We start from the raw sequence: 56,881 nt of genomic DNA, 5'->3' as shown, positions 1-56,881 counted from the left end.
GCTCACTGTACGGGCTGGGATCCAAGGAGTATTGCAGCAACTTCATGTGGAACTTGGACAAAGTGTCTCTCTTGGCACTCAATTGGTGTTAGTTGGCAGCACCACTGATTTATATGCGCAATTGCAGATCCCACAAGCCTATGCCCAGCAAATAAAGCTGGCTCAACATGTGAGCATCAATACCCGTAACGACTTAATTGAAGGCCAAGTGTCGCGCATTAATCCAATGGTACAAAATGGCAATATTGAAGTTGAGGTGACACTGCCTAAAAGTCTGCCCGCGAGTGCTCGTCCCGAACTAAATATTGAGGGGAAAGTCTCTATCGACAAATTGAGTTCCGCACTGTTCATCGACAAACCCGTCGGTGCAAAACCTTATAGTGAAGCAACCTTATATCTTGTTGATAAAGAAAAACAACAAGCCCGTGCAATTCAAGTACACTATGGCGCAGAAACGTCACAGCACATTCAGCTGCTCAGTGGCGCTTCGACAAATCAGCAGTTTATTTTGTCGGATATGGCATCTTATGCCGACACACCCGTAGTGACTTTGAGCAGATAACAAACCAAAGGAAGAACAATGAATAATAAACACGTTATTGAACTTAAAAACATCACTAAAAAGTTTGTCCTCGGCGGAATGGAAACACTGGCACTGCGTGGCGTAAACCTCAATGTGACTCAGGGCGAATATCTGTCAATTTCAGGCCCATCGGGCTGCGGCAAATCAACACTTCTAAATATTCTTGGTTTATTAGATAGCCCAAGCACCGGCACCTACACAATTGCGGGTAACGATGTCAGTAACCTTAACGTCAACCAAAGAGCCACACTAAGAAACAAACATATCGGTTTTGTGTTTCAGTCATTTAATCTCATTGATGAATTGAACGTCTTTGACAATATCGCCTTACCTATCAAATACAGTAGCACCGTACTTTCAAATACTGCGTTAAAAGAACGGGTAATGACTTGCTTGGAGTTAGTACAAATGACCCATAGAGCAGATCATAAGCCCAATCAACTATCAGGCGGACAGCAGCAACGTATCGCCATCGCCCGTGCGCTCGCCAATCAGCCAGATATTCTGCTTATTGACGAACCTACAGGAAACTTAGACTCAAAAAATGGCGATGCCGTAATGAAAATGCTGAGCGACCTAAACGCCCAAGGCACAACCATGTGTATGGTTACCCACGACCCTAGGTATGCAGACATGGCAAAACGTAAACTGTTCTTGTTAGATGGGGTGATGGTGGATGAAATGAATTTGGAGATGGTGGGATGATAAAAGAGGAATGTAAGCTCGCACTGTCAAACCTTAGGAAGCTTCCGGGATTTAGTCTTACTGTACTTGTCACCCTAGCATTAACCTTAGCAGCGCTAACGGTGGTGATTAATATCAACCATAGATTGATCACGCAACCGCTTCCCTACCCTGATGCAGACAAGCTGTGGGTGACCGATCAAAGCGAAACCATTAATGGAGAAACCCAATATGGATTCCAACTGCTCTCCACCCAGTTTCAGCTATATCAAGATAAGCAATTTATCGACAAAATGACGATGATGCATTTCGTATCATCTCGTTTTATGGACATTAAGGATATGCCCACGGTAGACATTATTCGAGTGACTCCCGAATTCTTTGAGTTGCTGGGCACGCCACTGCATCTTGGTCGCGCGCTAAAGCAAGACGAAGGCGTCAGCGACGAACAAAAAGTTTTAGTCCTGAGTTACCAATCTTGGATAACGCACTTTGATGCCGATCCAGATATCGTTGGTAGCTACACGTCCATAGATCGTGAACGCTATCAAATTATCGGAGTAACGGGAGAAGCGTTTGAAGTGCCTGAGATCTTTGGTGGCTTTCCCGTTAGCGGCTTTAGTAGCTTTCCGGAGCCTGTCACTACCACCTCGCACTGGAATAACATCAGTAGCCAGTTTAACGGTATCGCTCGACTGAGAGCGGGTGTAAACATAGAGCAAATGAATCATGCGCTGGGCGAACAGATTAACACGCTTTACCAATCCCGTGAAAACGTAGCGCCTAACACACGAATTGGCGCTCAGTTTACACCACTGCGCGACAAAATCGTTGCACGAAGTGATGAGCTCGCCATTACCTTATTGTTCTCAGCAGCGGTTTTGGTGCTCATTGCGCTGACCAATGTGGTTAATTTATTTCTCTCAAGGGCTGCGCAAAAACAGCGCACCATGGCAATTCAAGCGGCACTGGGGGCAAAGCCTACTCACATTTTTGTCAGTATGTTTTGCGAAAGCGTCCTGCTAGTGGGCTCAGCGACTATACTCGGGTTATTGCTTGCCGAGTGGTTGAATGTTTGGTTAGCAAACGACTTGAGCTATTTATTTAGTCGCATGCAGAGCTTAACTCTGGACTGGCCAACCATAGTGGTTGCTTGTGCACTGAGTCTGATAATGGCGTTACTCATCGCCTGGTTTACCAGTAGACAAATAAACTATCATGCCCTGACAGATGCGCTACACAGCAGCGGTAAAGGCACTGGCGCGCAAATTTCCAAACGTACTCGTCAAGTGTTGGTGGCATTACAAGTGTGCTTTGCCAGTATTTTACTCTTTCTAGCGGCCAACAAATTAGTTCCCGCATACGCGCAAATGACCCATCCCACAGGATTTGATACTGAGCATTTGTACTATGTCCGTATCGATGGCAGTGCCACAGAAATCGATAACTTTGAGCTTGGCAAACAAATCAAGCAGCTTTTAGCCAATCAAGCGAGCATCGCATCGGTATCGGCAAGTTATACTTCGCCTTTGCAAATGGGATGGCAAAATTATTTGTATGACCAAAATATTGCGCTGATCGGTATCGTCAGCTTGTCCTTTTACGACGAAGACGGTTTCACTGCGCTTTCACTGCCACTTGAGCAAGGAAGTCGGTTTACACCGATCATGGCATCAGGCTCAGACAACAATGAAATAATTCTCTCAGCCTCACTCGCTAAGCGTTTGTACAAAGGTGAAAACCCTATCGGTCAAACCCTCTATGCTGACAGAGAGGCGCCAAGAAAAGTGGTTGGGGTTGTGAGTGATATTTACGTGCCTACGGGCAACCGAGGCTATACCTTAGAGCGCTATTACTTGCCTGTCACAGAAGGCAGCACATCCTTTATTATCAAAGGGAGTGCAGAGCTGTCAAAAGTCCAATTAACTCATGCTCTCAAGGCCATTCATCCGAGTTTAAACTTTGCCTTTTTTGAGCCTGTAGATGACATGCTAACCCAGAGGTTAAGACAAACTTGGCTGCAAGCAATGTTGACTGTCGCCCTATTAGCCCTTACCTTAAGCCTAGCTGGCGCTGGGATCTACGGCGTGCTCAACTACAGTGTACAAATGCGTCGCTATGAGCTTGGCATTCACTTGTCGTTGGGCGCACATACACACAAACTGATAGCACAAGTGCTCAAGCAGAGTCTAACACCGGTAATGATTGGCCTTGGAGTGAGTGCATTAACCGTTGCAATCGGATATGGGATACTGACAAAGATAAGCACAACTGCTATTTCCGTGAGCTGGTTCGCTGTTATCGTGACAATCCCTATCATGCTGCTGATTGCGCTCATCGCAAGCTATTTACCTGTGCAAAGGGTGATAAGCCAAGATCCCATTAAAGCACTAAGAAACGAATAAGTTAATAATTACAACAGGAATGAGTAGGCAAAGCGTGGCGTGTAAACTCCCTTTGCCTACAACACACTATGCAAGGTTCAATTTTAATCGTTGATGACAAGGCCGATATCCGCCTTAGCTTACAGTTTTTGCTAAAAAACCACGGTTTTACCATTTTCCAAAGTAGTAGTCTCGATTGTGCCGCTAAGCAGCTCAATGCGCACGACATTGATATTGTACTGCTAGACATGAACTATGAATTCGATACAACATCCGGCGATGAAGGTCTCGCTTTTTTGAGTCAGTATGCAAGCCAAAGTAGCACAACCTTTATTGCGATGACTGCTTGGTCTAGCGTCGAACTCGCCGTCGAAGCCATGCAGCGCGGCGCCAAAGACTTTTTTGCCAAGCCTTGGGACAACCACGCTGTAGTAATGATGGTGAAAAAGCATTTAGGGCTAAAGCAAATCGCTGCAAAACAACAACCTGCTTCCCCCCAACAAACCACAGCTAAAATAGCGCCAAATGCAGAACCAGCTGATGCATTACTCTGGTTAAGCCCTACGATGCAAGCGCTAAAAAGCCAACTTGATCGCATTGCCAAAACCAAAGCGAATATATTGCTTAGAGGAGAAAATGGTACGGGAAAATCACAAATTGCCAGCTACATCCACCAGCAAAGTAACATCACAGGCAACTTTGTGAGCACCAATATGGCGGCCATTCCAGAGTCACTGTTTGAAAGTGAAATGTTTGGCCATGTGAAAGGTGCGTTTACTGACGCTAAACAGGATAGACAAGGTCGTTTCTCAATGGCTGAGCAAGGGACTTTGTTTTTGGATGAGGTTGGCACACTCACAGAGCCTCAACAAGCGAAGCTACTACGAGTATTAGAAACAGGGGAATATGAAGCTGTTGGCTCAAGCAAAACACAGCATGCAAGCTGTAGAATTATTAGCGCAACTAATGCAGATTTAGAGGCGCAACAACAAGCAAGTCAATTTCGTAGTGACCTGTATTTCAGACTAAATACAATGGAGTTTGAGATCCCACCACTGCGCTTGCGTCGTACAGAGATAATTCCGCTGGCCGACTTTTTTATTCAAAAGCACGCAACGACCTATGAATTAGACGTAAAACCCTTGTCTCATGCAGCACAAACAAGACTACAAAATTACGCATTCCCGGGTAATATCCGTGAACTTAGTCATATGATGGAACGTGCGATTTTGCTGTGTGATGGCACTGAAATTGAAGAAAGCGCGCTTTCTTTAAAATCGGTGGCAACCACAGAGCAGAGTGAGCCCGAAATGATGACGCTAGATCAAGCCGAGCAAAAGTTGATTAAAATGGCGCTGTGCCAATGCCATGATAATGTGGAAGATGCTGCTGTTTTACTTGGGATCAGTAAAAGTGCGCTATATCGTCGCCTTGATAAGTTCGATATTAAAACGCGATGAGCTTGCCTATGAAAAAGCCTAACTTTGAACAGACTATCGAGATTTTTTGCCTGGTTATTTGGTTGCTGTTCACCGTGCTCAGCGCTTTTTTTATGGTCATCCTTGAGGTCTCAACACTCAGTGTTATCACCTACTTTATCCTTATCCTTTGTCCGCTCGCATTGCTGTTGTATCATTTTAAACAGCACCTGATACAACCTTTTTATCACCTCTCAACCACCATAGAGGCGATCAAAAACGAAGAGTATGGGCAGCGCTTTTACACCTCTGACAGCTCAGGCATTCTTCACAGTTTGCAGCAAGAAACACAGCAATTATGTCAGCAGCTGCAATCATTCAAATCAGAGCGAGACCACCAGGCCATATTACTATTTAGACTCATTGAACAACTGCCCAGCCCCATCGCAATTTTCGATAACGATACTGCACTGGTGCATGCCAATGAAGCCTTCTCAAATTGGATTGGCAAACCATGGCAAAGCCTACGTTTATTAAAAGCGCATAAGTTCAGCCTTGAGTATCATAGTGGCCATTGGCACTTTAACCACCCTACTCTCGGTGATGAGTGGCAGCTTCGCTATAGCGAGCTTACCATTGCAAGCATGCAGGCGCACTTAGTGATCCTGACCGATGTGCAAGCGGTTGTCAGTCAAGCTCAGCGCGACGCTTGGCAAAAAATGATCAGAGTGCTCAGCCACGAGATTCATAATTCTCTCTCGCCGATTAAGTCACTTGCTCAAACCTTGATAGAAATTCCCACCACGCAAGAAAATCAAGCCGATTTTGAACAAGCGCTTGGCGTGATTGTGCAGCGCAGCGATGGCCTGATGTCATTTGTTAATCGCTATGCAAGCGTTGCAAAACAGCATCAACTTCATATAGAAGCGATATCCATAAATGACTTACTAACACCGCTCGTAGGGCTTTTCGACAATCGCGTGAGATTAACCATTGAACAGAACTTTACGCTGCAAATTGATCAAAGCTTACTTGAGCAAGCACTTGTAAACCTGATCAAAAATGCCTTGGAAGCTGGGAGTGAGTGCAATGCTGTTTACGTCAAAGCGTATCACAATCATAAATTCGCAGGTATTGAAGTACTCGATGAAGGGCATGGCATAAAGAACGCTGACAACCTATTTGTACCTTTTTACACCACTAAAGCAGCGGGTAAAGGGATTGGGCTCATCTTAGCTAAAAATATCGTTGAACAACATAACGGAAAACTGAGCTTAAACAATCGTAAGGATGCACAAGGCGCAATTGCTCATATTCAGCTTCCACTGGTGGCAGCGAATAAGTGAGTGTTCACCGCCACTTCTATGCGACATTTATTCAGACATTTTAAGCATCGCAATCAACTGACGGCCAGCGGCAATGGTATTGGTTTCACCACTATAGATGTTGTCGCACTCTTTCGATTCAAACTTTGCTTTAGTCCAAACAAGCAATAATACGTGTTAACCGACTAACTTTGAGCCCTCGTAAAAGTGCTGTCGATGCTCAAGGTAGCGCATCCACACTCTATCCATTTGCGACTGATATAGTTTTGCGCCATGTTTGTAATCCATGCCGTGCAACAGCAGCATATCCGCAAGTTGCATGCTGCTAGTCATGGCATGCAACATGCCTTGCGAAGAGAGCGGATCAAAACTCATGCTCGCATCACCCACTGCATACCAGCCTTTTGCTGCACAACTATCCAAACGGGCCGAATTTGCACTTACCATTGGGTGTAAGTGTGCTGTTTCTATATCCACCAAGTCCACTAAGGTGTTAAACCCCCTCACCTGCTTTACTTTGGCTAAAAAATCTTGAGCGTTGGTGATGTTGCACTTTTTGATCGCATCAGCGCAAGCCTGCCAAGAAAACACCCGAGGCTGCATATTAGAGTCGAGTGAAGAGCATGCCGCGCTCGGCGCACTATACCACCAGCCATTTTCTTCATCGCTTATCACCGCAAACTGTTTCGTCGTGGCAACCTCTGCGGTAAGCCACAGTGCCATTTGCTTATCAAACTGTTGTAGTTTTGCACCGAGTCGCCTCGCTAGATGACAGGCGCGACCGGTGGCATCAATAAGCAGTGTTGTCGTGATAGACATGTCAGTGTCGCTACCTTTTACCCTAACTTGCCAACTTGATTGTGTTTGCACCACATCCGTAAGCTTTGTAGACGATAACAAAGGGATACCACGAAGCATTAATTGATCGCGAAGTTGCTGTTCAAAATGCTGTCGATGAATGTGCCACCCCAAACCATCGGGGTTTTTAACGTTATCCACTATGGTAGGCGATTCACTACCCCAAAACGAAATCATACCGTGACAAGTGAGATGTTCCGGGCTTTGTAGTAAGTGCAACAGGTTAAGCTTTTTGAGAATTCTAGAGGCCGCTGGCGGTAAACACTCGCCCACTTTGTCTTTAGCTGTAGCGAGCTTATCGACTACTATCACCTGATAGTGAGGATGCAAAGCAAGTGCAGCAATGCATCCTGCAATGCCTGCACCTACAATGACAATATCCGATTTCCTTTCAGCCATATTAGCCCTTATTATTTGCGATTCCGGCGATGTGCTTTGTCGGTTTGTGACAAATCAGGACGACAATCTCGCATGCTTTCGTTATTATCCGCAGCCAGCAGTTTTTCCGCTTTGACTGGTGTTAACCCTACTTGCATGGTGGTTGGAAAACCAGTTACGCCTTTTTCTGTCTTCGGTAATACCACCGCCAATTGACCAAACCCAGTGATCATACTGTTGATCTGCTCGATATAGTTGGTTGAAGGGCCTATCGGCAAATCGTTTAGCCACAGTTCCCGGTCATTAAATGCTGCTTGTCGCTCTGCAAATGGCTTTGTTTCATCGACTACTCGGTGATAGTTTTGCTCGCTAAGCATATTATTTGGCACTCGTGCAGGCCAAAAGGTCGGTAAATAAGGGTCGTACGCTTCATTGTAGCCATCGCGACAACTCGCGGTGTCTGTTTGCCAAGGAATGGCCATCCAACGCGTAATGCCACCAGCAACCTGCCCCGTTTTTAACGGGCCGCTCGAATGCAGCGCGATTTCTGATGTCATTTCCACGCCATAATTGGTGCCGTGGGTCGGTGCAGTATCCTCTGAATGCTTAAGGCGGAAAGCTTCGCTATACATGCCCGCTGTACGCATTGGCCAAGTCATTTCACATCCAGGGTGGAAAGCATCCGCTAAACAGAACTCCATCGCCGCTTTAGTTAACATATCTGGTTGCTCAGCAACCGGAATTTCATCAATGCTGGTTGGGGGGCAATAACAAGGGTCGTAATCAGAATCAAATTCGCCATTCGACCACTGCTGTAACATATTCAACTGAATTTCTGTCAGGGTGACAAACTGCCTTGGCGAGTCATCGGCATCTACACTCATCGCATCGCCGTACAACCAGGGCCACAACTGCGGAGCGGTAGCGGCAAATTTAGGGTTCCAACTATGTTTTTTATCCGCTGTGGTGACTTTTTCTATCTGTCTAAAGTTATTAAAGAGATTACGTCTTGCTTCTTGCCATGTGCGTGAGTTGTCATTTAAACGGCTGATCCAAGTCTCTGAAGTAAAATCAAAGGGGCTATTCCAGCCAAACCCTGCGGCAAATCCCGCATTAACCCATTGTAAATCGGTTAACCTTTGGAAAATTGGCAGAATGTCTTTACTAAAGGAAGGCTTACCCTTAGGTGCTGGTAGCATCTTGGCGTCAACTGCAACCTGACGCATTAAATCCCACATGGTTCGCGGAGATTTTTGCATTGGCGCGTAATCTGGTGGCGCACAAATAACCCATGCAGGTTTCACATCAAGTGCTTTGCCTTGATATTTCACCTCAGCAGTTACAGGGCCGTCCGAAGTATCGTCGTACCAGCCTTCATTATTACCGAACGTGATCGCCTCGTGGCCTTGAGGATTTTCTGACACCCCGTGTCCACCAAGCATAAGTAAGCGGCCCTTATCGTCGGTACGCATTTCGCCTAAGTACACTTTTTTACCGGCAAAGCATCCTTCAAAGCGACTACAACCGCACCCAGAAGCAATACCACTGATCTGCTGCGCCCCACCATCAATGAGCAAGCTGTTACGGTCGTTTACATTGAGGTTGCGTAGTAAACTCGGCTCGGCTTCAGCCGCCTCTGGAATATCCAACGCTAATTGAAACTCATACCAAGATGCTTTTTGATTAGCCAAGCGAACATGCCAAATGATAGAAGCACCATCGTCGCAAGTAAGCTCTTTAACGATGTTGCCCTCAGCGTCCAATCCATAAATACGAAAACGCGCGGCTTGGCGCTTCAACGCTCCCGTGCTATCGCGATAGTAATTCATATCTCTTGGAATGGCGGTATCGACCTCAGGGCCAATAAAAAATTCATCAGGGCTGTTACCAACCCGCATTACTCCAATGGGTGGGTATATTGCAGCTGAAACAATGGGATTTTGATTGCAGTGATGTGACATGTTGTAATCCTTTTTGCAGTGGTTCAATTCATGAAGCATTACTGCAGTGTAGAAGCTATTTCTGACTTACACCATTACATCGAATTACAGGTAGGAAAGAGGCCAGAGCCTCAAAATGAGGATGGCCCACATGGAGAAAGGGTGATATCTCATCTGTGATGGATGAGATAAAAGTACACCCTGTGCGGGACACAGGGAGAAAGGAAAAAATTAAGGAAGGAAGCGCTCAACACGATAATCGCTGGCGCCTAATATAAAAAGTGTGGGATTTAACTTAACCTAATGCTTCGCATACTAAATAGCTTTTAAAGCCGGCGTGATTAATTACATGTTTGACCTCACAGACAAACCAGTCACCGTTGAGATTATCATCAACCTCTTCGATAGTTATCACGCCACCTGCTAATAAATTAGGGTCGCCAACCACACAAAGCTGCACACTGGTATGCGCTCGATTTAAACGCTGTAACATGGCCGTCGCCGCGGTTTGTGCTTCCGCCTCGTTAGGGTAAACGTAAGAGAGTGTCGTGTTAGGTGAACCGCCACCGACACTTACCAATGTTTTTTGCGCTAGCGCTTTATCGTAAAAATAAGCTTGCACCCCTTTGACTAACTTGTTGTGGTTAGCATTAAGCTGCCATGAAACCAGCTGCTTTTTACTTACCGTCACGCTAGGTAAAGCTTTGCCAGTTAACGACTTCCCGGTGCCTTTAGCCATAAAGATAAGCTTGTCATCCGCAATCTTCATGATTGCATCAAACTGCACGGCAAGCTTGCTTAGCAATTGCATATCGCTTTCAGTTTGCTCAATGTGCGGTATTTCTCGGCCCTGAAAAGCATCACCTATTTTTGCCTGTAGTCCATACTCACCAGCAATGTCTTGGATAAGCTTGTCCAGCATCAGCGGCTCATCCTTCCCCAGCTCTGGCCACGAACGTATTTTTAGTGCTTTAAAATCTTGATCCCACAGCACTTTATTACCATAAAATGTCAACGAGCGATTGGGGCCAGTCAACTCATAAGCGCCCACTTCGAAAATACCTAATTTGGTTGAAGGAGCACTCTGATCTTTGGTGCCTTCTTTATATCCCATCGCAATTTCTAGTTGATCCGTTGGTGCGGGTAAGGCAATGGGCGCGTCAGCTAAATTGTCAAATCGTACATAGCAGGTATCACTCGCCAGTCCTGTGCGTGTTGTAACACTGAGCTCAGCCAAGCGGTTCTTCAGTGTTTTTGATACCTCATTGCCATTTGCTTTAATAGAATAATGCGGTTGTAAGTCCATATTAATCCCAAATATTGATCACTTTAGACACAGTAGGTTTAGCGATTTCGGGAAGAAAAATACTGATCTGCTCCGAATAAATTGGCCCAAGCTCTGCCAAGCCATGATTGGCTACTAGCACCTTTTCTACCATGCCACTACTGCGGCCATAGTGCTTAAAACAGATGAGATCGAGACAATCGCCATCTCGCGTAATATAAGTTACCCCTTTGCTCATAACGACTCCTTAACACCCAGCGCGCTTAATAGCGGCTGAGCTCCATTGAAAATTGGATTTCTCGTGGGATCCCATCATTAAAAAATAAGGTCCGCGTTTCACTTATCCGTTTGATGACCCACTTACCCATCACGCGTCCTACGCTTGGACTAGATTTCCCACTTTCTTCAACATAGCCCAGCGTCATCGGCTCCCCTTTGGCGGCTTCATCTCTCATCATGTCTAACTGCTTCAAGCCGTTATCCACAATTTGCGGGAAGATCACCCCTTCAATGTTTAAGGTTTGCTCTCCTACACCAATAAATTGCATCGGCGGAGAGTCCTTATCAGTCTGAGATTTGTGGGCTTCCCAGCGATATTGAGAATCGTACTGGAGCTTATTAAACGCTGCGGTGCTTACTGAGAACTTGTAGTCTCCCAGTTGCATCATATGTTTAGCATGATTAACTTTGCTCATTTAGTCCTCTATCGTTATGCCACTTGATTGTAATATCGAGCACTAAGCTCTTGCTCAGCTTGTTGTTGTTGCTGATCCAAAATTTGCTTCACTTGCTGCGCAACCTCATAAGCCTGTTGGCCATCTTTTGCATTGACTGTAATATTGGCGTTCACCGTTACCGATGCAGCGCTCGGCTGCGGCGCCGATGAATATTCAGATGCTTTATTCGCACTCACATTCTGTTGATTTAAACTATTCGGATCTGGTGCTGTAGCCTCATTGGTGCCTGATGTTTTGTCATCGCTAAACCAACCTTTAATGGCATCACCAACCATGTTGTTGGTAAGGTAACCCGCCATAGGGGCCGCCATTCTCACATAGGGATTTTTGCTCTTTGACAGTGCACCAGATACAGCATCAGCAGAAAACATGCCGCCTAGCGTGCTACCAATGCCAGCCGCTTTTTCTTTAACAGAAAGCCCATCATTATTGAGCGTTTCCCATACCGTGTGTGCGTTTAACGCTCTGCCTGCCAAATCACCCGCCTTGCTGACGCCGTGAATTTTGCCGGTTGTCATCCCTTGATTAGCAGCAAACGCAGCAGCCGTGCCTGTGGCTAAATTCAGCTCATTAATGACATTATTTTTAACAAAGTCGAGTGCATTGTTTTTTGTTGCTTCACCGTGTTGAGGCGTACTAATCACAGCCGTTTTGTTATCTGTTTGCGCAACGTGTTCATCGCCTTTTGATAACCAACCACCGAGGGTGTCGCTAATTAAGCCCAGCGGACCCATGGTGGCAAAACTCGTTGCGCTATCGAGCAAGCGCTCTGTCACCGAAGGGCTTGAGGTGCCTGACGCTGAGTCCTGAGCATCGTCAGAGAACCAGCCACCAAGTTTGTCACCAAACCAACCTCCGATTGACTCACCGCCCATCGCGCCGAGTGCACCACCGACTAAGCCACCGATTGCAGTGCCAACCACAGGAATAACCGAGCCAATTGCCGCGCCTGCTGCGGCGCCAGCGAGTGCACCGCCAGCGCCACCCGCGGCAGCTCCAACCTGAGTGGTTTTTTCTTTAGTCGTTAACGTGTCATCAGTTAATGCCGTAAACGCATCGAATGCCCCTAACGCCACGCTAAGCGGTGCAGCCGCACGCCCAAGTAACTTTTTAGACCCCTTGAATAACTGACCAAGTTTGCCACCTTTAGCTGGAGAAAAACTGCCAAGCTTTTGATAACTTGCATCATTTGCGGCAGCCATCATTTTGACTTTTTTGGCTTTTGCTTTGGACTTTGGTTGCGATGCTTGACTATCTAACTGTGCTTTTACGCTAGGGGCTTTCCCGCCGTCCAACAGTTTCAAAGCGGGTTTATTGGCACTTCGCTTATTGATTTTGCGCGACTTACGCTCGCGATCCGCCGATGCTTCTTGTTGATCCGCGAGATTAGAGGACCTAGCTCGCTTGTTACGCTGTCTGCCTCGCTTCTTGCGTCCTTTTTTACGCGTAGATTTCTTCTCTTCAACATCACTTTCTAACTCAGCAAACGACTCAGATAAATCATCGCTAATACCGTCTAATCCAAACTCACCAAATAAATCTGGTAAGCTGTTGGTAAGAGAAGATAGATCTCCCTTGAGAACGCCTTTTAAATCAATATTGGAGAGTAGATCAGCGTGTTGCTCAAGTACACTTGCCGCATCGTTTAGCCCAAATGCACTCAACAGTTCAGGCCCAGCACTTACAAGTGACTTGATGTCGCCCCCTAAAATCGCGTCGACATCCAGTTTTTCTAATGCCGGTAATGCGCCTTCGAGTACGCCAACTGCACCGTCTAATTCAAATGCCTTTAGCAATGAGGGGCCGGCCGCCATAAGGCTCGATACATCACCGCTGGCAATTTGCTTGAGATTCAGTTGTTTTAAGCCAGGAACCGCAGCTTGTAGCTTATCCGCAGCGTCGCCAAGTTCAAATGCTCTAAGCACTTCAGGTGCGGCATCCATTAAGCTGCTCAGCTCACCATCCATTAATCCCTTAAAATCGAGTTTTTCAGCGATAGGAAGAACTGAACCAAAAGCCTGTGACGCACCTTGCATATCCAATGCATCTAATAATGCCGGAGCACTTTGTAGCAACGACTGGATATCACCATCTGCAATTGCGCCTAAGTCCAATTGTTGTAGCGCTGGCAAAGCCGCAGATACCGAGTTTGCGGCACCATCAAGTCCTGCCGCCTCAAGTAAGTTTGGCAACGTTGCGGCCAACGACCCCAGCTCACCATTAGCAAGCCCGGCTAAATCAAGTTGTGCAAGCGCCGGTATTTCTTGCGCAAGAGTTTGGTTCAATGCCTTTAGATCAACAGCTTCTAACAAGCTTGGTAAAGCCTGCTGCAAACTTTGTAAATCGCCTTGAATAAGTCCTGGAATATCCAATTGGTTCACAGCTGGCGCAAACTGCGTGACCACATTTGCCGCATCGTCAAAGCCAAATTGAGTTAATAACGCAGGAGCAGCTTCTGTTAGCGAACCAAGCTCTCCTTTGAGTACCTCTGCAACCTCAATATTGCTCAACAAATTGCCTGTTTCGAGCAGCTGCTTTGGCAAAGCAGCTAAATCTAAACTCGATGCAAAGTCCGGCAAAGCTTGACCCAATGACGCTGCATCTAGGCAAAATTGCTGCTGAGCATCGATAACAGATTGGCCTTCCTTCAATGCATTTGTCGCCGCAGTCACGGCTGGTGCAACGGAAATTGCGTTAAAAAGTGAAGGAACCTGTTCGGCTAATGCCGTCAATTCAACTTGTACCGTTTGGCTTGCGGCGCTGAAATCCAGTTCTGCAACCCGTTCAGACAAGCCGCTTATTGCATCTTGTAAAGAATCAGGCAACGCCAACATGACCTGCTCAGCCTGCTGAACCAACTGGCTACTAGGCACAGCATTTTCACCAGTGGCAGGTGCCTGAAACTCAGGTACTGAGAACGAAGCCTGTGGACTTAACACCGCGCTGGCATTAAGTTGAGTCATGATCGAGATTAATTGCTGGATCTGTGCACTAGTCGCTGAATTGGCATTGAGCTTTGCAACTAGACTACCTAAATGTGCAACTTGGTTAGCAAGCGAAGTTACCTGTGGCAACTTATTTTTGACTTTGTTCGCCTCTCGTGAACGAACCTGTTTACCTTGTTTTATCATGGCGTTACCTGAGGAAAATAGAGAAAAGTGAAACGCTTTAGCTTAAGCTGAGGCCTAAGCTAAAGCGTCTAAAAGTATGGAAATGCGCCCCTTAAAGGGTTAAGGGGCGGTTGCGGTCATCGGTTTAGCCCGCTTCTGTCGCTTGTTTGTAATCAAGCGCTGCTTCAAACCACTCGATGAGTTCATCTTCGGTCAGCGCGTTGAGTTCGGCCAAGCCCCAGCCAGTATATTTGGCCAGAGCGATAACCATGGCTTTTAAGCGCTTTGGCGGGACACGAGAAAAGCTTGTAGCGTTTCTCGCAGCTTCACAAAATCACTCCAATCAAGCTCTTCGATGATATCTGGAGAAACTTCGCATAAGTGCGAGAAATAACGAATTTCGCTTTCAGACTCGCTGATATCCGCTCTATCCACCATTAACCGATCGCGTACTTTTGGTCGTCTCATTGTCAGTTCTGCATACTCATGCCCACCGACCGTAATTGGGAATGCTAAGGTAATGATTTCTTTCATGGATTAAGCTCCGATTGCTGCGCGAAGTGCTGCCATTTGGTCCTTACCATTAACGGTACGAACGTCGTTGTATAGGTCAATTTCGTAAATCACATCTTGACCGATCTGTAGCTTGTACTTCTGAATTGCATATTGCAGCGTAAGCTTAGCTTCTTCGCCATCTTTCCAGCTGCCCATATCCACTTCTTTGAAGAAGCCTTCAAGCGTTACCACTACAGGTACTGGCGCTTCGCCTTGCGCTTGGATTGCACCACGAGCCGTTAATGGCGTTGTCGCACCGCTCCAATCGCCAAGTAGCTTCATCATGTCAGCGTTGTATTCAAGTAACGTGATTGTGCCTTCTAGCTTTTCAAGTTGGCCAACATCAAGCTCAACCGGCGCTTGAAAACCCGACGTCACTTCGCGAGTTTTTACGGTTACTTTTGGTAGCTGGATTTCATCAGCGATACCTAGATAGCCTTTACCGTCTACAAACAGCTTGAATTTTTTAAGAATTTTTGGAGAGATTGCCATTATACGATTTCCTCTAGGTAGTTGTTAGTTAGAATACTCTTGAAGGTGATGTGCTCAGCCGGTGTTGGCGGCGTGAAGTCAAAGCTAAAATACACTTTACCCGCTTGAATATTGGCCGGTGTGTTTAACTCTTCATCAGCCCAAATTTGACCGCCAAGAATTGCACCTTGTGCTTTTAAGCTATCAAGGTACGACTGCACACTTTGCGTAACATCTTCGATGTAAGTTTTGGTGATATTGCGGTCAACCGCCCACATGTGCGCACGCAGTAGTGAGTCGTTGATCATATCTGCGGTACGTACCACTGACAGGAATGCCCATTTAGGGTCGTCAGAACAAGTACGGTTACCCCAAAGCTTAAAGCCGTTTTGACGAATAATGGTCGACACTTCTTTTTCGTTCAGCATATTCGCACGCGCGTTGGCATCGCCCAGCTGGAAGTCGATTGGGCGCGCAGTTGCCACAATACCGTTCATATTGGTATTACTTGGGCTCCACCAAAAGCCTCGGTCGTTGTCCGATTTAGCAATCATGCCCGCAACACGTGCACTTGCAGGTTCAACTTCTGTTTTGCCATCGCGGAATACTTTGACATGAGGGTCAACAACGAACACACGACGCGAACCAAAGTCGGCACGATATGCTTTCGCATCTTCATCGTTTGTGTTTGGACCATCTGCGATGATAACCGCACGAAGACGCTCAGCCACATTCACAAGTTCTGTGATGACTGGGTTACGATTACCTTCAGGGCGTTGATGCGCATAACCTGGCGCCACAAGAATACGTGGTGTTACCCCAAGTACTGACTCAGCACCAAGAAAAGCTTGCACACCTTCATAAGAACCGTCTGCTGCCACACCGCCAACCATGTTTGACATAATTGCCGCTTCATCAGCGCCATCGACACGAACCACAACGACTACCGCACCAGCTTGGTCAAAAATACCGTCCATTGCCGCTGGTAGTGTTCCTTCTGTACCCAACGGTGCAGCTTCAGCTCGTTTACCAGCAACCAATACAGGTGTGTTAAGTGGAAACTTTTCTGGATCTGCACTAGGTGCAGTACCAATCACACCAATTACTGAGCTTTTTACTGTTTTGATTGGACGCGTGCCGGATTGCGCCTCAATGACTTCTACACCGTGTAGAAATTTTGACATAGTTATCTCCTTTAAAGACATGTCAGTTAGAGAATAAAAAAGGCCATACAAGCTGCCTTGTATGGCCCTAATAACTTCATAAAAATTAGCGTTTGTTGACCTTATCCTTTACGGATAAGGTGGATAAAAAATGACTTAGATTTGGATACCCTCGATGGTGACAGGCTCCCCGTTGATTAAATACAATCCTTTTATTTCGATAGACAACTTGCCCTCTCCTGCTGGGTGTACTGCAACACCATCAAGTTGAAAGCGTGGTTCCCATTTCTCCAGTGCATTGGCGATGGTCATAGTAATATCCCCCACCAAAGAGTGAGAAAAAGGCCTATCTACAAGCTCATATAAGCCGCAGCCATAATCGCGTCGCATCACGCGACTCCCAAGCGGTGTGGTCACAATATCGCGAATACTCTGTTTTAGATGCTCAACACCACCGAGCGGCTTGCCCGTTTTGGCATTCATTCCTATCATGACGACTCCTTAAGTCACTTTGTAAATACCCGCGCTGGAGCCTCCTGATACAGGAACCTCCGCAGCCTGAGTCATATGTTCAACTACGGCTTTAGCAATCGCAGTAGCCAGTTTGCCAGCTCCTGCATGCGCACCTGCCAACACAAAACCCTCAGCTTCAAGCTCCGCTTTGATCATGTTTTCTAATGCATTTGCATCTAATGCCATGTCACTTCCCCGCTGTAACTGTAGATGAGCCGTCACCATGAGGACTGCCAGTAAAATGACAAACATGTGCCGTAGTCACACAAGGGGAGCCACCATTAAGAGCAATACTTGCTCCTTCAACACTGACGTCCCCCCCCGCTTGAACAGAAGCACTCCCATCACACTTCAAAGTTGCATCTTTTGCACTCAATACGGTCGCATTAGCTTGTGTTTCTACTCGGATGTCTTTGGCTGTTGTAATATTCAGCGTCCCTGCTGAAAGCACATCCACAGTGGCATCCGCTCCTTGAATATCAATCAGATAACGATGACTCTTTCGGTCATACGTGATTGAGCTGCCATCTTGATATTGAACCTTATGAACATCAGGGCGACTTTCAGGCGATACTCCCAATTGTTTTGGCGCAAATTTTTGACTATACAAGCTGCCAAGTACCACTCCCTGGGAAGTATCTCCACAAGGAGATAACACCATCACTTGCTCACCTACTTCAGGTGCTTGCCAAGTCATATCATGAGCAGCTTGCGCCGTTAGCCAAGGTAACTTTGCCGTGATCCAATCACCCATTTTGACCTTGACGGTCGCCGTTTCGTAGTCCACTTCATGCACCGTTCCTAGGCTAATTAACTTAGTAAGACGCTGCTGTAAGTCGGACATGGCTAAGTCTGAAAAATGTTGATTGGCTATCACGCTATCGGTCCTTCTTCTGGGGTTTTGTAAATTAAGCGATGCTCGCCACCATGCGGGCCAAGATACACTTCTGTTACCTCAACACCGGCCTCCTCGGGGTACTCAACTTGGTAATAAAACTGCCAAGTCAACGTCGCCTTAGCGAGCATTGAATTGACTTGGTTGCTATAACTAAAACTGCTTTTTTCGCAAATAAAGTGTTGCCAAGGGACGGGCGTTTCGTCCTTTATAATCGAAGCCTCAGCGGCACTGACCAAGTTATCCAACCGCGCTATCAACGCAGAGGCATCAGCCTCTTCAAGCGCCAGTTCAAGCTGCAAAGTCATCACTCGTCTGTCGAGTGCATTTGGGCTCAGGTTTTTATTGTACGCAGGCCCATAAGTCACGCCTTTGTCGGCGCCTTTCGCTTGCAGTTCACTGGCTTGTCGCTCAGCGATTGGGATAAGGGTAAGCTGTGCACGCTCTGTTAAATCCGGTTGTGGCTGGCTTGCTTTTAGTAAATCAACTTGAGCAAGCTCAGACAGACCGGCACTCAGGCACGCCAACACCTTAGCTATCAAGGTTTGTCGATGCATAGTTGTGCTCTCAAATTATAAATTGGCTAGATTGAAAAGCCGAAGATGGACGAAACGCCCGAAAGAAGGTTAGGGATTTTAGAGTTCAGGTTTTGTCGGCCAAACGACCTGATCCGGAGATTCAAAACTTTGAGGCAAATCTCGCAAAGCCTGACGATAGTCTTTTAAAGGCTGAGGTACTTGACCATCCATTTCTTGATACTTTAATGCCATCCAATCCGTAGCTCTGAGGTAGGCATCACGCAAAGCTCTCGTTGTTTCCCATTCATCGAATTCCGAAAAATCCGTATCTAAGCTTAATGTCTTTACGTCCATTTTATTGCTCCCATGAAGGTTGTGTATGAGTTAAGCGTTCTACGCAAGGTTGACCCTTGTCTGAGCTGTATTTTGCACTGACAGCAATAGCTCTCGATGCCCCACAGTGATATCTTGTATCAATTTTTAAGGAGATCCTTGCTACTCCCTTTCCATATCCTTGATTGATTCTTCTAAAGAATATAGGAATAGTTGAACCTTCAAGCTCTTTATCTATTGCAATCTCTTGATCTTCAAAATCAGGTTCTGAAATATATAACTTTATTGCGCCATTCTGAGATACCTTCTTGATTTCCAGTAAACCGGAAACACAATCATTGCTCGTCGTGCCTGTAAATATAAAGTGATTACCATACCCAGCAGAAGCTATCATCCCTCTATGTGAAATCACACAATCGATAGAAAACCAGTCACCTATTTCACCAAAAGTCTGATTAGTACCAGAAGCATCAAACTCCAACATATTTACGTAATATGGAGGCTTAGGTGTACCACATCTTGGAAAGTCAGAATCAGGGCCTGTTGCGTCTGAAGAATAGCTACCTGCACTTAAGTAACCTCTAAAAAAGAAACTCTTTTCACTACCATTTACAGTAATTGGCAAACCGTTAATTTCTTGAGTATATTGACCTTTCCATTGATCAAACTGTTCTTCGGCTTGCTCTAATTGATTATTAATACTCGTAATTTCACCAGCTACCTCATTTTTCGTATGTGAAACGGTTTCCGATAAAGTACTTTGAATAATTCCAACCTGATCTTCAACAGTTTGGCACAGTGCATTGGCACGTGTGGCAACCTGACTCAGGCGTTCCGTCATGGTTAAATTGTCATTTGACATAGTGTTTCCTTATTGATGCTCAAGATTGGTTAATCTAATTTCTTGATTGGTTTGGCGGTTCATGGTGTCTAGCTGTACCGTCGTCACATTGGCAAGTTCTGCGTTAAATAAGCCATGGAATGCTGCTACGCGATTATCTAGCCGAGCGGCATGTGTTGTATCTAATCTTGACACTTCACTGGTGAGCAATTGTTTCAGCTCACTTAGCGCTGTTTCCTGTTGTTGCAAACGAAATTCTTGCTTGATTTGCCGATGCATCGTATCTAGCTGCGTTAGCGTCATTTCGGCCAACTCTTTGTCAACAATCAGATTAAGATTGTCGACCCCCAGCTTTACCTCGATACTCTCACTAGGCAGTTGTGCCAAACTTAACGTTAACCACTGTAGTACTTTGACGTCAGGTGTACGATAGCCAAGTGTGGTGTTGGCTTTTGAGTAAACCCCCAGCAAAATCAGCTCCGGCTCACCGCTTGCGTCTACTTCGCCGCTATCTAAATAAACACCAATTTCTCTGATGGCATATTCAAGAGGTGCGTCGAATTTACCTGCAATTTTAAGACTCGTACTTTCACCGTCTTGATAGTCGCTGTCGGCAATAGCTACACGCTCTTTAAGGCTGCGTAGCTCAGTTTGATTTTGTGATGGCGTATAAGCGGCATCGCCAAACGCCATATGGCTGATTTGCCCCTTAAAGCCTCGCGCTTGAGCGCTGAGCAGGGCATCAAGTCCCGCATGGGTAAACTGCAGCGTTAGTGCAGACATTAAGTCGCTCCTTGTAAATGATAATGTTGATATTGAAGTCGGTGCATACCACTGGCGAGTACCACTCCTTGCATTAACTCATCAGGATGAATGCCCATTCCTTGGCTGGTATGCATTTGTGCATTCAGCTGTTTTGCAACCGCAAACACATCCAAGCTCACCTGCGTTTCATTAGGTAAAACGCCTGCGCCTTCGGTATTTAACATTTGATAGCCATAGTAATTTATATGGCCACATGCCCCTAATGCGACTTTGCCTTGCTCAGGTTTTACCCCTAACCCCAACACTTGGGTATTGCTCAAACCCAAAGGCGCTTTGCCAATACCTGCTGCACCAATTTGCTCTTTAAGTGCAATACCCAATTGTAAATCAACATGGATAGCACCGCGTTTCACTGCGTTTACCACACGGCGAATACGCTTGAGCATCTGGGAGGTCAACAATCCTTGTTGTCGGTCGTCCAAATTCTGATTAATAAGCGCCCAGATCTGCACAGTGCCAGGCAAACCACCTTCCTGCTGCCACCATTCCTTGATCTCGGTTTCAATATTGAGACTATCGAGCGCTTTTTGTAACGCAAATGGGGTCCCCTTGCACTGATGAACCGTGAACGCATCCGTAATGACCTGGCGTTTAATCGCCACAGACCAATGTTCATCCCACTCATCCACTGAGTAGTTCCAAGCCAAAAAAGGCAGTAAAGGCTCAGGACAAAGCTCCGGTTGCCAAAGACTCGTTAAGAGCAGCCGTGTATCGTTCAGCACACAGGCATCACGCAATTGGGTTCGTGCTTCATCATCCTTGGCGGAGAGTCCACTTAGTCCGACACTTATCGCTAGCCGCTCAAGTGCATCTCTTGGGAAAAACACGTGAGAGTAAATAATTGGCAGCAATTTATTGCTTGATAAGCGTTTAATTGCGCTGCGTAAATCAAGGCAGCCGACCTCAGTCAATGAGAGATAACGCGCGATTTCTACTAGCTCGTCATCGCTGCGCTGTTCAAGTTTTAAGGCCGCTAATAAACCTGCTCGGATAGTTCGAGGCTTGGCTTGCAGCTCTGCTAACCACTGCTCCAGCGTTGACGCATTATGAGGTAAAAGCTTAGTCATCCTGCCCCCTCACCTTTACTCGCAAATCCGTTTGCTGACAATACGCCACCTCAATATCTAGAGGTATAATGTCTTCACTTGGCGACTCCAACTTGATGTTCTCAACACCGGACAAAAACAAAGCGTTGCTAATGCCCGCTCGCGTGATCTGCCGACCAAGCTGACGTCTTTCAGTTAAGTAAGCGTCGAGCGCGGCCGAGGCACTGTCCACAATCACCTCAGGCGACGGGCCAGGTAAAATCTCAAGTTCCGCTTCAATGTTAAACGTCAATATCTGTGGCTGCTTGATTGTGACTCTATCGCCAAGCGGTCTCACTTTAGAGACTTCAGGCTGTGTTGACGATTCAGGGGTAAAGGCGATGTGTAATTTATTCAGCAGCTCCGCGCTTAGTGTACCTTTCCCTATTCGACTCAAGGCGGTTAGTTCTATTTCACATGGCCTCGGACTATGAACTTGCACATCGCAAATCTCATTACTCACCGACAATGCATGAAAGCGATAAGAAGCCGCGCTCCCTGCGGTATTCAGTCCATCAAACGCCAGTTGCGTTCTCGCTCTTAAACGCTCATCATCCTCATTCCCAAGCCTGGCAACATTAAACCTCGCTGCGATTGCGTCTAAATCACTCCCTGAAGCACTCGCGAGCAAGTTCGCTTCTATTGCATCATTTAGCATGCTTTGCTGAGTCAGTCCTTGATATGCCATGACTTCTAGCAATTTAGTCAAGGGTTCACTTTCCAAATTTACTACTTCTTGGAGTGCGTTATCCTTTTGCAGCAATGCTTGCTTTAATGCTTCTAGACGCTGCTCAAAGTTTAAGGATTTTAATACTTTAGGAATGGGCAACTGCGATAAGTCCAATCGCTCAAATGCCATCATCACCTCCTCGCTTTGCGCCATAAAAAAACCCACAGCAAATACTTGCTTGTGGGTCTTGGAAATTGGAAACCTGTGTGCTTGTTAACTTTCTCAAGCATAGGTGTATCTTACTGGTTTTTAGGGAGTAAAACAGGTCAATCCTGACCGGTTGGAGACATATAGTAAATTCCTAGTCCCATTCCCATAAGTTAATACCTGTATAATATTCAATAATACTTGCCAGCCAATTATCTATTTCTGATATTGGCCAATATACCTTTGAAATAGGCACATCCCTACCAATAAGATCGCTAGGTTCATTCTGTCTATCTCCGAGCATGGCAACCGTATCAAATGAGATAACCTTTGGATTCAATCGCATGGTACTAAATGGCATAAATACACGATAAGGTAAGATGAAAGTTTTTACTGGACTTGTTGCGGAGTTTAAGTGAAATTCAGGGCCAAACCTTAGCTCAACCTTTAGCTGACCAAACTCCTCATCAGGTTTGCATTGAAGTAGAGACACTAAACCATTGACAAAACCATGAGGTCCTCTGCCAAAACCATAATCTTCAGCTGCTTCAATATCAATAGTCAGCGTTGTCAAATCTACAGGGATTTTCTTACCCCTGCCTGCAATTTGACCCGATAAATACAGTTGATTATTTTGAACTACAAAATAGCCAAAATAGTGCTCTATTGGCAGTGACAAAGAACGTACAATTCGACCATTTACTAAATTGACAGAGACTACTGTTGAAAACTCCGACGCAGTATTACGCTCTTTAAACGTCAATAAGACATAATTTTGACCATCTAATTGATAAAAAAATACGTCTTTTTGAAGTACACCATTACTGTCTTCCGAATAGATTTTTTGCCATAGTTCAGTAGTTTCATGATAATAGTAAACTGCATTATGGGCTATAAACAAACAATGGCCTTTTTGATACGGGTTGTTTATATAAGTTCGATCTTTATATTGGTTCTGCAAATCTCCAACGGTTTTCAAATCGATTGACTTTGGCTTATAGAAAGGGAAATCGCTACTTGTATCGTCATAATCAGTTAATACATTACTCATGCTAAAATCCACCCTCCTTGTACAAATATAAAGTCACGTTGTGTATTCGGTATTGTCATATGATATTCGGCTCCCGCTTCCTCACCACGCCCAATTGATTGCCCACTTGGGGGGCACACTTTGGCAGGAGATGCTTTACTTGCCCCCGCATTGCTCAGTAGCTTCACCGTAATATGTGAACCTTCAGGCGCTGTTTGTGGCAAATGTAAGGTACAAGCCGTTGCAAACAAATATGTACCACCTGCAACCGCCCCCATGTCGTTTTCAACTACTTGATAAAACCCCATCAAAACCGGCACACCACCAAGCGTTTCTCCATCACCGACATAAAGCTGCTTTGTGTCTGTCGAAAATCCTGGTTCGCCGTTGCCAAGTACAGTTTGTAATCGTGTTGCTTCTGGGCCTCTTCTAAATTGGATCCGTCGCCCCATTAAAATACTCCCCCGTCAATATCGCCGCCTTCAACAGCGAGACCTAATGAACTAACCCAGTCTCGTACCCAAGCGGTGGTTGCAATATTGGTGCTATTATCTGAGCGTGCCCGTGTAGGTGATTTTGGCGTACCGGTGAACATAGGTGAAGTAAACAGCTGTGATTTCGATAAGTTATCAACTTGGCTTAGGCCAACATCTGCTTTGTTAACCGTTACAGCCCCTGTTTTACCGTTTACAGATAAAACATTATCTGTTGGTGTGCGCAGCAGCACCCAGTTTGCTAATACATTCGCAGGTGTCGACTTGAGAATATAAGATTTGTTCTCGTCGGTGCGAATCGCCAAGTCACCAGGCTGTGCATTTAGCGCTAACATGGCAGATTGACTGGCGACCTCAAACGGCTCACCTATTGCGAGACTGGGTAACACATTTTCAGGAATTTTACCGGTACTGTCTAGCAACAACACATGGTTTGCGCCGCTACCTGCATCACGATGAATAGCACTACCAAGGGTGGTGAAAATATCCACCCCTCCAGGGGTTGTGCCATCACCGATAAATAGTTTTTTGCTGTCGGTCAACCATATTGGTTCACCATTACTCGGCGTGACATTGGTGCGGTTTGCCGCAGGTCCGCGCCTAAACTGAATTTTGTTCGACATTAAATACTGCCTCCGTCTAACGAGGGAACATTGGGGTAAGAATCAGAAAATGCGCCACCATCAAGAGACAGTAAGCCTACAAATTTATTAATTTCATTATTTACATAGTCTTGCGTGGCATACACCATAGATGGATCTATTTTTAAATTCACCATTTCTGACTGCACCACATCAATCACCGCTTTTATTCCAAGCTCAGCACTGGCGTTGTCTTCAATACTTGGCTTGTAAGTTTCAGGGTATTTAACAATAGCAAATGCTTGATCGTCTTCAGTGTAAAAAGCGGCTTCACGAACATAAAACCCACCTTCCGAGGCAGGGACAATACCGATGATCTCAAGCATCGCTGGATTGTTTTCTAGCGTTTTGGAGCTATTTATCAGTCCTCTAAATCGCTCACTCGTGAGATGCTCCGCATCCGGTAAAATATTGCCATCACCCACGGCAAATTTGACTAAGTTGATTTTAACGCCAGTACCAATGGCATTGGCTATTTTAGCGCGACCCGCTGGTGTCAGCATGGTCCAGTATTGTGGTTGGGGCATAACTACTCCGAGGGTAAATATTGGTATAACTGCAAGACTGACTGGCTACCACAAGGCGCATACTGGTATTGCTTACAATCTCGCTGGCATAGTATGGATACACAGTGACAGAAGCACCAAATAGCGCTGCTGAAGCCAGCTGAATTTTTGCTGTAGATAATAAACTGAGCGATAAATTAAACTGAATACTATGGCGTTTATTCGCTGAGATGGTTTGAAATATCTGCTGATATAACGACTCATTGAGCCCCCTATCAGACACCGCAACATCAATAGCGATTGTCCCGGCAGGGCCTTTGGGTACTTGTTCAAACCATTCTGTTATACGGGTGTCATATCCAAAAGGCGCTAACGCGTTAATAATGGCAAAACGCGTCCCAAGGTGTTTGTGTTGTTCATAGCTTTGCGCAATGATCTGCCGTTTTATAGGCTCTGGCCACTGCTCATCCCACTGCGTAACACTTTGGCTCCACGCCAACCAAGGTAATAATTCGATTGGGCAAGTCTCAGGTTGCCATAATGTTTCTAGGCAATTTGCCGCTCCATTCAGCACAGTAAAAATTGGGGATTGAGTGGCTTGTATTTGCTCAATCAGCTCAGTTCCTCGGTGTACTGGTTTACTATCACTCACACATCACCTTCAAATATCACGCCAGCGATGCCATTTTCACACCAAGGGACTTCATGGCTCGCAATTATGACATTCTCACTCGGTCCAGCGAGTACGACATCTTCCACACCGCTACTATATAAAGTGGCAAACAGTGCTGAGCGCTTTATCGCAGTGCCCATGACACTAGTTTGTGCAAAGAAATCTTTTAAATTGGCCAACACTTGTGCTTTAACTTGTGCTTTGCCTGGTCCCGGGGCTAGTTGCACTCGGGCATTGATGGTATAGGGCTTCACTGTCACTGGCACAATTTCAACTCTGTCACCAATGGGCCGCACTTTTTGCAATGCAAGCACATCAGATACGGTATCAGCCGCATCTGCTTTGAGTCCAAACGTTGCTCTGAGCTTGTTCAGTAGTGCGTCTGAAGGTATACCGTTGGTTGATTCATGACTTAAAATGGTCAACACTACATGGCAAGGTGAAGGACTTGTAACATGAACATCTTTGACGCGACTATCTGCAGAAAATGTATGATAGCGATAACTTTCAGCTGTTCCAGCCGTATTTAGACTATGGAATGCTTGTTGTATTCGGTGTCTAAACCGTTCATCTGACTCTTCTGGCAAACGGCTTACACCATAACGTGTTGCAATATGGTCTAGGTCACTATTTGTTGCTGTCGCCAACAAGTTACCTTTGACGGTGTCATTTATTCGTCCTTTAAGCAGCATGCTGTGATATGCAAATGTATTGAGTAACTGTGTTAAAGGCTCTGATTCTAGCTCTAGTGTCTTACTAACATCTGGAACTAACTCGCTCAATTTACTTTTTAACTGCTCCAGAATTTGTTCATATTCCAGATTTTCTAATAGCTCTGGAGGTGTTAGCTTAGATAAATCAATTAACTGAGATGATGGCATTGCACTCTCCGGTACTAAACAGAAAATAAAAAACCCACAGCAAACTCTTGCTTGTGGGCTTTGGAGATTGGAAACCTGTGTGCTTGTTAACTTTCTCAAGCATAGGTCTATCTTACTGGTTTTTAGGGAGTAAAACAGGTCAATCCTGACCTGCTTTGAAATTATTAGAACGCAATCACAAACTGTAGTAATTCAGCTTGAGTAGTAAGGCTAAGCACCGCTGCTTCTAACTCACCGCTTTTTTCACGCACCACTTCTCTTTGCTGCAAAATGTCTAGTAGGTTTGCACGCTCTGTTGCTGCACCTTCTTCATTACCGTTCAACCGCTCACTCAACTCGCGCTCTTTTGCGCGCTCTACTCGCCACTGCTCCGATTGCAATTTGCTATAAGCGAGTTGCTTTATGCGCGTAATGACTTGCAGCTTTAAATACTCAACTTCAGAGTTTTCTTCAGTCTCTAACTGAGCTTCAGTTATAAATTGTGCTACCGACTCTTTATCCCATTGCTCACCCGTTTTCGGGTGTACCAACCAAAAGTTACCCGCAATAGACATCCCTTTATTATTGTCGTAATAAATATTCATTTTTACTCCTTAAATCGCGCGACAGGTTCGGGCAAGGCCATACTGGTTATATAGGTAGTGTTCATTGATAACACCGATATGTGAGTATGGATTCATCGCTTGAATGGCTGTTGCTATTACGCCCCCATCGTATCCTAAGCTATCGGCCTTAGAACGATAGCAATACGAACTCAGTAACTCGCCATCTAGTGTTTCCATGACCACATTCACTTCACCTTCACTATTCTCAGTACCATTTGAACTTTGTGTACGGTATGGCTCACTATTACTGGTAAAAATATAATTGATCGGCTGAAGCTTCTGCTCCTCTGTGAAGAGATAATGTGCGTTGAATTTATCACCTGCCATTTTTACTTCACTACCAAGTAGACCAAAGTAACCGTAGTAATTATATGAATAGTTCGACATCGCCCCTTCGCTATGGTTATAGCGATTTATTCCATACGGCTGTGCTAAGGTATTTGCGATAAATACCATCGTTGTAAAGTCACCGCTATCCACATAATTCTGATATTCAGCTGCATTCGCAATGGCAATATTAGTAATGTGGTTGCCGTCACGATATTTTTCCACAACCAAGTTAGTACCCGAGTCGATAACCACTAAGCAGTGCTTTTGGTTGTTATACAACACAGCTACCTCGTTATGGTTGTAACTGGACCGTGTTGGAATACCAAATTTATCTCGGGCATTGAGATCTTGCTTTGGCAAAGTACGCGAGGTAAATCCCTGCCCTAAAACAAATATACCACCATACTCCGTCGCATTCGCTGACAGAGACTCTTGGGTGCTATATACGATTTCAAAACTAACATCATTAGGTTGTGCTTTTAACCCCAGTGGCACAATGGCACTTGATCCGTGTTGATACACCTTAGTCGCAGGGTTTTGCTCAAAGGCATTATTATGGACAAAGCTTGATTTTAGTACGGTGGATGACGTGCCATCTTGGCTAATTTGTAAATGATCTAACCGGCATGTGTCCGTTGCTGCATTCACCGTATAACTTGGTCGAGTGAGATAGGAAGTACCATCACTATTATAGATAGCCAAAACCGATGTGGAGCGGCGAAAATTAGCATGACTATTCGCCGTATCAATATTTTTTATTGCGAATAAGGTTTTTGGTGTTGCTGCAGTGTTGTTCTCGACCACTTCATTAATTTGTTGCGTCAATGGAGCTATTTGATCCAATAGCGCCAGTTTTGCCGCTCTGGTAACCAGCTCAGCGGTCGACGCGGTTAAATCAGCTTTAGCAGAATCAATATTGTTAATCGCTGAGGTTGCAACCTGTTGCAATAGCTGGGTTGAGTCATCCAAATGTTCCTGTGCAACGGCTACAACGGCTTGCTCAAGCTTGGCGTTATCTGTGAGCCGTGCAATTGCATTCGTGACTAAGGTTTGCTCCTCTGCACTCAGCGGAGTGCTGCCATTCATATCAGCGACCAGTTTGTCGACCATTACCTGAACGGCTTGTTGAATTGTTGCCATAATTTCCTCTTATAAATCCTTTAAATTGGTAGCAGGGTTTCACCCAACACTTGATTGAGCCGAAGCCGTCTGAAGCGCTTGTCGATATCTACTTGAGCTTGTTGATGTGCCAATTGCTGCTGGTGGATATCTGCATCAACTGCCCTAAGCGCATTGATCAATCGCTGTACGTCTTGTTCAAGCAGATTATCTGGGTGAGGGAGTGGATATTGCTGAAATGGAGTAAATTGGTTGATGTCCACAATTTCTCCTACAAGGTAAATGTACGGAGATTTCGTACTCTAGGGCGCTGTGCCGGAGTCCCCTTCAGTACTAATTTTACGCGTGTCGTCGCGGTATCTACACCGTTAAAGGTGTAGTTGAACTGCTGCCAACCATCACTCAGCACTGAGCTGCTATCTAGTGCAAGCGGTAGCCAAACATCCGCTTTTTGCATCAAGGCTTGTACTTCTGAGTGGCTTTGAATATTTGCTTCAAAGCTCACCGTTAAGTCACCGCCTAAACGACAGCGCAGCTCACGAGAGATATAGTCTCCGGTTTGCGCGACTTGCCCATGAACGCACTGGCTGCCTGCAAAAAGTACTGGCGTTAGGCTTTGTGTTCCCGTCAATACAGCAGCGACCTTAACCTTGCCTGTTATGGTTTCTCCAAGCGTACTTGGTTGCCACTCTTGAACGCTTAGCACTTTTTCTTTATTGCCAGTAGGGTACGTGAGTTCAAAGGTAACTTGAGTATCTGCACTTGGGCGCTGGACTACAGCTAAAAGCATTAAATCCGTTACTTGTTCAACTTCGACCTCGCCGAGTTCAATTCGTCTACTTTGCTCAGTGAATTTGGCGGCCTTTAACCTAAATGTGAGATCTTTATCCTGATGTGGCGTCCAGGTGCTAGCGTTGCTTGATGATAACAACACCCCAACTTGATACGGCTGCGAGGTAACCCAGTTGTGCGCCTGATTAAGCTTACCCAGCTCAGCAATAGCAACACTGTGCTCAGCCCCATCAGTTAACACAACCAGCGCATATTCCTGATCGGCATTTAAAAAGGTTGGCGTAAAGGTAAACAGTGTCGGTTGGTCATTTAGCCTTATCTCATCGCTGCTTATTTTGCTACTTGCCAGCACGGTTTGTGTAGGAATACCTTGTACTACTTCACGAATTTGTACTTCTACCGCCTCCTGTCCTTTGGCGGTAAACCATAATTCAACACCGGCAATAAATCGCGATTGCTCCAAAATAAAGGTTTGTGCGAGTGGGTCAAAACGCTGAGTAATAATGCTATTTACGCGCCTCAATGTTTCCACTTCAATCACGCCACTACCTGTATAACTAGCGCTTCCTGCTGAACCTTGCTTACCAATAAATCGCACCAGTTTAGTTCCGGCGGGAACATTATTTGGCACTTTAAATCGACCAGCTAATTCACCGCGTGTATTTGCTTGGATCATGCTTGCACCTCTGAAATAATTTCAATGCCATCGAATAACAGTGAGTCCAGTTGCTCACCTGGATCAAACCCAGAAATAGCAAAGTTGACCCACCGAGTGCGCAAGAACTCGGCTTGCTGACGGCGCACACCAACTCGCTCAGTACTCGTTTGAGTAATAACGCGACGAACACGCCCTCCACCGCTAGTTAACCTGCGAGTAATAGGGCTTGTCCACTGAGTCTGGGTTTGTGTCCAATGATCAACACTTGGGGTTAACGTGACATCCGCAGGCAGTGGTTCAAATGCCATATACGGGTTAATTTTCATCTCCCCAGTACGGCTTTCTTGTACTAAGACATCTTCGAGTTCATACGATAATGTCTGGACTTGTGGTTGTAACAATTGAGTTATTTCTGCGGCCATTGGCAGCATAAGTTCGCCATCCACAATAGCAGCGCTTTGTTCAAGTCCAATATCGCGCATATCGTCATCTAAAAACGGGTCAACAAATACACCGTATTTGCTAGCTGGTGACTGGGCATTGGTATCGTTACGTAGGCGTTCAATGGCCAACAATTGGTATAAATCTGAGATCTGCTGTTGCATCAACGCAAGATCTGTCATTTGTACCGCTTCAATCGCAATATTTTGGATATGTGGTGGCGCACTCCCCCAATGTTGCTGCACTTGGGCAAGCCCCAGGTGTTGATGAGGCACTAAAGGCGCTTGCGGGTTGATTCTGTCGGGTGCACCTTTGATCCGTTCAACATGACCATTGGGGGTAAGTACGAGCAGATCGATACGTGGCATAAACCAGTGATAATCGACGACCACAAGGCCATTTTCGAGCATTTCTTCAGCCTCGTTTAACTGTTGCTCAAGCCAAAACCCGGTTTCGTCGGCATCAACTTCAATAAGTCGGCGATAGGTATAAACCACGTCATACGACGTGCCTGAAGCTGGCTTATTGCCACCATCACGCCAGCTAATATGATTACGGGTAAAGATAAAGTCGATACCCTGCTGATATTCAATGCCACCTTGCGAGATCTGCAAAATTTCAATGACAGAGTCATCATCAAAGGGATCGGTATTTTGGCCGGTTTGCGCGTGGCCTCGAGTCAGAGAAGTGCGCTTTTGCACCTCTGCGGTCACCTGATCAATGCGCTGCACCGGTGCAAAGTCTAAATCGACTCGCATAGCGCCTTGGGCATTGGCGCTAAATCGGCTTGGCTCATTGATCACCTCACGCACATCGGGGTCGTTCGGCAGCGTAACAGGCAGTGCGGTGTTAAACGCTATTTCATAGCCATTGATATGCGCTTTTCCCTCTTGCACATTAAAGTGCTGGTGGCTTGCCGTACTCTCTCGATAGCTAACATTGAGCCCGCTCACCACATAACTCCCGCCGTTTGACTCTCGGTCATAACGCGCAAGCGCGCTGGTAATTGAGTCTAGTTGTGGCGGCGGCTGCTTAACGATAAGCGTGCCATGATCGATTTGGTAAACAGGAAAAAAGTCGCTATTGGGATAGTCAAGGCTGTCGCTCAGTCCCCAACGGCCCGAGATTTTCAGTCGCGCGGCACCCGCTTCGTCAAAATTGTGTGCGCCAATGGCTGGATCTCTAAGTGTTGAGTCTTCAAGCTCTGTCACCACTTCCTTTGCTAACCACACCCCGACAATTTCGAGTTTATTTAGCGCAATCGCTAACTGTTTAGTGTCGACATCATGTACCGCGCCTTGTAAATATACTGAGGATGCGCCAATGGTTGCAACGGCATGAGCTTGGTCGATAACTACCTCGCCCCCCTTAACCACATCCCCATCTTTCATCAATACATCAGCGATGCCTTTTACATGGTGCTGAGACTGCAGTTGCAGGTCGTTAAGTTCACGACTTTGCAACCCTTTACTCGCTCGAAACAATAGCTGACTGTATTGCTTTGCAGGATCAAACTGCTGGTAATAATCTTTTATCATTGCTTTCTTCTTAAAAACTGATCACAAACTCAAACGTTTCGCGTACCCCTTGGTCACGAAATAGCGCCGTGCGATGCTCAAGCAAAATAAGCTCACCAGCCTCTGCAACCTCGTCTGGTAAGAGGTAATATTTTCCAGCTGGAATGCCCGTTTTTGGTGTCGTGCCAAGCATTAAGCCAAGTTCGCGAATATGCTCACCTAAGCCATCTTCGAAGTCGTAGGTGAATTGGCAATATAGATGTTGGCTGGCGGTATCGCTTAAGCGGAACTTTCCGGTTGGTACCTGAATTTCGCCTTGTTCATCCGGCTCACAAAAGCGAATTTGCTTTGCTTTGCGATAACCAATGAGATTGGTGAGTTGTGTAGTATTGGTAGGGGTTGGCGGCAAAGTATTATCCCAACTTGATTCGCCGTTTCCCCACGCCAAATAAATAGCCTGCTGCTGCATTAGCCGTGCAAGCGCCTTTCGGCCTTGAAGTGTTAAAGTGGCCAAGGACTGCTCCTTTTAATTTGATTGTTTTATCTTCGGTAAATAATAGAAACTTTAAAGCTTCCAGCCGCTTGAAGGATCGCATTTGCCGATGAAGTTACTTGGCTATGTTTCAAGCTGACTCTACACGGCACTCCTCCAACTGCATCAAGCACCCCCCAGCTTTGTTGCCACTTGCCCTGCCACGAGCGTGTTGACCACACCCGATGCTGCGAAATCAGCCTAATTCGAACAGAGCTCACAGGCAGTTGTGAAGGCTCTTTGTCACTGAGCTTATATTCACTCAAGCGTTTTGTGGTGAGGTAATGACTGCGCTGACTATGTGTTCTACTGAGGTGTGCAGCGGCATTCGTCACGTTATGACTCACACCTTGCTGGTGGCTGCGACCAAAGCTGACTTTGCATAGCGTGTTATCGCCATCATGAAATGGCACGCCAGAAACATCGGATAGAAGCGCTCCAAAACCACTTTGAGACAACTTCAGTTCACGCACATCATAACCATGATAAATACGTGAGAGTTTGGCTCTTACTGGGGCAGATAGTCCAAGCAGCTGGTGTATATCTTTAAGCGCCTTGTTCCCTGGAATTTTGCCAGATGCCAATTGATAGCGATAAAAGTGGCGTCCGGGTTTATCAACCTCAAGCTCAGCCTCGTCAAAATTGAGCCAATTGAGCGCGATGTCTACACTTTTTGGTGTACCGCGAAGTCGCTGCCAAACCAGACCTTCTTTGATGGTTTCGCGAAGATCTTGGCTGTAAGGCAAAATAGCCTCTAAGCCATACTCCCAAACGAGCCACATCAGCAAGTTGTCGTGCGGATCGGCCTTAAACCCAGATAACCTTGATATACCCGAATGAATATCGTCACTCACGGCAACACTTTGCTGCAATCGCCGTTGCAGCAAAGTGTGATTAGGAGGTAATAACGTCATTTTAGCCTCGCTTTAATGTCAGCGAGATTGACTTGGGCATAACGTACTGATGGGCTGCCACATCAATTAACTGTGTTGGAGCGAGCAGTTCGATATGCCTAATTCCCGTACTATGTAATTGTGCATGCAGCCAGCTTGGCGTTAAATCCCAGCCAAGTGTCGTGACCTTGAGCCAATTGTCTTGCAGCGTTTGCTCCAGCTTATTGATAATAAGTTCAGAAGCATGAGTATTGAGATAAAGCTCAGCTTCAACATCTACCCAAACGGGCTGTGCAAGTCTGACCTCTAACGTGTCCGTTAGCATTTTCACTGAGTCGTCAAATAGCCTCTCTTTCACTTGTGCTAAGACCTGTTCTGCATCAGCGTCAAACTTTGCGAGTACCGTTACCACCACCAGCCCATCCCCTGGGCTTTGCACCGACACATCCTTAATTAATCCCGGTGCAGCTTCAATGGCTTGATGACGATAATGCGCCGCACTACCTGCCGTACTGGACGCTATGGTGCTGTTGCGAATACGCATTCGAAGGGTTTCGTCATGCTCATCGGGCAACCGAGCCACTCCATAAAAAGCGCCAAGATGCTCAAGATCAGCGCCTTGGCTGGTGGCTAACAAATTAGCCGCCGCGGCTTCATTGACGCGCTGTCGTAATAGCAGCTCGCGATAACTTTCGACTTGCAAACAAATCGCAAGCGGCGAGCTTTCGAGCGCTAACGCTTCGGCATATTCAGGTGCAAGTTCGATAAAACGTTGTTTACGTGCTTGGAACAGACTTTCGAAATCAAGTGGTTCAAGGATGTTTGGCGCAGGCAAAGTGGAAAGATCGATTGATTGATTTGCCATAGAGTGCCTTATTCTGAATCTGGACGTGGATACCTTAATTTAATCTCTGTGTCCTTTTCTTTAACTTCTAACCTAGCGGCTTCGATTTCCTCTGCGCTGTAGTGCGCAGCAATTTTACGTTGTAGCTCTAAAACAAGAGGATCCAATTCTATTCGCCTCACTGAGCTTATTTCATCTTCCCAAATCACTACTTCAATCGGTTTGATTCCTGACTTTGTTACTATATTCACTGACATTCAATTTCTCCTTAAACAGTATCTCTTGCTGGATCACCACCATTTGCCGTATTTGTATCTCTCCATGCATCATGAGCAGTTACGTCATGCCAAGCGGCACCACGGCGTATAAGCTCACTTTTTGGGTTGTACAGATTGCCGAGCACTCTATCTGCAGGCCAGACTCCAGCAACAATACTCGGTAATGCTAAATAAAGTTCACCACCAGCTTCATGCATGTAAACATCAACATGAACATACGGGCCAGGGTTTGCAGATGGCCTCCACGCTCTACGAACTTGTTTCCATTCTAAATTAGTATCCATTCTCCAATTAAAGCCTTTACCTTTAGCCCATAGGATTAAAGACGCACCTTGCGTATGCTTAATATGCTGATTTGGAATATGAAACACCCATTTACTTGGAATTGGCATATTCTCTTTATGCTTGATATGAAGAATCTTGAAACTGCTGGAAAAATGTAGTGTGTTAGCACCAATATTCATTGCGGTAAGTAGCTCTTTGGCAGCATCTGAACGACCTTCAACATCTCCACTTCTTACTGGGATCATTTCTATATCGAAATACTCAGTGATTGGATTATCACTATGAGTTCCAATTCCGACTGGCAATTCAATTTCACCATTTGCTGTTATATAGGTATCTAAAAAGTCATGATTATAATTAAGGGCTGTAAACCCTAGCTCCTCTCTCGCGCCCGAAAGATAACTGTTAACTCTTTGCTCAAGCTCTTGCTTTTTAGATTCTACTTGTGCCTGCGCATCACTCAGCGCATGATTAATTTCTCCCATTTTGCCGATCACGGTTTGGGTTAGGACATTATTTGAATCGATTAATTTGCCGTTCTCGGCTTGCAGTGCGGCGATGCGCTGCTCTAATGTCATTGGCTGATAATCCGCCATATTACACTCCTAGCTGTAGTAGTCTGTCGTTGAATTGAATTTGTCGGTGATTCGCTTGAATTTGTGCACTCAGTTGTTGGGTTTGTGCCACCAGCATGTCGAGAAATTCGCCGGCATAGAAAAGCGTTAAATCGCCTGTGGTATTAATCGTGATAGCGTCTACGGGTGCAGCACTTAACAGCAGATCAAACCCTTGTACAATTTGTGCAATGGGTGTTTGATAAAAAAGTACATTTTGCGGGTGCGACCAAACGGCAAACAAAGTGCCATCGGCAAGATAAAAACCCACTTCGCGTACCGCATACTCAGCATCGTCAATAAAATGTCCGGTAATATGAAATTGCCCGTCACCAACAACTTGCCCGCTGGCAATCGCCACGCGATTTTTTTCACTTCGCAGCCTAGTTTGGCTACGAGACGGCGTATAGCCAGAAGTACCTACCGCAATCGCGCCAATATCAATGGTAAAACCATTGGCTTTGGCATTAACGGCCGCGTTTAATCCCGCCTGCGTAATAAGCGGCGTAAATTGTTCCATGAGTCATTCCTTTAGAGTCTGTTAATCTTCAAGTTTGTTTTTGCAGCAGCTTGAGCGTGTTTAGGTATTAATAGCAATAAAACGACTGTCGCTGGATTTGGATAGCAAAGGGCGCTGCGTGAACATAAAGATTGGAAGCACTTTTGAGATCAGAGCGCACTTCACCGGATATTTTGCCCACACCTTGCAAAACAGAAGTACCAACAAGATACAACTGGCTTAAATTTGCAATATTATCTGTTTGTTGTGGCATCCATGTTCGCTGGAGACTCGCAGACTGACTGACGGTATTGAGCGATAAACTTGCACTTTGCTGTACGCCTACACGCAAACTAATTTGGCTGCGGCATGGTTTTGTCATCACCACAGCTTGCCAAAGTTGTGCTTGCAGCTTAGGAGTCAGTAGCGTGCTGCCTGCTGGGTCTAGGTTCTGAGCGGCCAACGCAATGATCTGTGCAGAATGCGGCGTAAACGCGTGAGGATCTTCTTGTTGCCACCACTCTTTAAGCTCAACTTTTGCGGCTAGAGTGGAGAGCGCGCTTTTTATCGCACTAACCGTCCCTTTTATTCGATGATCGGGCACGCTATTCGCTATAATCTTGCGCTTCACTTCAATTGGCCAAGCGCTATCCCAAAAGTCCACACTGAGTGCATCCGCAAGCCAAGGTAAAAAATGCTCGGGACATCGCCATGGATCCCAAAGGCTACCAAGTGGAACAGGAGTCGCGGAAACTTTGCTTAGCGCCTTTGCCAGCGCATGCTCAAGCTTAGTGCTTGCGTGCGGTAATAGTGTATTAAATATCTCTTCCTGCAATGTTTATCTCCACTTGTGTACAAAACGCAGCCTGCCAAGGGGTATTGATAATGTCGGCGGTAGGTGAGAGCAGCTCAACACGTTGCACACCTGCTTGGTGTAGCGCACTATAAAGCCCAGACAAACGAATATCATGATTAAGTTTATGATGTGTTTTTAACCATTGCTGCACGCTTTGCTCTACTGTAGATCTCACTTTTTCTTCATCAGGGCCTGGATATAAATAAAGCGTGGCGCGGAGGGTAAATTCTTTTATCTCAGCTGAGAGTACTCGTGGCCTATCTGTCAGAGGCCTAATGTCTTCATGAAACAAATGCTCTGTAATTGCTGTGATTTCGTCTTGATTTGGTATGCCATTGCCTCTATTTGTCAGCACCGTTATAGCAACATCCCCCGGCGCAGCATCTTGAAGCCTAGCGGCATGGCTGCAATGCAGCAATTTCGTATGCTCTGGTACTAAGTCTGATAATGGCGGCTCGACCTGAAGCAGCTCAAATTCGGGAGACTCAACAAAAACATCCTTAACTTGAGGTAAGGCTTTAAGCGTGTGAAAACAATAAGCACCAATTGGCCCTGCTGTACTAAACCCTTCTAGTGCCAATTGAATACGCGCTCGAAAGCGCTCATCACTCTCCCCAGCTTCTCGTATCACCGCAAAACGATTCCCCAAATAATCGAGTTCACTGCTCGTGGCTTTTGCCAGCAACACCTGCTGCGCGCCTTCATTAATCTGTTGACGTAATAGCAGCTCTCGATAAGCAAAAACTTCCATCAGCTTGACGATGGGGTCGCTAGGTAGTAGCTCAGAAAGTTCTGGGCAGGCGTGTTCTACGGCTTGCTTTAGTTCGTTATAAAGCGATTTAAATTCAACGGGTTCAAGTAAATCGGATGCGGGTAATTGACTAAGACTGACCGCACTGAAGTTAGTTAAAAACATAATGGGGCCTGTTGTAACACGACCCCCTTCAGGAGCCGTGTAATTTGATGTTTAAAGATTTGGTAGTGTTGACTTAATTTCGGCGCGTTTATTCATCCAAGTCTGCTTTGCAGCTACAGCTTTTTCTGACGTTTCACCATATTCTGTCACCGCAGCCATATAGTCAAAGAATAAGAAATCGGTGTTTGCGCTGTAATGTTTGCGTCTCAACTCGCTGATTTCTTTAGGGCTGTATTCGACTTCACATAAAGCAAAGTCAACTTCAGCTTCTTTTGCAAGATGTGCCGCGTGTACATCATCAACAATACCACCAGCAATCGTTTTACCTGTTGTTTTTAATTTTAAAATCGCCATATTTATGCTCCTTCGCTTAAAGTTGGGCCTACGTGAGTGTATGGGTAGCCGACACTGTCAGCCCAGATCATGTTGTCACCATGATCGCCCGTACCAACATAAGGCAACGCAATGGCCACCTTCATACTGCCGAGTCCTACAAAGCATTGTTGATGACATCCACCCCAGCCTGTTCTTCTATTCGACTTGTATTGCCAACCTTTACCTGCATCTGAGCTATCAACAGAAATTGATGCTGAGCGATTTTGGGATGGGTAGAATCGTAATGTACCGGTTTGTTCCAACACATTAATCCAGCAACTTGCTTGTGTTAAAAACTCCCCCTTACCCCAACCAATATATCTTTCACATCCCTGATTCAGTACAAATAGATTACCTTCAGCGGGGTTATCATCTCGTCCTTTATTCACAACAACATCCAGCAGAAGGACTCTATAATCGCTTCCATAATAGTTGTCACCATGGGAATCTTTCGCTCCCAAACCTCGCCTTAGAAACTCTTCATTTGGAGTGAGACCGAATTCAGTCAACTGAGCTAGTGATAACTTAGTGATTGTTCCTGTTCCCTCGGTACCACGATAAAAAAAACTGCTCCACGGTGCAGCATGCGCCGCAATCACATCAACAGCCGTGCCGTTAGGTACATCGGCACAAATATTATTGAAATGCTTAGTATCAGAAAGTGCATTAGGTGCTAAAGGCAAAGCTCGTTGGAAACTCGTAATTTTTGCGTCCACAGCCTGCTCTTTAGCTTGCAAGCGGGCATCTACCTCTGCTCTTTTCGCATCTAATTTCGCCGTAATATCTTGAATTTTATTATCGACGGTTGCGGTGAGGTCGTTTGACGCCTCAATCAATTTGGCAATATCTTGTTCTAATGCCATATTTTTTCTCCATATGGTTAATACAATTTGTAAAAGGAATACTGAGTGTTATCTCAGCGCTAAATCAGGCACAAAAAAAGCCCACCGAATGGTGGGCTTAATAGCCTAAAGTCGTTGTAGATTGGTGTTATCAGGGTTTTGGATAGCGGTTTTTGATGGTGCTTCGCGCTTGCAGCCACGCAGCTTTTGCCGCTTGTGCGGCTTCACTCGTTTCACCAAACTCGGCCATTGCCGCTAAGTAATCGAAGGCAAGACCATCTGACTCGCTCTGGTAAGCAAAACTTCTAGCATGCATACATTGCGCTGCAAGCTGAGCCTGCTTTGCCTCAGCTAAAATGCCCGGAATATCAGCGCTTGCTACACCCAAATCTGCCAATGTTTTTTCATCTGCCGGCACATTAATCAGTTCATCATCACCGATTTTTAAGGTTTTAATTTCCATTGTGACTCCTTTAAGCTGTTGGTGGTGTGTATGGATGGTTTGCGTAAGGGATTGAGCTTAGTGTTGGGGCTAAACGCTCGGCAAATGGAATTGGCTCTGCGTACCAACGAACAGACCATGTATCACTGGTTGTTTCGTAAATATTTCTTCTATTCATATCAGAACCATCATGGTATTTGACATCACCGTTCCAGTTTTTAATTATACGATAATTTAAGCCTCCGCCCCTCAGGTACAAACCACTGTATGCGCTGCACCACGGCCCCACACTTCCATCGGCACCTCCACCATAACTATCTAATGTTGAGTCTACTTTTTCAGATTTACAATGTGCAGCAAAACTAAGGTGACTAACCGTTGGATGGTAACGCTCATGAAAACGCTTAATATGCATAAAATTAGCATCACCGCTCCAAGGATATGTATTTCCCTCTAATTCTAGCAGTAAAGCTGCTTGGTGAGGTCGGTTCGGATCTAGAGGTCGAGTGTCACTATTTCGAGAATAGTGCCGTGCGATTGTTAACTTACTCGTGCCTGCAGAGTTGCTGGGAAAACGCCACCACACCGGATAAAAATAATCCTTTGAACCACCGATAAAAATATCCTGAACATAGCGAGTTTCAGGCATCGCCTCTTGAATAAATTTGTCGACATCTTGCTCTTTTTTCGCAATACGCGTGTCAAAGGCAGCCATTTGGTTATCGAGCTGCTGCGCTTTATTATCTACCACCGCCGTTAAGGCATCCGTAGACTGAATGAGATTAGCAATATCTTGTTCTAATGCCATGAGTTGCTCCTATAAAATTCCTTTGTCCATCAAATCAAACTTCTGTTTAAGATGACGAGTCATATTGTTAATTTGCGCAGCGCCTAGCTTGGCAAGTTCAGGGGCGATAAGAATATTTAGATTAACGCCGTTATCGACGATGGTAACGGCGTCGGCAGGTACGCCCGTTAGCACCAAATCAAAAGCAAGAAGTAAATCGACTTCTGCCGATTTGTAAGCAATCGGTCTATCTGGTGAAGAATACACCGCAAATAGCACCTCTTGTGTTTGGCCATTTGCTTCGCTTTCGATATAAAAGCCTACTTCATTGACCCAAAAGTTGTGATCGGTATCATCAATCACACTCATATGGATTTGGGCATTCCCCTTATCTTCGCCACTTGCCACCATAATGCGGTGGACTTCTTGTTGTAGCTGGCGGCGGCCTTGATCTGGCGTATAATTGCCAGTGCCAAGCCCTACCTTGCTGATCTTCGCTTGAAAGCCATTTTTTTGGGCATTAAATACTGCTTCCAAACCCGCGGTGGTGATGGTCGGCCGTAAAATCGTGCTCACAGCACCTGTCTCCTTTTGTTGAGTGATATCAACCCGCATCAATACACAGCTCGTTTGATAAGCTGGTTTATGAAGCACATTGATATGAAATGACAGCAATGGGTTTTATACCAATAGGTACTACCGCTGGGTAAACGCTGATGACATCAATTGAAGTGTTTATTCGCTATTCCAATAGCGGTTGTAGGCTAAATTGCTGCGATGGTTATACGTGGCAGTAGAATCTAGCCACTTGAAAACGACGATTAGTTAAGTGCAAAGTGCTCGCAAGTTCCGTCGTAAAGTCAAACTTGGCGGCAGGCAATCTTTGCTCATTGGTTAAATAAATTCGGCTAACCACATGACGGCGGTTATTTAAGTGAAGCCCTGCTCGCGCAGAGCTTTGTAAATACGCATTCACATGCTGGCTTTTCATATACCGGCCTGTCGCTGCGATTTGTTTATTGCTTGCCAATGCAAATGCCGCTGATACGGTGGCAGCGGGTGCTTTTACAGCTTCGGTTTGCGCTGACTTTCTCGCAACTTGCAAGCCACTGGCAATAGAGGCTGTTTGCAGTTTTAGGCTCATTTTGGCACCGACTAAAAAGTCGAAATGGGCGCGTTTTGGTTTAGTACTATCGGTAACATCTTTAACGGCTTGGTAAAGCTCCGGACTTAAGATCACAGCATCACTGGTATAGGGAATTTCATTCGCCCACGCGATAAACATAAAGGTATGCGGCTGCTTTGATTGATAAGGCGCCAGTGCTATATCATCAATTTCTTGAAACCATTCAAAAAACTCAACACTTACCCCTAGCGCTGCCAATGCTCGCTTTACTGAGCCAACCGTGCCTTTGTGCTTATGCACTTTGACCGAATTGGCGATAAATGCCCGTTTAGTATCTACCGGCCAGCTTTCATCCCACTCATCTACTGATAACGACCATGCAAGCCAAGGTAATAAAGCCTCTGGGCAGGTCTCTGGGTGCCATTGTTTGCCCACATATTCTGGGATAGTTGGTGTTACTTCAAGCTTACTCGGTGAGTCTTCAACTTGCTCGGCAATGGCGCGAACCAGCGGTGATGTGCCAGGTGGCAGTAATTTATGATAACTTGTCATATCTCACCTTACTCCGTTGGAAAATATAATTGCACATCGCGACAGTAAGCTGCATTTTTAGCACTTGGTGAGAGGTCGTCATGCATCGAGCGAAGCTTCACTTTTCTTACTCCTCCTTGATGCAACGCATCAATAAGTCCCGAACTGGGTACTTCTTTCCCGAGCAAGTAATGCGATTGAATAAAGCTTTCAATTGCACGATAGATGGACACTTTAACCTGCTCCGTATTAATACCTGCATTAAAGTAAATATCGGCTTCAATCGTGTAGGCCGTTGGCTCTACCAAATGCACGCGTACAAGGTCTGTAAGCGGTCTAACATCTTCGTCGTTGAGATAACGTAATACCTCTGTTCTTAGTGCTTCTTTATCTTCCAGAGTCACCACATCAGCAACTGGTAACACATGGACTTCAACAATGCCCGGTAATGTTGATTCAACAAATACGTCTTTCACTTTTGCAGAAGCGGTAAACGCATGGTATTGATAAGCACCAGACGTGCCTCCCATTGAATGACTTTCAAGAGAAAGTGGGATCCGCAAACGATAGCGTTCATCCGATTCCGCTTCCTCTCGCGCTACACCGAACAAAACACCCAAATGATCCAAATCACTGCCCGTAGCATATGCCACCATCACAGATTGTGCTGCGTCATTTACACGCTGTCTCAGTAATACCTCGCGATAGGCAAAGAGCTCCATCAGCTTTATTGCTGGATCTGAGGGAAGAAATGGATAATCTGGAAACTGCTGTTGCAATTGCGCTTCTAATTCCTGATAAATAGCTTCATAGCTGACTGTCTCCAACACATCAGGTGCAGATAGGCGCGTCAAATCGATAGCATTATTCATGCTACTCTCCTTTTAAATGGGGTTGGATAAAGAAAGCCAATACGGCCGATAATAGCGGCGCTACGGACCCACTCTGCGGGCACCGAGCAACGTATCTAATTTTTTATCTATAGAATCTAAGCGCTTTTCGATGCGCTTTTGGTCTTCTTGGCGAATTTGCTTGAGGTGGTCAAGCGCTTGGGAGTTAGTGGTGATCCTTTTATCTAAGTCGCCAAGGTAAATAACACCAGACACCAACAGCGCAATGGTGGTGAGAATGTGGGCCAAATTAAACTCCTTTTTCATTTGCCATTGTTCAGGATGATTCACTTGCTGACCCCTTTTACTTTCTCAACGGTTCTAAGCCCTGCAAGCCCTAACATGGCAAGCGTAAGCTCTAACATCACATCCAGCGGCAACTCAGGCGTACCATGTTCAGGCATTAACCACTGTAGAATTGGATTAATCACGAACGAAAACAAAAAGCCTAGACCACACACCCACATCAAAAAAGGCCTCGCCCCCGCTACAAAAACGCTGCGATGCGCTGCTTGAACTTGATTGATCTGCGCTTGTACTAATGCATGCTTTGCTATCAGTCTCGCCTTTAAATGCTCTTGCTTGAGCACTTCTTCTTCACTAGTAAACAATTCATCAAGAATATTGCCAATTGCTTCTATCGGTGCCACTGTTTTTGCAGAAAATAGGCTACCTAATAGACTCATGATTGCCATTCCCCAGAGATCATCTGTTGAGCAAGCTCTTGCGCGCGATTAGGCACTTGTCTTGCCCATCGGCTATCTAACATTTCTAGCGCGGCGGTATCAAAATCACCTTTTTCGACCGCTTGTAACATTCGACTAAAATTAAGTAATCCTGTGATCCCTAAGTTAAATGCCATATTTACCAGCACCGCCATCCGTGCATCGTTGCAGTGTTGGGTTGCAATCCTGCGCGCCACCGCCGCTTTGGCATTTTCTACATCGCTCGCAAGTAGTGATTCTGCTTCTTCTTCATCAATCCCCTTATCATCGAGATTTCGACCATAACCGATAGTCAGCTTTCCCGCGGTACAAAGGTAAGGAAATTGGCGAAACCCCTCATGTTTTTTGAGTTGCTCTACTGTATTCATTACGGACATACAATTCCCCTTTATTGTTGCTAATGTGTCGACATATTAACCATCAAGCTTTGCTCAGCTTTCAATAACCAAAACTCCATTGAACGCTTGCTGTCAAAACCCAATGTTTTTGCTGCATCGACCACCTTGTTATGCATCATGTATTTAGCTCGGATTGCACGCTTACATTCTGGCCTAAGTAACTCAATTGATGCGGTAAGTTGAGCAATTTCATCTGGCACATGCATCTGCTCTGCACTTACGTATTGGCTTGATGAACTGCCAATAGCTTCAGTTGCTGCTTGACGGCTAAAGCCCTTACCTAGCTCTTTACTACACCAAAACTTACCCCAGCGTTTAAGGGCAGTACGTACCTGTTTAATTGTCACTTGCTTGTTGGTCATGGATTTTTCCTATCACTTCTAAAATATCGAGTAAGTACACATCTTCAACTAGGCCAATAACATCATTCCAGCGTGGGCTATATTCCCTATTTTCCCATCGTCTTAACGTACGCTCCTCAATACCATAATGAGCGGCTGATTCAGCTTGCGTGTAACCTCTGAGCTTTCGCGCAACACGAAGAATTTCGGCTCCTGTTGGAGCTGGTTTGCTTTGACCCACCAGTCTGGATGTGGTTGTGTTTATAAGTGTCATTGTTCTCCTTACCTCAAAAAATAAACACGACTAGTGAAAATTTGTTCTGCTTAGCTGAATGGGGATCGCTGAAAAGCGAAAACAACGTAGCCGTTCATCCTTGCCATCGAGTTTTTAGTTCCGGTAAAAACCCACCAAGCCCGTTAACATGTTCATCTGATAACTTTCTTCAGCGTAGTGATATAATAGCGATTTCTCGGATTGGAAACAGGTCAAAAATGACCTATGAATGATATGCTTACAATTAATAACTGGATAAATAAACAGTTCAATTATTTAACTTATTAAAAGGTAGATAAAAAATTACAATAGTTAATCAACTTTAGCTTGGGCATTGTTTTTTCCTCGTTCTGAACTATCAACATTGCAGCACTGGAAGGCTTTCTCTAAAATACATCTAACTTAAAAAAGAGATTGGAAACTCATGGCTCAATATATTTATACCATGTCGCGGGTGAGCAAAGTTGTGCCACCTAAGCGCACTATTCTGAAAGACATTTCTTTATGCTTTTTCCCGGGCGCTAAAATTGGTGTTTTAGGTCTTAATGGTGCAGGTAAATCGACCTTACTTCGTATTATGGCGGGTGTGGATAATGAATTCGAGGGCGAGGCACGTCCGCAACCTGGTACTAAGATTGGTTACCTACCGCAGGAGCCGGTACTAGATGAAAGCAAAACCGTTCGTGAAACGATTGAAGAAGCAGTTGGCGAAGTTAAGCGCGCACTTACTCGATTAGACGAAGTGTACGCAGAGTACGCGATGGAAGACGCTGACTTTGATGCGCTAGCTAAAGAGCAAGGCGAATTAGAAGCTATCATCCAAGCACACGACGGTCACAACCTAGATAATGCGCTTGAGCGCGCTGCCGATGCGCTTCGTTTACCAGAATGGGATGCAAAAATTGAGCACCTATCAGGTGGTGAAAGACGCCGTGTTGCTATCTGCCGCCTGTTACTTGAAAAGCCAGATATGCTGCTTCTTGACGAACCAACTAACCACTTAGATGCCGAGTCAGTTGCGTGGTTGGAGCGCTTCCTTCATGACTACGAGGGCACAGTGGTGGCGATCACCCACGACCGCTACTTCCTAGATAATGTAGCTGGCTGGATTTTAGAGCTTGACCGTGGCCATGGTATTCCGTGGGAAGGTAACTATTCTTCATGGCTTGAGCAAAAAGATGCACGTTTGAAGCAAGAAGAAAAATCAGAGAAAGCACGCCAGAAGTCGATTGAAAAAGAACTTGAATGGGTGCGCTCAAATCCGAAAGGTCGCCAAGCTAAGTCTAAAGCACGTATGGCGCAGTTTACCGAGCTTCAGCAAAACGACTATCAAAAGCGTAACGAAACCAACGAGCTATTCATTCCACCAGGTCCTCGCTTAGGCGACCAAGTGATTGAAGTGAGCAACTTACGTAAGAGCTTCGGTGACAGATTGTTGATTGACGATTTGAACTTCAACGTACCTAAAGGTGCAATTGTTGGGATCATCGGTGCAAACGGCGCGGGTAAGTCAACGCTGTTTAGAATGCTAAGCGGTCAAGAGCAGCCAGATAGTGGTAACATCACTATTGGTGAAACAGTTGAAATCGCCACTGTTGAACAGTTCCGTGATGACATGGACGGTAATAACACGGTATTCCAAGAGATCTCTAACGGCCAAGACATTCTTAAAATTGGTAACTTTGAAGTACCAAGCCGCGCCTATGTTGGCCGCTTTAACTTTAAGGGCAATGACCAACAAAAGTTTGTAAAAGAGCTGTCTGGTGGTGAGCGTAATCGTCTGCACTTAGCAAAACTGCTAAAAGCAGGCGGTAACGTACTGTTGCTGGATGAACCAACCAACGATCTCGACGTTGAAACGTTACGAGCCCTAGAAAATGCGATTTTGGAATTCCCGGGCTGCGTTATGTGTATCTCGCACGACCGTTGGTTCCTAGACCGCATCGCGACCCATATTCTAGATTACCGTGATGAAGGCCAAATCAATTTCTTTGATGGCAACTACACTGAATACGAAGAGTGGCTGAAGAAGACCTTTGGTGCTGAGGCCGCAGAGCCTAAACGTATCAAATACAAGAAGATTGGCTAATAATTAAAACATAAGGGCCTGTTGTTCTTTCAAGTTTGTTTTTGCAGCAGTTTGATTGGTATTTATACAAGGCAGAGCCAGCGTAGCGTAGTCATTCTACGTAAGTCTGGCGATAAAGACTTTGTGCTCCTGCAAAGTCACCTTACCCCACATCCTTGTGGGGCAACACAGAAGAAATGCCAATCAAGCGCTGCCCTTTGGGTTGACCTGAGTGCGCTTTGTTCATTGTTGCTCAACTTTTGCCTAGATCACTAGGCGGCAAGTCGAGCGTCGCGACCAAAACACACTCAGAAGAACAAAAATCAAACAGCAAAGGTCAACAGGCCCTAGTCTATCGACGATGATAATCTGAGGCTCCCCGTTAGGAGCCTTTTTTATTTTTTAGTAGCCGCTTAGCTTTATTCATGCCGCACTGTTGAAACAAGTAGCAAATCAAATTTCAGTGGCAATTCCATCCAAGCGGCGTAATTTATTGTCATTTTTTAGTAGCGAGCACAATGATATAAGCTATTCTTTACCTATACGGACTATTAGGATCAGTAATGAAAGAACGTCGACGTTTTTCCAGAGTTATTTTTTCAAACGAGGCACAATTTATGGCCTCAAGCGGTGATTTTAGCTGCGAAATCTTGGATTTATCGCTCAATGGCGCGTTACTCACCCTGCCCGATGGTTATGTGCCACTCAAAAATGACCCAGCAAGTTTAAACTTTTATTTACCTGGCAGTGATATCCAAATTACGATGGAGGTAGAAGTTCGTCATGTTGAAGAGGGTCATTTAGGCGTACATTGCCGCCAAATCGATCTTGATAGTGTGACGCATTTAAAGCGCCTTATTGAACTTAACCTTGGAGATGATGATATACTACATCGCGAGCTAGAGCAGCTCACCTACGATGATGATTAATATCTATCGGATTTCAAATTCGATGCTATAACAAAGAGAAAATTATGATTTTGGATTCTTTACAAGGATTTGTCCCTTTTATTTCCTACTTCGGCCTTGCCTACTTACTTACCCTAGTCTTTTTGTTTATTTACTCCAAAGTTACCCCTTATTGTGAGTGGAAACTAGTTAAAGAAAACAACCCTGCTGCTGCAACTGCGTTTTGCGGTACCTTAATTGGTTTTGTCTTACCTATCGCCAGTGCCGCTGTCAATGCAGTCTCTCTTATTGATTTTGCCGTTTGGGGTGTTATTGCGGGAGTCATGCAGTTAATTACCTTCTTCATGGTAAGGCTTTATATGCCAAAGCTATCTGAGAAAATCGAAAACAATCACATCAGTGCAGGGTTATTCTTAGGTGGTGCCTCGCTTGCGACCGGAATTTTGAATGCCGCTTGCATGACCTATTAAGGAGTCAAGATGAAAAGGAGTAGAACAATCAAATTGACTTTATTAATGGGCGCCACAGGAGGGTTGACCGCGTGTGGTGATAGCGACGAATCAGCGTTACTTTTTAAAGACGTTGATGAATGTACATCATTCGGTATTGAAGAAGAAGCATGCCAGTTTCAATACCAACAAGCACTCGATAGCCATCGCCAAGAAGCCCCCAAATATGCCTCTGAACAGCTATGCGAAAGCGACTTTGGCTTTGATCGCTGTGAAAATTCGAGTGGTGGGATCTGGCGTCCAATTATGGCAGGCTTTATGGTTGCTGCACTTGCAGAAGCAGTAGACGAAGGCCTAGACATGATGAAAAAGCGCAAAAAGAAGAAAGCGGCATACTTAGGTGGCACTTACTACTCTGGCGCAAAGCCACTGTATCGCTCTCGTGATGACTTCTTTAGCTACCGAAATGCGCAAAACGGGTTTGTCGCGTCTGCAAAGTCTTCGGGTACAACATCGGTCAAAAGCTCAACTATAAATTACAAGCCTCGCGCCAGCTCAGTATCACGCAGTAGCGGTGGATTTGGCCGCACAGCTTCTCGTAGTAGTGGTGGCAGTTGGGGCAGCTAAGCCAACCTTCGCTTGATAAAATATAAGCCGAGGTCCACTCGGCTTTTTATTGAGTGCTCTGTAGTTTACCAAGTATCTACGCATTGATATTAGACGGTTCGATTTTACACTTATGTTAAGAGTTTCTATTGATGAACGCCCACACTGGCGTGAACAAGCAAAAGCCCACGGCTTTGAATTTCATACTATGTATGGTGAAAAGTATTGGGACGAAAGTGCATATTATCAATTTACGTTAAAACAAATTGAGCAAGACTTGGAAGACCCAAGTGATGAACTCCACCAAATGCTCTTACACCTTGTCGATTTAGTGTGTAATGATGAGTCACTTCTGCAACAATTTGCTATTCCTGAGTCTCAATGGGAATTAGTGACTCGCTCATGGCGTCGTCGAGACCAAGCGCTCTATGGCCGCTTTGATTTTAGTTACGACGGTAAGTCACCAGCCAAGCTGCTGGAGGCCAATTACGACACGCCCACCAGTTTATTCGAAACGGGTTACTGGCAGTGGCTATGGCTTGAAGAACAGGTAAGAGCCGGTAAGCTACCGCGTAATGCGGATCAATTTAATGGCCTTCAAGAAGCGCTGATAGAGCGTTTTTATCAACTGCATAAATTCCACCGCGGTGCTCCCCTACACTTTTCTTGCTGCAAAGAAAGCATTGAGGACTTGGGCACCATTCAATATATGCGCAGCTGCGCGATGGAAGCTGGACTCAAAACGAAACAAGTTTTTATCGAAGATATCGGATTTAATAACCAACACTTTGTCGACCTTGATGATGGAAAAATCCAATGGATGTTTAAGCTATACCCGTGGGAATTTATGTTTCAAGATGAATATAGTGAACAATTATCAGAAGCAAAAGTGCAATGGCTAGAGCCTGCTTGGAAAGCGATTTTATCAAATAAAGCAATTTTACCTTTGCTATGGCAAACCTTTCCAAATCACCCAAATCTGTTACCTGCATACTTTGAACAAGATAAGCATAAAATCGCAAACAGTGAGTCTGGCTATGTGAAAAAGCCGCTATTTTCTCGTGAGGGCGCGAATATTGAGATCCGAAAAGATCAACAGCTGCTTGCACAGTCTGCAGGTGGATATGGCGAAGAAGGCTATATTTATCAAGCCTACTCACCTTTACCCAAATTTTCAGGCTTCAATACGCTCATCGGTTCATGGATTGTCGGTGATAAAGCTGTTGGAATTGGTGTACGTGAAGATAAAAGTCTGATCACCCAAGATCTTAGCCGTTTCTTACCCCATATCATTGTTGGCTAAATGCTCCGGTTCGCCTAAATACGTTAGTCTGGATGGAACAAGTGTGTTCCATCCCTCAAATTAGTGTTCAGCCGAAAATAAAAGTTTATTAAATTCATACCATTCGTACTTTTTAGACAAACACTTGGCAAAACTGCCGCAAAAATTAACACAAACTTAACCAGTGTACTAAAGTAGTATCTGGGTTTTGCATCAAGCTGAGAAAGCAATACTTGGCTTGCTGCAACAAATTTTTGGAAAGTGCACTCAACAGGTTGGAGTGCATAGATACGTTATAGATCACTTAGCGAGCTAGGAAGTAATACCAATTGGTATAAAAGCAGTCAGCCTCAAAAGTGTGAGACATAGTCGACTAAGGAACTCACATGACTCACTACAAAATAGGTACCGATATTAGTCAAAAACCCATTCCAGACGCGGTGAAAGTCGCTGTGATAGGGGCAGGTATGTCTGGTTTGTATAGCGCTTGGCGATTACAGTGCGAAACAGACGTTGATGACTTCGCCATTTTTGAGCGCAGCAATCGCACAGGTGGAAGATTAGACTCAGATCTTATCCATTTCAGAGATAACCGCGCAGGAGCAAAGCCTGACAGCACCATTACGGTCAAAGAAGAACAAGGTGGTATGCGGTTTCTATTTGAGGGTATGGATGACCTAATGGCCCTCTTTCTAAAATTGGGCCTAGAAGATCAGATAGTCCCTTTCCCTATGAATAGCGGCGGCAATAACCGGCTCTACTTTCGTGGTACCAGCTTTTCGGTAAACGATGCTAAGCAAGACGACTATCATATTTGGTCGGCACTTTATAACCTCGACCCAAACGAACAAGGCGTTAATCCCAAAGACATTATTAATGTTGTTTTTAATCGTATCTTACAAGTGAATCCACAGTTCGATTCAAGGCCAGAGGTTCGCGGTCCAGAGTTTTGGCAGGAGTTCCGTCTGCAATGTCAATGGCAAGGTGAGCCGCTATATAATTGGTCTTTGTGGGATTTACTCACTGATATGGGTTATAGCCAAGAATGTATCACCATGCTGTATCGTGTTTTAGGCTTTAATGGCACTTTCTTATCGAAAATGAATGCGGGGGTTGCCTATCAGCTTTTGGAAGACTTTCCTGCAGATGTCGAATTTAGAACCTTTAAAGACGGCTTTAGCACCCTGCCAAACGCGCTGGTGGATAAAATAGGCAAAGAGAAGATTTACCTGCAAACAAGCATCGATAGCATCGCCTTTGATAAAGCAGACAATCTATATGTACTTAAGTACACCAAAACCGAGCAAGACGGACAGATAAGCGAAGGAACATTTAAAGCCGAAAAGCTTATTTTAGGGCTACCAAGGCTCGCGCTTGAAAAGTTGTTCATAGCGTCAGATGTATTCAAACAACTACCAAAGCAGCGGCGCGATGCATTATGGGATACATTGCAAAGCACAAGCAACCAACCACTCCTGAAGATTAATTTATACTACGACACTGCATGGTGGGGAACCGGCATGACAGGCCGCCCAGCTGTCAGCTTTGGACCTAACTTTGCCGATTTACCAACGGGTTCTGTTTATCCCTTTTATGCTTTAGATGATGAACTCGCCGCCGCGCTTATGTATAACGAGCGTCATGCCGAGCCTAGCCCAGAAACCCAACACAAACTCGAAGGGATAGAAGCCGCTAAATACAGTCGCCCAGCCGCATTGACTATTTACTGTGATTATTTAAATATTAATTTTTGGAGTGCACTGCAAAATAAAGGTGAGCTTTATCATCACCCTCGTGAGTCGGAACTCGTTGAATCTATTCCCAGTGATATATTTCCAGCCTCGGAAGCGGTTGTACGACAAGCGACACAATTCTTTAAAGACATTTTTAATACGCACTATGTCCCACAGCCCACCCTTACTAGCGCTCGAATTTGGGAAGGGAATGTAAATTTCAATGTCCCTGAAAACCTTCAATTTGGTTTTGGTGTACATCAATGGGCAATTGGCGCGAATGATAAAGATGTCATCGAAGATTTAGTAGAGCCGTTGCCAAATCTGTTTACCTGCGGTGAAGCTTACTCTGATTATCAGGGCTGGGTAGAAGGCGCATTACGTTCGACAGATTTAGTGCTACAAAAAGGGTTTGGCTTAGCGCCACTAAGCGAAGTCTTTGAAACAGACCAAGGCTGTAGCTCGTCAGAAGCAATACAAATCGCCTATCGGAAAATTGCTAATGAAATGATTATGGAATATATCGATCCTAACTTCTCGCCAAATACTAAAGACAAAGTAACGCATGCTGATGCCAATAGTGTGCTTGGCGTCAACCTAAGTTATTTCGATAAGCCCTAACCCGCCTCCCTAGTAATGAGGAGTTTTTACTCCTCATTAGCCCCACCTTGCAGAACTAATTGATAGTTTTCGATCAACTAAAACCGTTCCGGCATATTTCAAGTTAAACTAAGCTCCGCTGATCTGAGCCCAGTGATAAGTATTCTACGCTTTTGTGATAAAAACGTGATAACTCCGTGAGCCTATCTCAATATCTTGCAGCCATGATAAGGAGACTGTTAACCCTAATAAGAAGAGTACATCATGAAAGCAAAAATCCTGACTACCCTAGTCGCAACGTGTTTATCAAGCGCAGCGCTGGCACAAGACCTTGAAGTAAAGATCACTAACCTCACTCACGGTATTTACTATACGCCTTTACTGGTGGCTGCTCATAATCAAGATACCGCTCTTTTTAAACTCGGTGAGCAAGCATCTGAAGCATTACAAGCCATGGCCGAAGGCGGTGACATTTCAGCCTTAGGACAAATACTCGAAAGCGCAAACGCCAATATGGTCGCCAACCCAGCTGAGGGGCTACTTGCACCCGCAGGCTCTACAATGGCGATGATATCAACCAGTGAAGGCAATACGCACCTTTCAATTGTGGCGATGCTACTTCCTACCAATGATGGATTTGTAGGATTAAACGCTTGGCCTATTCCAAGCGCTGCCGGCACCTATGAAGTTTACCTTAATGCCTATGATGCGGGTACTGAAGCGAATAATGAACTGGTTGTCGAAGGCTCTGGTGCACCCGGTATTTTAGGGATCCCAGCATCGCCAGGTGCGGTTCCTGGAACTCAAGGAGCCGGTGTCACAGCAAGTGAAGAAAACACCATGGTCCATATTCACAGAGGCAACGTAGGTGACGCTGATCAAGTCGGCGGTAATAGCGATCTGCATAACACCGTGCACCGTTGGTTAAATCCCGTAGCTAAAGTAACAGTAACCGTAAAATAAGGGGGAGCTATGAAAGCGAAATTAGCATTAATTGCCATATCTGCGCTCCTGCTCAGTGCATGTGGAGACAATGACAATAATATGGTGATGCCAGAGCCACCGGTCGAGCCAAAGCCGGTTGAGTATGAGTTTGCCATCACCATCACCAACCTTACATATGCACAGCCAATGTCACCAATTGCAGTGCTGCTTCATCAGTCTGGTCATTACTTTACTGTCGGCATGCCAGCAAGTGAAGCATTAGAACAACTTGCAGAGGGCGGAAATAACAGCGACATCATCGCCGACGAGATGACACAAGCATCCGTATCAACGGATGGACCTTTAGGCCCCGGTGCAACAACCAACCTTTCCATCAAAACTACAGACCTTTCTGAGCTTAAATTATCGCTATTAACCATGATGGTGAATACCAATGATGGATTCTCCGGTCTAAATGCTATAGACGTCTCTGCGCTGCCCGTAGGCGAGATGCAAATGTATCGAACACTTGCCTACGATGCTGGAACTGAGCTGAATAGCGAAGCCGCGGGAACCATACCAGGCCCAGCAGATAGCGGTGAGGGCTTTAACGCAGAGCGCAACGATAATCACAACATGGTGACGATGCACAGTGGTGTAGTTGGTAGTGATGATGGACTCCAAAGTTCAACACTCACTAGTATCCATAAATTTGATAACCCGCTGCTTGCAGTCACAATCGAGAGAGTTAAATAGCCTATGCGCAAACGTCTGCCATAGGCGTTTGCGCTTTCATAAAGGGCTATTTATGTTAGAAAACGTGTTGCTAGTTGAAGATGACTTAGACATAGCGAGATTACTCCAAGTGCATTTAGAGGAGTTAGCTTTAGAGGTCACGCATGTTGCCGACGGCAGCCAAGTATTGTCGGTTGCTAAAGCAAACGATTTTGCCGTGATCTTACTGGATTTAATGCTACCTAATATGGATGGATTAACCCTTTGTCGAGAGCTTAAGGCGCTTAACCCTATGAGTAGTGTCATCATCGTCACCTCAAAAAGTAGTGATATCGATAGGATCATTGGACTTGAAGTTGGTGCGGACGACTATATATGCAAGCCTTTTAATACGAGAGAGTTGCAAGCAAGAGTAAAAGCACAGCTACGCCATGTCAGGCAACTTAAGCAACCAATGCAAACTGAAAATGCGGATTTCCCAAGCGATAAAATTGCAGTTGGGAGCTTAGTTATCGATGCCTGTTGTCATGAAATTTCGTTGGCCAATGTTAGATTAGACCTTACCGCAACCGAATTTGAGCTGCTGCAGTTTTTTGCTAAACACCCAAATCACGTGTTTTCTCGAACCCAGTTATTAGAGTCAGTATGGGGCTACCAACATTCAGGATACGAGCATACCGTTAACTCCCATATTAATCGTCTGAGGGCAAAGCTTGAAGCTATTTCAAATAATACGGTGATCGAAACAGTATGGGGCGTTGGTTACAAGTTAAATTCAGCCTCTCTTAGCGGGCATAGCGTATGAAGCTCTCACTCTACAAAAAACTCGCACTGACCTTATTTGTCACTTTCGTTGTCATTGCCGCGATTTTTGTGTGGTGGACTCAAGCGCTATCTCAAGTGTCTAAATCTCAAGCAGAACAACAATTACACCTCGCACTTGCGACCCATCTTGTTGACGATAACCCCCTGATAAAAGAGGGAGTGTACGACTATGATGGTTTGAGTAATCTATTTCACACCTTGATGATCTTAGGCCCCTCATTCGAGTTTTACTTTGTCTCCCCTGAAGGTAAGCTATTAACTTATTCTGCAGCCCCTGGAGAGGTTAAACGTCAGCAAATTGATGTTACCCCATTAAAAAAGCTCCTAAAGAGCGATAGCCAACTACCTGTATTTGGTGACGACCCGAGGAGCGTTAACGGCAGTAAAATTTTCTCTGTGGCCCCTGTATTTAACCAAGATATTTTACAGGGTTATCTATATATCATCATCGGCTCGTCAAAATACGATAGCATTATTGAGCAGCTAAAAAATTCAGATAAAGTGATGCTCGGCGTAAGTTGGTTATTAGGCACTTTGTTCTTTTTGCTGGTTGTCGTCTTGCTACTGCTTAATAAAATCACCAAGCCCGTGTCCAGACTGACTCAATATATAGATCAAGTCAGCCAAAACCATTTTAATATTAGTCGTGATGCCCAAATAAATTGGCCCGAAGAACATGATGAGATCCATCAGCTGGGTCGCAGCGTCAATGCGATGCTGGATAAAATTCAGCAGCAATTAACTACACTTAACCTCAAAGATGAACAACGTAAAGAATTACTTTCACAGCTAAGCCACGATCTTCGCACACCACTTGCCTCGCTTAAAGGTTACATTGAACTGATAGAAAAACAAACGAGTGACAAAAATATCGTTTCGCATATCGAAATTGCCAGCAAAAATATAAATCAGCTCAATCATCTTATCGCACAAATTTTTGAACTCGCCCATCTAGAAGCTGGACATACCAAACTTCATATTGAGCCCTTTAATCTACTTGAACTTATGTATGACGTTGCGGCTAAATTTACATTGCAGGCTAAACAGCGCGGAATAACCATGTTAATAAGCCCTAAAGCAAGCGAAGTTAGTATATACAGTGATATCGGGAAATTAGACAGGATCTTATCAAACCTCATCGATAACGCTATCAGGCACACTCATGCTGGTGGTGAAGTACAGCTCACATTACAGCAACAACAAGATATTGCTTTAGTGAGTGTTAATGATACTGGCATTGGGATTAATGCCACTGACCTTCCCTATATATTCGACGCTAGCTTTCAGGCTAAAAATAGCCTAAGTAACCGTAAACACAATGCGGGGCTTGGCCTTGCGATCACAAACGAGCTCGTTAAATTATTAAAAGGAAATATTAGCGTATCAAGCAAGCTAAACCGAGGTTGTAAATTTACAATTTCACTACCACTTTGATTTTCCACCTTTCCTTCTTTTTGTACCTAAAAGGAAAAGTAACATATTCTCGGCGTATAGACATACAAATCGGTGGATAAACCACCTTCTACCATATTGCACTTTGCTTATGCTGTGGTGAGAGCGAGTTTATCTCGCGATGTATTGGGTCAAAAAACAAAAAACCCGCTACATTGTTGTAGCGGGTTTCTTTAATTAGGCCCTGACGATGTTCTACTTTCACATGGGTAATCCACACTATCATCGACGCTGTTTTGTTTCACTTCTGAGTTCGGCATGGGTTCAGGTGGTTCCAAAACGCTATGGTCATCAGGAAAATACTGTTTTTTAGTTCTTATTTTTATATTAAATTTGGCCCTGGCGATGTTCTACTTTCACATGGGTAATCCACACTATCATCGACG

General features: G+C 45.2%; 65 protein-coding genes and 1 rRNA gene (1 of these 66 cut by a window edge). 15 read left to right on the top strand and 51 right to left on the bottom strand.

Annotated features, from left to right (window positions below):
• The 5 genes from A587_RS0119555 to A587_RS0119535 all read left to right on the top strand — a co-directional run.
• Positions 1–562 carry the final stretch of an efflux RND transporter periplasmic adaptor subunit gene (locus A587_RS0119555; protein WP_017218961.1) on the top strand. Its footprint begins 686 nt before the window's first position, so 562 of the gene's 1,248 nt are visible here — the last part of the coding sequence; its start codon lies off the left edge, out of view; it ends in the stop codon at positions 560–562.
• Between the two features lie 18 nt (positions 563–580).
• Complete coding sequence (locus A587_RS0119550) at positions 581–1,288, top strand: ABC transporter ATP-binding protein (RefSeq protein WP_017218960.1); 708 nt, start codon at positions 581–583, stop codon at positions 1,286–1,288.
• Positions 1,285–3,672 (top strand): FtsX-like permease family protein, encoded by a 2,388-nt coding sequence (locus A587_RS0119545; protein ID WP_017218959.1) that lies wholly within the window; start codon positions 1,285–1,287, stop codon positions 3,670–3,672. The genes A587_RS0119550 and A587_RS0119545 overlap by 4 nt, the downstream gene beginning before the upstream one ends.
• Positions 3,673–3,740: 68 nt before the next feature.
• A complete protein-coding gene (locus tag A587_RS0119540) occupies positions 3,741–5,111 on the top strand; it encodes a sigma-54-dependent transcriptional regulator (RefSeq protein WP_017218958.1) in 1,371 nt (456 codons plus the stop codon).
• A gap of 8 nt (positions 5,112–5,119) precedes the next feature.
• Positions 5,120–6,415, top strand: a complete 1,296-nt coding sequence (locus A587_RS0119535) for a sensor histidine kinase (protein WP_157234685.1) — start codon at positions 5,120–5,122, stop codon at positions 6,413–6,415.
• A gap of 156 nt (positions 6,416–6,571) precedes the next feature.
• Here A587_RS0119535 and A587_RS0119525 read toward each other — a convergent pair whose 3' ends face one another.
• The 50 genes from A587_RS0119525 to A587_RS0119280 all read right to left on the bottom strand — a co-directional run bounded on the left by A587_RS0119525 (position 6,572) and on the right by A587_RS0119280 (position 44,913).
• A complete protein-coding gene (locus A587_RS0119525; RefSeq protein WP_017218955.1) occupies positions 6,572–7,651 on the bottom strand; it encodes an NAD(P)/FAD-dependent oxidoreductase in 1,080 nt (359 codons plus the stop codon).
• An 11-nt stretch (positions 7,652–7,662) separates the two neighbouring features.
• Positions 7,663–9,591: a LodA/GoxA family CTQ-dependent oxidase gene (locus A587_RS0119520; RefSeq protein WP_017218954.1), complete on the bottom strand. Its 1,929-nt coding sequence runs from the start codon at positions 9,589–9,591 to the stop codon at positions 7,663–7,665.
• 274 nt (positions 9,592–9,865) lie between these two features.
• Positions 9,866–10,876, bottom strand: coding sequence for a phage late control D family protein (locus A587_RS25220; RefSeq protein ID WP_017218953.1), 1,011 nt, complete (start codon positions 10,874–10,876; stop codon positions 9,866–9,868).
• A gap of 1 nt (position 10,877) precedes the next feature.
• Entirely contained in the window at positions 10,878–11,093 is a 216-nt protein-coding gene (locus tag A587_RS0119510) for a tail protein X (protein WP_017218952.1), read from the bottom strand.
• 25 nt (positions 11,094–11,118) lie between these two features.
• On the bottom strand, positions 11,119–11,550 hold the full coding sequence (locus tag A587_RS0119505) for a phage tail protein (protein WP_010378403.1): 432 nt from the start codon (positions 11,548–11,550) through the stop codon (positions 11,119–11,121).
• A gap of 14 nt (positions 11,551–11,564) precedes the next feature.
• Positions 11,565–14,723 (bottom strand): hypothetical protein, encoded by a 3,159-nt coding sequence (locus tag A587_RS0119500; RefSeq protein WP_017218951.1) that lies wholly within the window; start codon positions 14,721–14,723, stop codon positions 11,565–11,567.
• Positions 14,724–14,847: 124 nt separating this feature from the next.
• Entirely contained in the window at positions 14,848–14,973 is a 126-nt protein-coding gene (locus A587_RS25380; RefSeq protein WP_017218950.1) for a hypothetical protein, read from the bottom strand.
• Between the two features lie 5 nt (positions 14,974–14,978).
• Complete coding sequence (locus A587_RS0119490; RefSeq protein WP_017218949.1) at positions 14,979–15,236, bottom strand: phage tail assembly protein; 258 nt, start codon at positions 15,234–15,236, stop codon at positions 14,979–14,981.
• Between the two features lie 3 nt (positions 15,237–15,239).
• Entirely contained in the window at positions 15,240–15,749 is a 510-nt protein-coding gene (locus tag A587_RS0119485; RefSeq protein WP_010378397.1) for a phage major tail tube protein, read from the bottom strand.
• On the bottom strand, positions 15,749–16,912 hold the full coding sequence (locus A587_RS0119480) for a phage tail sheath subtilisin-like domain-containing protein (protein WP_017218948.1): 1,164 nt from the start codon (positions 16,910–16,912) through the stop codon (positions 15,749–15,751). The genes A587_RS0119485 and A587_RS0119480 overlap by 1 nt, the downstream gene beginning before the upstream one ends.
• Positions 16,913–17,047: 135 nt before the next feature.
• On the bottom strand, positions 17,048–17,383 hold the full coding sequence (locus A587_RS0119475) for a GPW/gp25 family protein (RefSeq protein WP_017218947.1): 336 nt from the start codon (positions 17,381–17,383) through the stop codon (positions 17,048–17,050).
• A gap of 9 nt (positions 17,384–17,392) precedes the next feature.
• Positions 17,393–17,590 carry a hypothetical protein gene (locus A587_RS0119470; protein ID WP_017218946.1) on the bottom strand — a complete coding sequence of 66 codons (198 nt, stop codon included), beginning with the start codon at positions 17,588–17,590 and terminating at the stop codon, positions 17,393–17,395.
• Position 17,591: 1 nt separating this feature from the next.
• The gene (locus A587_RS0119465) at positions 17,592–18,281 is read right to left on the bottom strand and encodes a phage baseplate assembly protein V (RefSeq protein ID WP_017218945.1); all 690 of its coding nucleotides are present in this window, start codon (positions 18,279–18,281) and stop codon (positions 17,592–17,594) included.
• Entirely contained in the window at positions 18,278–18,856 is a 579-nt protein-coding gene (locus A587_RS0119460) for a hypothetical protein (RefSeq protein ID WP_010378386.1), read from the bottom strand. Before A587_RS0119460 ends, A587_RS0119465 begins: the two co-directional genes overlap by 4 nt.
• A 78-nt stretch (positions 18,857–18,934) precedes the next feature.
• Complete coding sequence (locus A587_RS0119455) at positions 18,935–19,171, bottom strand: phage tail assembly chaperone (RefSeq protein WP_017218944.1); 237 nt, start codon at positions 19,169–19,171, stop codon at positions 18,935–18,937.
• A gap of 1 nt (position 19,172) precedes the next feature.
• Positions 19,173–20,012: a hypothetical protein gene (locus A587_RS0119450; RefSeq protein ID WP_017218943.1), complete on the bottom strand. Its 840-nt coding sequence runs from the start codon at positions 20,010–20,012 to the stop codon at positions 19,173–19,175.
• A gap of 9 nt (positions 20,013–20,021) precedes the next feature.
• Positions 20,022–20,774: a phage tail-collar fiber domain-containing protein gene (locus A587_RS0119445; RefSeq protein ID WP_017218942.1), complete on the bottom strand. Its 753-nt coding sequence runs from the start codon at positions 20,772–20,774 to the stop codon at positions 20,022–20,024.
• Complete coding sequence (locus A587_RS0119440; protein ID WP_017218941.1) at positions 20,774–21,883, bottom strand: phage tail protein I; 1,110 nt, start codon at positions 21,881–21,883, stop codon at positions 20,774–20,776. The genes A587_RS0119445 and A587_RS0119440 overlap by 1 nt, the downstream gene beginning before the upstream one ends.
• The gene (locus tag A587_RS0119435; RefSeq protein WP_232288094.1) at positions 21,876–22,784 is read right to left on the bottom strand and encodes a baseplate assembly protein; all 909 of its coding nucleotides are present in this window, start codon (positions 22,782–22,784) and stop codon (positions 21,876–21,878) included. Before A587_RS0119435 ends, A587_RS0119440 begins: the two co-directional genes overlap by 8 nt.
• A 148-nt stretch (positions 22,785–22,932) precedes the next feature.
• Positions 22,933–23,829 (bottom strand): hypothetical protein, encoded by an 897-nt coding sequence (locus tag A587_RS0119430; protein WP_017218939.1) that lies wholly within the window; start codon positions 23,827–23,829, stop codon positions 22,933–22,935.
• Positions 23,826–24,260 carry a hypothetical protein gene (locus tag A587_RS0119425; protein ID WP_017218938.1) on the bottom strand — a complete coding sequence of 145 codons (435 nt, stop codon included), beginning with the start codon at positions 24,258–24,260 and terminating at the stop codon, positions 23,826–23,828. Before A587_RS0119425 ends, A587_RS0119430 begins: the two co-directional genes overlap by 4 nt.
• On the bottom strand, positions 24,260–24,925 hold the full coding sequence (locus A587_RS0119420) for a hypothetical protein (RefSeq protein WP_017218937.1): 666 nt from the start codon (positions 24,923–24,925) through the stop codon (positions 24,260–24,262). The genes A587_RS0119425 and A587_RS0119420 overlap by 1 nt, the downstream gene beginning before the upstream one ends.
• The gene (locus A587_RS24235; protein WP_082086250.1) at positions 24,925–25,470 is read right to left on the bottom strand and encodes a phage tail protein; all 546 of its coding nucleotides are present in this window, start codon (positions 25,468–25,470) and stop codon (positions 24,925–24,927) included. Before A587_RS24235 ends, A587_RS0119420 begins: the two co-directional genes overlap by 1 nt.
• Complete coding sequence (locus A587_RS24230; protein WP_017218935.1) at positions 25,421–26,101, bottom strand: phage tail protein I; 681 nt, start codon at positions 26,099–26,101, stop codon at positions 25,421–25,423. Before A587_RS24230 ends, A587_RS24235 begins: the two co-directional genes overlap by 50 nt.
• Entirely contained in the window at positions 26,098–27,003 is a 906-nt protein-coding gene (locus A587_RS0119405; protein WP_017218934.1) for a baseplate assembly protein, read from the bottom strand. The genes A587_RS24230 and A587_RS0119405 overlap by 4 nt, the downstream gene beginning before the upstream one ends.
• A gap of 164 nt (positions 27,004–27,167) precedes the next feature.
• The gene (locus A587_RS0119400) at positions 27,168–27,587 is read right to left on the bottom strand and encodes a hypothetical protein (protein WP_017218933.1); all 420 of its coding nucleotides are present in this window, start codon (positions 27,585–27,587) and stop codon (positions 27,168–27,170) included.
• Positions 27,588–27,596: 9 nt separating this feature from the next.
• Positions 27,597–29,078, bottom strand: coding sequence for a hypothetical protein (locus tag A587_RS0119395; protein WP_017218932.1), 1,482 nt, complete (start codon positions 29,076–29,078; stop codon positions 27,597–27,599).
• Positions 29,079–29,098: 20 nt separating this feature from the next.
• Complete coding sequence (locus tag A587_RS0119390) at positions 29,099–29,320, bottom strand: hypothetical protein (RefSeq protein WP_017218931.1); 222 nt, start codon at positions 29,318–29,320, stop codon at positions 29,099–29,101.
• A gap of 8 nt (positions 29,321–29,328) precedes the next feature.
• Positions 29,329–30,525, bottom strand: coding sequence for a hypothetical protein (locus A587_RS0119385; protein ID WP_017218930.1), 1,197 nt, complete (start codon positions 30,523–30,525; stop codon positions 29,329–29,331).
• On the bottom strand, positions 30,522–32,486 hold the full coding sequence (locus tag A587_RS0119380) for a DUF4815 domain-containing protein (RefSeq protein ID WP_017218929.1): 1,965 nt from the start codon (positions 32,484–32,486) through the stop codon (positions 30,522–30,524). Before A587_RS0119380 ends, A587_RS0119385 begins: the two co-directional genes overlap by 4 nt.
• 10 nt (positions 32,487–32,496) lie before the next feature.
• Positions 32,497–32,979 (bottom strand): hypothetical protein, encoded by a 483-nt coding sequence (locus A587_RS0119375; RefSeq protein ID WP_017218928.1) that lies wholly within the window; start codon positions 32,977–32,979, stop codon positions 32,497–32,499.
• 26 nt (positions 32,980–33,005) lie between these two features.
• Positions 33,006–33,911, bottom strand: a complete 906-nt coding sequence (locus A587_RS0119370) for a phage tail protein (RefSeq protein WP_017218927.1) — start codon at positions 33,909–33,911, stop codon at positions 33,006–33,008.
• 1 nt (position 33,912) lies between these two features.
• Complete coding sequence (locus A587_RS0119365) at positions 33,913–34,755, bottom strand: baseplate assembly protein (RefSeq protein ID WP_017218926.1); 843 nt, start codon at positions 34,753–34,755, stop codon at positions 33,913–33,915.
• An 8-nt stretch (positions 34,756–34,763) separates the two neighbouring features.
• Complete coding sequence (locus A587_RS0119360; protein ID WP_017218925.1) at positions 34,764–34,991, bottom strand: hypothetical protein; 228 nt, start codon at positions 34,989–34,991, stop codon at positions 34,764–34,766.
• Positions 34,992–35,002: 11 nt separating this feature from the next.
• Positions 35,003–35,893 carry a hypothetical protein gene (locus tag A587_RS24920; RefSeq protein WP_017218924.1) on the bottom strand — a complete coding sequence of 297 codons (891 nt, stop codon included), beginning with the start codon at positions 35,891–35,893 and terminating at the stop codon, positions 35,003–35,005.
• Between the two features lies 1 nt (position 35,894).
• Positions 35,895–36,431, bottom strand: a complete 537-nt coding sequence (locus tag A587_RS0119350; RefSeq protein ID WP_017218923.1) for a phage tail-collar fiber domain-containing protein — start codon at positions 36,429–36,431, stop codon at positions 35,895–35,897.
• 67 nt (positions 36,432–36,498) lie between these two features.
• A complete protein-coding gene (locus A587_RS0119345) occupies positions 36,499–37,245 on the bottom strand; it encodes a phage tail protein I (RefSeq protein ID WP_017218922.1) in 747 nt (248 codons plus the stop codon).
• A complete protein-coding gene (locus tag A587_RS0119340; RefSeq protein WP_017218921.1) occupies positions 37,226–38,182 on the bottom strand; it encodes a baseplate assembly protein in 957 nt (318 codons plus the stop codon). Before A587_RS0119340 ends, A587_RS0119345 begins: the two co-directional genes overlap by 20 nt.
• Before the next feature lie 51 nt (positions 38,183–38,233).
• Complete coding sequence (locus tag A587_RS0119335; RefSeq protein WP_017218920.1) at positions 38,234–38,536, bottom strand: hypothetical protein; 303 nt, start codon at positions 38,534–38,536, stop codon at positions 38,234–38,236.
• A 2-nt stretch (positions 38,537–38,538) separates the two neighbouring features.
• Positions 38,539–39,420, bottom strand: a complete 882-nt coding sequence (locus A587_RS0119330) for a hypothetical protein (RefSeq protein ID WP_017218919.1) — start codon at positions 39,418–39,420, stop codon at positions 38,539–38,541.
• A 130-nt stretch (positions 39,421–39,550) separates the two neighbouring features.
• A complete protein-coding gene (locus A587_RS0119325; RefSeq protein WP_017218918.1) occupies positions 39,551–39,862 on the bottom strand; it encodes a hypothetical protein in 312 nt (103 codons plus the stop codon).
• Between the two features lie 10 nt (positions 39,863–39,872).
• Positions 39,873–40,649: a hypothetical protein gene (locus tag A587_RS0119320; RefSeq protein WP_017218917.1), complete on the bottom strand. Its 777-nt coding sequence runs from the start codon at positions 40,647–40,649 to the stop codon at positions 39,873–39,875.
• Positions 40,650–40,658: 9 nt separating this feature from the next.
• On the bottom strand, positions 40,659–41,204 hold the full coding sequence (locus tag A587_RS0119315) for a phage tail-collar fiber domain-containing protein (protein ID WP_026001067.1): 546 nt from the start codon (positions 41,202–41,204) through the stop codon (positions 40,659–40,661).
• A 205-nt stretch (positions 41,205–41,409) separates the two neighbouring features.
• Positions 41,410–42,306, bottom strand: a complete 897-nt coding sequence (locus tag A587_RS0119310; RefSeq protein ID WP_017218915.1) for a phage tail protein I — start codon at positions 42,304–42,306, stop codon at positions 41,410–41,412.
• An 8-nt stretch (positions 42,307–42,314) separates the two neighbouring features.
• The gene (locus A587_RS0119305) at positions 42,315–43,157 is read right to left on the bottom strand and encodes a baseplate assembly protein (RefSeq protein WP_017218914.1); all 843 of its coding nucleotides are present in this window, start codon (positions 43,155–43,157) and stop codon (positions 42,315–42,317) included.
• 60 nt (positions 43,158–43,217) lie between these two features.
• Positions 43,218–43,466: a hypothetical protein gene (locus tag A587_RS0119300; RefSeq protein ID WP_017218913.1), complete on the bottom strand. Its 249-nt coding sequence runs from the start codon at positions 43,464–43,466 to the stop codon at positions 43,218–43,220.
• Complete coding sequence (locus A587_RS0119295; protein WP_017218912.1) at positions 43,463–43,870, bottom strand: 3TM-type holin; 408 nt, start codon at positions 43,868–43,870, stop codon at positions 43,463–43,465. Before A587_RS0119295 ends, A587_RS0119300 begins: the two co-directional genes overlap by 4 nt.
• Positions 43,858–44,277, bottom strand: a complete 420-nt coding sequence (locus tag A587_RS0119290; protein WP_017218911.1) for a glycoside hydrolase family protein — start codon at positions 44,275–44,277, stop codon at positions 43,858–43,860. Before A587_RS0119290 ends, A587_RS0119295 begins: the two co-directional genes overlap by 13 nt.
• A gap of 20 nt (positions 44,278–44,297) precedes the next feature.
• On the bottom strand, positions 44,298–44,660 hold the full coding sequence (locus tag A587_RS0119285) for a hypothetical protein (RefSeq protein ID WP_010378324.1): 363 nt from the start codon (positions 44,658–44,660) through the stop codon (positions 44,298–44,300).
• Positions 44,635–44,913 carry a helix-turn-helix domain-containing protein gene (locus A587_RS0119280; RefSeq protein WP_010378322.1) on the bottom strand — a complete coding sequence of 93 codons (279 nt, stop codon included), beginning with the start codon at positions 44,911–44,913 and terminating at the stop codon, positions 44,635–44,637. The genes A587_RS0119285 and A587_RS0119280 overlap by 26 nt, the downstream gene beginning before the upstream one ends.
• Before the next feature lie 424 nt (positions 44,914–45,337).
• Between A587_RS0119280 and ettA the strand changes: the two genes are divergently transcribed.
• The 10 genes from ettA (at position 45,338) to A587_RS0119230 (ending at position 56,477) form a co-directional block, all read left to right on the top strand.
• Entirely contained in the window at positions 45,338–47,002 is a 1,665-nt protein-coding gene (gene ettA / locus A587_RS0119275; RefSeq protein ID WP_010378320.1) for an energy-dependent translational throttle protein EttA, read from the top strand.
• Between the two features lie 542 nt (positions 47,003–47,544).
• The gene (locus A587_RS0119270; RefSeq protein ID WP_010378318.1) at positions 47,545–47,910 is read left to right on the top strand and encodes a PilZ domain-containing protein; all 366 of its coding nucleotides are present in this window, start codon (positions 47,545–47,547) and stop codon (positions 47,908–47,910) included.
• Between the two features lie 44 nt (positions 47,911–47,954).
• Positions 47,955–48,359: a DUF350 domain-containing protein gene (locus A587_RS0119265; protein ID WP_010378315.1), complete on the top strand. Its 405-nt coding sequence runs from the start codon at positions 47,955–47,957 to the stop codon at positions 48,357–48,359.
• A 9-nt stretch (positions 48,360–48,368) separates the two neighbouring features.
• Positions 48,369–48,965 carry a DUF1190 domain-containing protein gene (locus A587_RS0119260; RefSeq protein WP_017218910.1) on the top strand — a complete coding sequence of 199 codons (597 nt, stop codon included), beginning with the start codon at positions 48,369–48,371 and terminating at the stop codon, positions 48,963–48,965.
• 112 nt (positions 48,966–49,077) lie between these two features.
• On the top strand, positions 49,078–50,247 hold the full coding sequence (locus tag A587_RS0119255) for a glutathionylspermidine synthase family protein (RefSeq protein WP_017218909.1): 1,170 nt from the start codon (positions 49,078–49,080) through the stop codon (positions 50,245–50,247).
• A gap of 365 nt (positions 50,248–50,612) precedes the next feature.
• Positions 50,613–52,580: an FAD-dependent L-amino acid oxidase gene (locus A587_RS0119250; RefSeq protein WP_017218908.1), complete on the top strand. Its 1,968-nt coding sequence runs from the start codon at positions 50,613–50,615 to the stop codon at positions 52,578–52,580.
• A 243-nt stretch (positions 52,581–52,823) separates the two neighbouring features.
• Positions 52,824–53,522 (top strand): spondin domain-containing protein, encoded by a 699-nt coding sequence (locus tag A587_RS0119245; protein ID WP_017218907.1) that lies wholly within the window; start codon positions 52,824–52,826, stop codon positions 53,520–53,522.
• 9 nt (positions 53,523–53,531) lie between these two features.
• Complete coding sequence (locus A587_RS0119240; protein WP_017218906.1) at positions 53,532–54,239, top strand: spondin domain-containing protein; 708 nt, start codon at positions 53,532–53,534, stop codon at positions 54,237–54,239.
• 52 nt (positions 54,240–54,291) lie between these two features.
• Positions 54,292–55,023: a response regulator transcription factor gene (locus tag A587_RS0119235; protein ID WP_017218905.1), complete on the top strand. Its 732-nt coding sequence runs from the start codon at positions 54,292–54,294 to the stop codon at positions 55,021–55,023.
• Entirely contained in the window at positions 55,020–56,477 is a 1,458-nt protein-coding gene (locus A587_RS0119230) for a sensor histidine kinase (protein ID WP_017218904.1), read from the top strand. The genes A587_RS0119235 and A587_RS0119230 overlap by 4 nt, the downstream gene beginning before the upstream one ends.
• Positions 56,478–56,677: 200 nt before the next feature.
• Here the strand turns inward: A587_RS0119230 and rrf are convergent.
• A 5S ribosomal RNA gene (gene rrf / locus A587_RS0119225) occupies positions 56,678–56,791 on the bottom strand.
• Positions 56,792–56,881: the final 90 nt, after the last annotated feature.

The sequence above is a fragment of the Pseudoalteromonas sp. NJ631 genome, assembly GCF_000276645.1.
GTDB lineage: Bacteria > Pseudomonadota > Gammaproteobacteria > Enterobacterales > Alteromonadaceae > Pseudoalteromonas > Pseudoalteromonas piscicida.
This window is presented reverse-complemented; position numbering and strand designations above follow the sequence as displayed.

What these genes read in the sequence shown, in the direction of transcription:
- A587_RS0119545 (WP_017218959.1), top strand. Translation starts at nt 1,285, where the DNA reads ATGATAAAAGAGGAATGTAAGCTCGCACTGTCAAACCTTAGGAAGCTT.
- A587_RS0119455 (WP_017218944.1), bottom strand. Translation starts at nt 19,171, where the DNA reads ATGGACGTAAAGACATTAAGCTTAGATACGGATTTTTCGGAATTCGAT.
- A587_RS24920 (WP_017218924.1), bottom strand. Translation starts at nt 35,893, where the DNA reads ATGGCGGATTATCAGCCAATGACATTAGAGCAGCGCATCGCCGCACTG.
- A587_RS0119290 (WP_017218911.1), bottom strand. Translation starts at nt 44,277, where the DNA reads ATGTCCGTAATGAATACAGTAGAGCAACTCAAAAAACATGAGGGGTTT.
- A587_RS0119435 (WP_232288094.1), bottom strand. Translation starts at nt 22,784, where the DNA reads ATGGCGCAAAGCGAGGAGGTGATGATGGCATTTGAGCGATTGGACTTA.
- A587_RS0119535 (WP_157234685.1), top strand. Translation starts at nt 5,120, where the DNA reads ATGAAAAAGCCTAACTTTGAACAGACTATCGAGATTTTTTGCCTGGTT.
- A587_RS0119295 (WP_017218912.1), bottom strand. Translation starts at nt 43,870, where the DNA reads ATGGCAATCATGAGTCTATTAGGTAGCCTATTTTCTGCAAAAACAGTG.
- A587_RS0119320 (WP_017218917.1), bottom strand. Translation starts at nt 40,649, where the DNA reads ATGGCATTAGAACAAGATATTGCTAATCTCATTCAGTCTACGGATGCC.
- A587_RS0119480 (WP_017218948.1), bottom strand. Translation starts at nt 16,912, where the DNA reads ATGTCAAAATTTCTACACGGTGTAGAAGTCATTGAGGCGCAATCCGGC.
- A587_RS0119460 (WP_010378386.1), bottom strand. Translation starts at nt 18,856, where the DNA reads ATGCATCGACAAACCTTGATAGCTAAGGTGTTGGCGTGCCTGAGTGCC.
- A587_RS0119500 (WP_017218951.1), bottom strand. Translation starts at nt 14,723, where the DNA reads ATGATAAAACAAGGTAAACAGGTTCGTTCACGAGAGGCGAACAAAGTC.
- A587_RS0119440 (WP_017218941.1), bottom strand. Translation starts at nt 21,883, where the DNA reads ATGACTAAGCTTTTACCTCATAATGCGTCAACGCTGGAGCAGTGGTTA.
- A587_RS0119380 (WP_017218929.1), bottom strand. Translation starts at nt 32,486, where the DNA reads ATGATAAAAGATTATTACCAGCAGTTTGATCCTGCAAAGCAATACAGT.
- A587_RS0119240 (WP_017218906.1), top strand. Translation starts at nt 53,532, where the DNA reads ATGAAAGCGAAATTAGCATTAATTGCCATATCTGCGCTCCTGCTCAGT.
- A587_RS25220 (WP_017218953.1), bottom strand. Translation starts at nt 10,876, where the DNA reads ATGGACTTACAACCGCATTATTCTATTAAAGCAAATGGCAATGAGGTA.
- A587_RS0119305 (WP_017218914.1), bottom strand. Translation starts at nt 43,157, where the DNA reads ATGAATAATGCTATCGATTTGACGCGCCTATCTGCACCTGATGTGTTG.
- A587_RS0119525 (WP_017218955.1), bottom strand. Translation starts at nt 7,651, where the DNA reads ATGGCTGAAAGGAAATCGGATATTGTCATTGTAGGTGCAGGCATTGCA.
- A587_RS0119335 (WP_017218920.1), bottom strand. Translation starts at nt 38,536, where the DNA reads ATGGCGATTTTAAAATTAAAAACAACAGGTAAAACGATTGCTGGTGGT.
- A587_RS0119420 (WP_017218937.1), bottom strand. Translation starts at nt 24,925, where the DNA reads ATGTCGAACAAAATTCAGTTTAGGCGCGGACCTGCGGCAAACCGCACC.
- A587_RS0119340 (WP_017218921.1), bottom strand. Translation starts at nt 38,182, where the DNA reads ATGTTTTTAACTAACTTCAGTGCGGTCAGTCTTAGTCAATTACCCGCA.
- A587_RS0119285 (WP_010378324.1), bottom strand. Translation starts at nt 44,660, where the DNA reads ATGACCAACAAGCAAGTGACAATTAAACAGGTACGTACTGCCCTTAAA.
- A587_RS0119400 (WP_017218933.1), bottom strand. Translation starts at nt 27,587, where the DNA reads ATGAATATTTATTACGACAATAATAAAGGGATGTCTATTGCGGGTAAC.
- A587_RS0119330 (WP_017218919.1), bottom strand. Translation starts at nt 39,420, where the DNA reads ATGGCATTAGAACAAGATATTGCCAAATTGATTGAGGCGTCAAACGAC.
- A587_RS0119550 (WP_017218960.1), top strand. Translation starts at nt 581, where the DNA reads ATGAATAATAAACACGTTATTGAACTTAAAAACATCACTAAAAAGTTT.
- A587_RS0119450 (WP_017218943.1), bottom strand. Translation starts at nt 20,012, where the DNA reads ATGTCAAATGACAATTTAACCATGACGGAACGCCTGAGTCAGGTTGCC.
- A587_RS0119235 (WP_017218905.1), top strand. Translation starts at nt 54,292, where the DNA reads ATGTTAGAAAACGTGTTGCTAGTTGAAGATGACTTAGACATAGCGAGA.
- A587_RS0119365 (WP_017218926.1), bottom strand. Translation starts at nt 34,755, where the DNA reads ATGGCAAATCAATCAATCGATCTTTCCACTTTGCCTGCGCCAAACATC.
- A587_RS0119280 (WP_010378322.1), bottom strand. Translation starts at nt 44,913, where the DNA reads ATGACACTTATAAACACAACCACATCCAGACTGGTGGGTCAAAGCAAA.
- A587_RS0119255 (WP_017218909.1), top strand. Translation starts at nt 49,078, where the DNA reads ATGTTAAGAGTTTCTATTGATGAACGCCCACACTGGCGTGAACAAGCA.
- A587_RS0119260 (WP_017218910.1), top strand. Translation starts at nt 48,369, where the DNA reads ATGAAAAGGAGTAGAACAATCAAATTGACTTTATTAATGGGCGCCACA.
- A587_RS0119325 (WP_017218918.1), bottom strand. Translation starts at nt 39,862, where the DNA reads ATGGAAATTAAAACCTTAAAAATCGGTGATGATGAACTGATTAATGTG.
- A587_RS24235 (WP_082086250.1), bottom strand. Translation starts at nt 25,470, where the DNA reads ATGCCCCAACCACAATACTGGACCATGCTGACACCAGCGGGTCGCGCT.
- A587_RS0119475 (WP_017218947.1), bottom strand. Translation starts at nt 17,383, where the DNA reads ATGATAGGAATGAATGCCAAAACGGGCAAGCCGCTCGGTGGTGTTGAG.
- A587_RS0119370 (WP_017218927.1), bottom strand. Translation starts at nt 33,911, where the DNA reads ATGACGTTATTACCTCCTAATCACACTTTGCTGCAACGGCGATTGCAG.
- A587_RS0119485 (WP_010378397.1), bottom strand. Translation starts at nt 15,749, where the DNA reads ATGGCAATCTCTCCAAAAATTCTTAAAAAATTCAAGCTGTTTGTAGAC.
- A587_RS0119310 (WP_017218915.1), bottom strand. Translation starts at nt 42,306, where the DNA reads ATGACAAGTTATCATAAATTACTGCCACCTGGCACATCACCGCTGGTT.
- A587_RS0119265 (WP_010378315.1), top strand. Translation starts at nt 47,955, where the DNA reads ATGATTTTGGATTCTTTACAAGGATTTGTCCCTTTTATTTCCTACTTC.
- A587_RS0119520 (WP_017218954.1), bottom strand. Translation starts at nt 9,591, where the DNA reads ATGTCACATCACTGCAATCAAAATCCCATTGTTTCAGCTGCAATATAC.
- A587_RS0119505 (WP_010378403.1), bottom strand. Translation starts at nt 11,550, where the DNA reads ATGAGCAAAGTTAATCATGCTAAACATATGATGCAACTGGGAGACTAC.
- ettA (WP_010378320.1), top strand. Translation starts at nt 45,338, where the DNA reads ATGGCTCAATATATTTATACCATGTCGCGGGTGAGCAAAGTTGTGCCA.
- A587_RS0119395 (WP_017218932.1), bottom strand. Translation starts at nt 29,078, where the DNA reads ATGGCAACAATTCAACAAGCCGTTCAGGTAATGGTCGACAAACTGGTC.
- A587_RS0119430 (WP_017218939.1), bottom strand. Translation starts at nt 23,829, where the DNA reads ATGAGTAATGTATTAACTGATTATGACGATACAAGTAGCGATTTCCCT.
- A587_RS0119250 (WP_017218908.1), top strand. Translation starts at nt 50,613, where the DNA reads ATGACTCACTACAAAATAGGTACCGATATTAGTCAAAAACCCATTCCA.
- A587_RS0119270 (WP_010378318.1), top strand. Translation starts at nt 47,545, where the DNA reads ATGAAAGAACGTCGACGTTTTTCCAGAGTTATTTTTTCAAACGAGGCA.
- A587_RS0119350 (WP_017218923.1), bottom strand. Translation starts at nt 36,431, where the DNA reads ATGGAACAATTTACGCCGCTTATTACGCAGGCGGGATTAAACGCGGCC.
- A587_RS25380 (WP_017218950.1), bottom strand. Translation starts at nt 14,973, where the DNA reads ATGGTTATCGCTCTGGCCAAATATACTGGCTGGGGCTTGGCCGAACTC.
- A587_RS0119405 (WP_017218934.1), bottom strand. Translation starts at nt 27,003, where the DNA reads ATGCCATCATCTCAGTTAATTGATTTATCTAAGCTAACACCTCCAGAG.
- A587_RS0119445 (WP_017218942.1), bottom strand. Translation starts at nt 20,774, where the DNA reads ATGTCTGCACTAACGCTGCAGTTTACCCATGCGGGACTTGATGCCCTG.
- A587_RS0119425 (WP_017218938.1), bottom strand. Translation starts at nt 24,260, where the DNA reads ATGGGGCGACGGATCCAATTTAGAAGAGGCCCAGAAGCAACACGATTA.
- A587_RS0119490 (WP_017218949.1), bottom strand. Translation starts at nt 15,236, where the DNA reads ATGAAAGAAATCATTACCTTAGCATTCCCAATTACGGTCGGTGGGCAT.
- A587_RS0119510 (WP_017218952.1), bottom strand. Translation starts at nt 11,093, where the DNA reads ATGAGCAAAGGGGTAACTTATATTACGCGAGATGGCGATTGTCTCGAT.
- A587_RS0119360 (WP_017218925.1), bottom strand. Translation starts at nt 34,991, where the DNA reads ATGTCAGTGAATATAGTAACAAAGTCAGGAATCAAACCGATTGAAGTA.
- A587_RS0119245 (WP_017218907.1), top strand. Translation starts at nt 52,824, where the DNA reads ATGAAAGCAAAAATCCTGACTACCCTAGTCGCAACGTGTTTATCAAGC.
- A587_RS0119230 (WP_017218904.1), top strand. Translation starts at nt 55,020, where the DNA reads ATGAAGCTCTCACTCTACAAAAAACTCGCACTGACCTTATTTGTCACT.
- A587_RS0119385 (WP_017218930.1), bottom strand. Translation starts at nt 30,525, where the DNA reads ATGATCCAAGCAAATACACGCGGTGAATTAGCTGGTCGATTTAAAGTG.
- A587_RS0119540 (WP_017218958.1), top strand. Translation starts at nt 3,741, where the DNA reads ATGCAAGGTTCAATTTTAATCGTTGATGACAAGGCCGATATCCGCCTT.
- A587_RS0119470 (WP_017218946.1), bottom strand. Translation starts at nt 17,590, where the DNA reads ATGGCATTAGATGCAAATGCATTAGAAAACATGATCAAAGCGGAGCTT.